General features: G+C 71.4%; 59 protein-coding genes and 1 pseudogene (1 of these 60 cut by a window edge). 23 read left to right on the top strand and 37 right to left on the bottom strand.

Translation table 11 applies throughout. The features are described 5' to 3' along the window. A protein-coding gene (locus tag PV682_RS14910) for a D-alanyl-D-alanine carboxypeptidase family protein (protein ID WP_319729732.1) crosses the window boundary here: on the top strand, positions 1 to 37 show its final stretch. 863 nt of this gene lie to the left of the window's left edge; the window shows 37 of its 900 coding nt (coding positions 864-900); the start codon falls outside the window, past its left edge; the stop codon is at positions 35 to 37. 17 nt (positions 38 to 54) lie between these two features. Here the strand turns inward: PV682_RS14910 and PV682_RS14905 are convergent, their stop codons facing one another. From PV682_RS14905 to PV682_RS14865, 9 genes are all read right to left on the bottom strand, one after another. Continuing rightward, on the bottom strand, positions 55 to 726 hold the full coding sequence (locus PV682_RS14905; protein WP_319729730.1) for a contact-dependent growth inhibition system immunity protein: 672 nt from the start codon (positions 724 to 726) through the stop codon (positions 55 to 57). Positions 727 to 752: 26 nt separating this feature from the next. Then, positions 753 to 1,070: an RNase A-like domain-containing protein gene (locus PV682_RS14900; protein ID WP_319729727.1), complete on the bottom strand. Its 318-nt coding sequence runs from the start codon at positions 1,068 to 1,070 to the stop codon at positions 753 to 755. Between the two features lie 21 nt (positions 1,071 to 1,091). Beyond that, positions 1,092 to 1,772 carry a hypothetical protein gene (locus PV682_RS14895; RefSeq protein ID WP_319729725.1) on the bottom strand — a complete coding sequence of 227 codons (681 nt, stop codon included), beginning with the start codon at positions 1,770 to 1,772 and terminating at the stop codon, positions 1,092 to 1,094. A 45-nt stretch (positions 1,773 to 1,817) separates the two neighbouring features. Beyond that, complete coding sequence (locus PV682_RS14890) at positions 1,818 to 3,689, bottom strand: RNase A-like domain-containing protein (RefSeq protein ID WP_319729723.1); 1,872 nt, start codon at positions 3,687 to 3,689, stop codon at positions 1,818 to 1,820. Then, positions 3,689 to 3,988, bottom strand: coding sequence for a WXG100 family type VII secretion target (locus tag PV682_RS14885; RefSeq protein ID WP_319729721.1), 300 nt, complete (start codon positions 3,986 to 3,988; stop codon positions 3,689 to 3,691). Before PV682_RS14885 ends, PV682_RS14890 begins: the two co-directional genes overlap by 1 nt. A 23-nt stretch (positions 3,989 to 4,011) precedes the next feature. Further along, positions 4,012 to 4,401 (bottom strand): WXG100 family type VII secretion target, encoded by a 390-nt coding sequence (locus tag PV682_RS14880; protein WP_319729719.1) that lies wholly within the window; start codon positions 4,399 to 4,401, stop codon positions 4,012 to 4,014. Between the two features lie 330 nt (positions 4,402 to 4,731). Then, on the bottom strand, positions 4,732 to 5,013 hold the full coding sequence (locus PV682_RS14875; RefSeq protein WP_319729716.1) for a hypothetical protein: 282 nt from the start codon (positions 5,011 to 5,013) through the stop codon (positions 4,732 to 4,734). A 180-nt stretch (positions 5,014 to 5,193) separates the two neighbouring features. After that, entirely contained in the window at positions 5,194 to 5,379 is a 186-nt protein-coding gene (locus PV682_RS14870; protein ID WP_319729714.1) for a DUF397 domain-containing protein, read from the bottom strand. 5 nt (positions 5,380 to 5,384) lie between these two features. After that, the gene (locus PV682_RS14865) at positions 5,385 to 6,263 is read right to left on the bottom strand and encodes a helix-turn-helix domain-containing protein (protein ID WP_319729712.1); all 879 of its coding nucleotides are present in this window, start codon (positions 6,261 to 6,263) and stop codon (positions 5,385 to 5,387) included. A 156-nt stretch (positions 6,264 to 6,419) separates the two neighbouring features. On the opposite strand from PV682_RS14865, the gene PV682_RS14860 reads away from it, so the two are divergent. Then, on the top strand, positions 6,420 to 6,848 hold the full coding sequence (locus PV682_RS14860) for an ATP-binding protein (protein ID WP_319729709.1): 429 nt from the start codon (positions 6,420 to 6,422) through the stop codon (positions 6,846 to 6,848). Between the two features lie 49 nt (positions 6,849 to 6,897). Here the strand turns inward: PV682_RS14860 and PV682_RS14855 are convergent, their stop codons facing one another. Both PV682_RS14855 and PV682_RS14850 read right to left on the bottom strand, forming a co-directional pair. Next, complete coding sequence (locus tag PV682_RS14855) at positions 6,898 to 7,317, bottom strand: Clp protease N-terminal domain-containing protein (RefSeq protein ID WP_319729705.1); 420 nt, start codon at positions 7,315 to 7,317, stop codon at positions 6,898 to 6,900. 46 nt (positions 7,318 to 7,363) lie between these two features. Then, the gene (locus PV682_RS14850; RefSeq protein ID WP_319729703.1) at positions 7,364 to 7,903 is read right to left on the bottom strand and encodes a hypothetical protein; all 540 of its coding nucleotides are present in this window, start codon (positions 7,901 to 7,903) and stop codon (positions 7,364 to 7,366) included. 117 nt (positions 7,904 to 8,020) lie between these two features. On the opposite strand from PV682_RS14850, the gene PV682_RS14845 reads away from it, so the two are divergent. Beyond that, entirely contained in the window at positions 8,021 to 8,878 is an 858-nt protein-coding gene (locus PV682_RS14845) for a hypothetical protein (RefSeq protein WP_319729701.1), read from the top strand. A 55-nt stretch (positions 8,879 to 8,933) separates the two neighbouring features. Then, positions 8,934 to 9,641 (top strand): BRO-N domain-containing protein, encoded by a 708-nt coding sequence (locus PV682_RS14840; protein ID WP_407705678.1) that lies wholly within the window; start codon positions 8,934 to 8,936, stop codon positions 9,639 to 9,641. 86 nt (positions 9,642 to 9,727) lie between these two features. Here the strand turns inward: PV682_RS14840 and PV682_RS14835 are convergent, their stop codons facing one another. The 3 genes from PV682_RS14835 to pdhA (PV682_RS14825) are packed head-to-tail and all read right to left on the bottom strand — an operon-like array spanning position 9,728 to position 13,372. Then, positions 9,728 to 11,179 (bottom strand): dihydrolipoamide acetyltransferase family protein, encoded by a 1,452-nt coding sequence (locus tag PV682_RS14835; protein WP_319729697.1) that lies wholly within the window; start codon positions 11,177 to 11,179, stop codon positions 9,728 to 9,730. 10 nt (positions 11,180 to 11,189) lie between these two features. Further along, positions 11,190 to 12,170 carry an alpha-ketoacid dehydrogenase subunit beta gene (locus PV682_RS14830; RefSeq protein ID WP_109363391.1) on the bottom strand — a complete coding sequence of 327 codons (981 nt, stop codon included), beginning with the start codon at positions 12,168 to 12,170 and terminating at the stop codon, positions 11,190 to 11,192. A 2-nt stretch (positions 12,171 to 12,172) separates the two neighbouring features. Then, positions 12,173 to 13,372 (bottom strand): pyruvate dehydrogenase (acetyl-transferring) E1 component subunit alpha, encoded by a 1,200-nt coding sequence (gene pdhA / locus PV682_RS14825; RefSeq protein ID WP_319729695.1) that lies wholly within the window; start codon positions 13,370 to 13,372, stop codon positions 12,173 to 12,175. Between the two features lie 323 nt (positions 13,373 to 13,695). Between pdhA (PV682_RS14825) and PV682_RS14820 the strand changes: the two genes are divergently transcribed. Beyond that, positions 13,696 to 14,355, top strand: a complete 660-nt coding sequence (locus PV682_RS14820; RefSeq protein WP_319729693.1) for a response regulator transcription factor — start codon at positions 13,696 to 13,698, stop codon at positions 14,353 to 14,355. A gap of 82 nt (positions 14,356 to 14,437) precedes the next feature. Next, positions 14,438 to 14,788 carry a pyridoxamine 5'-phosphate oxidase family protein gene (locus PV682_RS14815; protein ID WP_319729691.1) on the top strand — a complete coding sequence of 117 codons (351 nt, stop codon included), beginning with the start codon at positions 14,438 to 14,440 and terminating at the stop codon, positions 14,786 to 14,788. 46 nt (positions 14,789 to 14,834) lie between these two features. Here PV682_RS14815 and PV682_RS14810 read toward each other — a convergent pair whose 3' ends face one another. Then, on the bottom strand, positions 14,835 to 16,475 hold the full coding sequence (locus PV682_RS14810) for a protein kinase domain-containing protein (RefSeq protein ID WP_319729687.1): 1,641 nt from the start codon (positions 16,473 to 16,475) through the stop codon (positions 14,835 to 14,837). A gap of 325 nt (positions 16,476 to 16,800) precedes the next feature. Between PV682_RS14810 and PV682_RS14805 the strand changes: the two genes are divergently transcribed. Further along, positions 16,801 to 18,405 carry a protein kinase domain-containing protein gene (locus PV682_RS14805; protein ID WP_319729684.1) on the top strand — a complete coding sequence of 535 codons (1,605 nt, stop codon included), beginning with the start codon at positions 16,801 to 16,803 and terminating at the stop codon, positions 18,403 to 18,405. Positions 18,406 to 18,472: 67 nt separating this feature from the next. Here the strand turns inward: PV682_RS14805 and PV682_RS14800 are convergent, their stop codons facing one another. Next, a complete protein-coding gene (locus PV682_RS14800) occupies positions 18,473 to 19,021 on the bottom strand; it encodes a bacterial proteasome activator family protein (RefSeq protein WP_109363393.1) in 549 nt (182 codons plus the stop codon). Positions 19,022 to 19,570: 549 nt separating this feature from the next. On the opposite strand from PV682_RS14800, the gene PV682_RS14795 reads away from it, so the two are divergent. Next, positions 19,571 to 20,182 carry a hypothetical protein gene (locus PV682_RS14795; protein ID WP_319729682.1) on the top strand — a complete coding sequence of 204 codons (612 nt, stop codon included), beginning with the start codon at positions 19,571 to 19,573 and terminating at the stop codon, positions 20,180 to 20,182. A gap of 534 nt (positions 20,183 to 20,716) precedes the next feature. Here the strand turns inward: PV682_RS14795 and PV682_RS14790 are convergent. Both PV682_RS14790 and PV682_RS14785 read right to left on the bottom strand, forming a co-directional pair. Beyond that, positions 20,717 to 21,700 carry an NAD(P)H-quinone oxidoreductase gene (locus PV682_RS14790; RefSeq protein WP_319729681.1) on the bottom strand — a complete coding sequence of 328 codons (984 nt, stop codon included), beginning with the start codon at positions 21,698 to 21,700 and terminating at the stop codon, positions 20,717 to 20,719. Between the two features lie 10 nt (positions 21,701 to 21,710). Continuing rightward, positions 21,711 to 22,415, bottom strand: a pseudogene (locus tag PV682_RS14785) (potassium channel family protein); the annotation flags it as partial. Positions 22,416 to 22,482: 67 nt separating this feature from the next. Here PV682_RS14785 and PV682_RS14780 point away from each other — a divergent pair. Beyond that, complete coding sequence (locus PV682_RS14780) at positions 22,483 to 23,598, top strand: potassium channel family protein (RefSeq protein WP_319729679.1); 1,116 nt, start codon at positions 22,483 to 22,485, stop codon at positions 23,596 to 23,598. 73 nt (positions 23,599 to 23,671) lie between these two features. Here the strand turns inward: PV682_RS14780 and PV682_RS14775 are convergent, their stop codons facing one another. The 5 genes from PV682_RS14775 to pdhA (PV682_RS14755) all read right to left on the bottom strand — a co-directional run bounded on the left by PV682_RS14775 (position 23,672) and on the right by pdhA (PV682_RS14755) (position 29,765). Beyond that, positions 23,672 to 25,150, bottom strand: coding sequence for a molybdopterin molybdotransferase MoeA (locus PV682_RS14775; protein WP_319729676.1), 1,479 nt, complete (start codon positions 25,148 to 25,150; stop codon positions 23,672 to 23,674). After that, positions 25,147 to 26,058 carry an NTP transferase domain-containing protein gene (locus tag PV682_RS14770; RefSeq protein ID WP_319729674.1) on the bottom strand — a complete coding sequence of 304 codons (912 nt, stop codon included), beginning with the start codon at positions 26,056 to 26,058 and terminating at the stop codon, positions 25,147 to 25,149. The genes PV682_RS14775 and PV682_RS14770 overlap by 4 nt, the downstream gene beginning before the upstream one ends. Before the next feature lie 100 nt (positions 26,059 to 26,158). Next, positions 26,159 to 27,649: a dihydrolipoamide acetyltransferase family protein gene (locus PV682_RS14765; protein WP_319729671.1), complete on the bottom strand. Its 1,491-nt coding sequence runs from the start codon at positions 27,647 to 27,649 to the stop codon at positions 26,159 to 26,161. Further along, a complete protein-coding gene (locus PV682_RS14760) occupies positions 27,649 to 28,653 on the bottom strand; it encodes an alpha-ketoacid dehydrogenase subunit beta (protein ID WP_319729668.1) in 1,005 nt (334 codons plus the stop codon). The genes PV682_RS14765 and PV682_RS14760 overlap by 1 nt, the downstream gene beginning before the upstream one ends. After that, positions 28,650 to 29,765: a pyruvate dehydrogenase (acetyl-transferring) E1 component subunit alpha gene (pdhA, locus tag PV682_RS14755; protein WP_319729665.1), complete on the bottom strand. Its 1,116-nt coding sequence runs from the start codon at positions 29,763 to 29,765 to the stop codon at positions 28,650 to 28,652. The genes PV682_RS14760 and pdhA (PV682_RS14755) overlap by 4 nt, the downstream gene beginning before the upstream one ends. A gap of 175 nt (positions 29,766 to 29,940) precedes the next feature. Between pdhA (PV682_RS14755) and PV682_RS14750 the strand changes: the two genes are divergently transcribed. From PV682_RS14750 to PV682_RS14735, 4 genes are all read left to right on the top strand, one after another. Further along, on the top strand, positions 29,941 to 30,441 hold the full coding sequence (locus PV682_RS14750; RefSeq protein WP_407705669.1) for an Lrp/AsnC family transcriptional regulator: 501 nt from the start codon (positions 29,941 to 29,943) through the stop codon (positions 30,439 to 30,441). A gap of 131 nt (positions 30,442 to 30,572) precedes the next feature. Continuing rightward, positions 30,573 to 30,842 (top strand): hypothetical protein, encoded by a 270-nt coding sequence (locus tag PV682_RS14745; protein ID WP_319729663.1) that lies wholly within the window; start codon positions 30,573 to 30,575, stop codon positions 30,840 to 30,842. Beyond that, positions 30,835 to 31,449 (top strand): DUF6879 family protein, encoded by a 615-nt coding sequence (locus tag PV682_RS14740; RefSeq protein WP_319729662.1) that lies wholly within the window; start codon positions 30,835 to 30,837, stop codon positions 31,447 to 31,449. The genes PV682_RS14745 and PV682_RS14740 overlap by 8 nt, the downstream gene beginning before the upstream one ends. Next, the gene (locus PV682_RS14735; protein ID WP_319729659.1) at positions 31,446 to 33,791 is read left to right on the top strand and encodes an ATP-binding protein; all 2,346 of its coding nucleotides are present in this window, start codon (positions 31,446 to 31,448) and stop codon (positions 33,789 to 33,791) included. The genes PV682_RS14740 and PV682_RS14735 overlap by 4 nt, the downstream gene beginning before the upstream one ends. Before the next feature lie 40 nt (positions 33,792 to 33,831). Here PV682_RS14735 and PV682_RS14730 read toward each other — a convergent pair whose 3' ends face one another. Together PV682_RS14730 and PV682_RS14725 are read right to left on the bottom strand one after the other, a co-directional pair. Next, the gene (locus PV682_RS14730) at positions 33,832 to 34,674 is read right to left on the bottom strand and encodes a methionyl-tRNA formyltransferase (RefSeq protein ID WP_319729656.1); all 843 of its coding nucleotides are present in this window, start codon (positions 34,672 to 34,674) and stop codon (positions 33,832 to 33,834) included. Between the two features lie 50 nt (positions 34,675 to 34,724). Beyond that, the gene (locus PV682_RS14725) at positions 34,725 to 35,027 is read right to left on the bottom strand and encodes a hypothetical protein (protein WP_319729654.1); all 303 of its coding nucleotides are present in this window, start codon (positions 35,025 to 35,027) and stop codon (positions 34,725 to 34,727) included. Positions 35,028 to 35,164: 137 nt separating this feature from the next. Between PV682_RS14725 and PV682_RS14720 the strand changes: the two genes are divergently transcribed. Further along, on the top strand, positions 35,165 to 35,995 hold the full coding sequence (locus tag PV682_RS14720; protein WP_319729652.1) for a helix-turn-helix domain-containing protein: 831 nt from the start codon (positions 35,165 to 35,167) through the stop codon (positions 35,993 to 35,995). Beyond that, entirely contained in the window at positions 35,992 to 36,189 is a 198-nt protein-coding gene (locus PV682_RS14715; protein ID WP_319729650.1) for a DUF397 domain-containing protein, read from the top strand. Before PV682_RS14720 ends, PV682_RS14715 begins: the two co-directional genes overlap by 4 nt. On the opposite strand, the gene PV682_RS14710 is transcribed toward PV682_RS14715, so the two are convergent. From PV682_RS14710 to PV682_RS14695, 4 genes are all read right to left on the bottom strand, one after another. After that, entirely contained in the window at positions 36,179 to 36,487 is a 309-nt protein-coding gene (locus tag PV682_RS14710; protein WP_319729648.1) for a hypothetical protein, read from the bottom strand. The two genes, PV682_RS14715 and PV682_RS14710, sit on opposite strands and share 11 nt — an antisense overlap. Then, positions 36,487 to 37,767, bottom strand: a complete 1,281-nt coding sequence (locus PV682_RS14705) for a hypothetical protein (RefSeq protein ID WP_319729646.1) — start codon at positions 37,765 to 37,767, stop codon at positions 36,487 to 36,489. The genes PV682_RS14710 and PV682_RS14705 overlap by 1 nt, the downstream gene beginning before the upstream one ends. Positions 37,768 to 37,797: 30 nt before the next feature. Further along, positions 37,798 to 38,085 carry a hypothetical protein gene (locus PV682_RS14700; protein ID WP_319729644.1) on the bottom strand — a complete coding sequence of 96 codons (288 nt, stop codon included), beginning with the start codon at positions 38,083 to 38,085 and terminating at the stop codon, positions 37,798 to 37,800. A gap of 263 nt (positions 38,086 to 38,348) precedes the next feature. Next, on the bottom strand, positions 38,349 to 38,681 hold the full coding sequence (locus PV682_RS14695) for an SH3 domain-containing protein (RefSeq protein ID WP_319729642.1): 333 nt from the start codon (positions 38,679 to 38,681) through the stop codon (positions 38,349 to 38,351). 335 nt (positions 38,682 to 39,016) lie between these two features. Between PV682_RS14695 and PV682_RS14690 the strand changes: the two genes are divergently transcribed. Continuing rightward, positions 39,017 to 39,376 (top strand): hypothetical protein, encoded by a 360-nt coding sequence (locus PV682_RS14690; RefSeq protein ID WP_319729640.1) that lies wholly within the window; start codon positions 39,017 to 39,019, stop codon positions 39,374 to 39,376. Positions 39,377 to 39,395: 19 nt separating this feature from the next. On the opposite strand, the gene PV682_RS14685 is transcribed toward PV682_RS14690, so the two are convergent. From PV682_RS14685 to PV682_RS14675, 3 genes are all read right to left on the bottom strand, one after another. Beyond that, the gene (locus PV682_RS14685) at positions 39,396 to 40,160 is read right to left on the bottom strand and encodes a VOC family protein (RefSeq protein WP_319729638.1); all 765 of its coding nucleotides are present in this window, start codon (positions 40,158 to 40,160) and stop codon (positions 39,396 to 39,398) included. Between the two features lie 168 nt (positions 40,161 to 40,328). Beyond that, positions 40,329 to 40,928, bottom strand: coding sequence for a TetR/AcrR family transcriptional regulator (locus tag PV682_RS14680; RefSeq protein WP_319729635.1), 600 nt, complete (start codon positions 40,926 to 40,928; stop codon positions 40,329 to 40,331). Continuing rightward, a complete protein-coding gene (locus PV682_RS14675) occupies positions 40,925 to 42,454 on the bottom strand; it encodes a 3-hydroxyacyl-CoA dehydrogenase (RefSeq protein WP_319729634.1) in 1,530 nt (509 codons plus the stop codon). Before PV682_RS14675 ends, PV682_RS14680 begins: the two co-directional genes overlap by 4 nt. Positions 42,455 to 42,625: 171 nt before the next feature. Here PV682_RS14675 and paaN point away from each other — a divergent pair, with 171 nt between their 5' ends. Further along, positions 42,626 to 44,317 carry a phenylacetic acid degradation protein PaaN gene (paaN, locus tag PV682_RS14670; protein ID WP_319729630.1) on the top strand — a complete coding sequence of 564 codons (1,692 nt, stop codon included), beginning with the start codon at positions 42,626 to 42,628 and terminating at the stop codon, positions 44,315 to 44,317. A gap of 5 nt (positions 44,318 to 44,322) precedes the next feature. On the opposite strand, the gene PV682_RS14665 is transcribed toward paaN, so the two are convergent. The 3 genes from PV682_RS14665 to PV682_RS14655 are packed head-to-tail and all read right to left on the bottom strand — an operon-like array spanning position 44,323 to position 47,143. Then, positions 44,323 to 45,141: a TrmH family RNA methyltransferase gene (locus PV682_RS14665; protein ID WP_319729627.1), complete on the bottom strand. Its 819-nt coding sequence runs from the start codon at positions 45,139 to 45,141 to the stop codon at positions 44,323 to 44,325. Next, a complete protein-coding gene (locus tag PV682_RS14660; protein WP_319729625.1) occupies positions 45,138 to 46,328 on the bottom strand; it encodes an HTTM domain-containing protein in 1,191 nt (396 codons plus the stop codon). Before PV682_RS14660 ends, PV682_RS14665 begins: the two co-directional genes overlap by 4 nt. Further along, positions 46,325 to 47,143: a DUF5819 family protein gene (locus PV682_RS14655; protein ID WP_319729623.1), complete on the bottom strand. Its 819-nt coding sequence runs from the start codon at positions 47,141 to 47,143 to the stop codon at positions 46,325 to 46,327. The genes PV682_RS14660 and PV682_RS14655 overlap by 4 nt, the downstream gene beginning before the upstream one ends. Before the next feature lie 228 nt (positions 47,144 to 47,371). Between PV682_RS14655 and paaA the strand changes: the two genes are divergently transcribed. The 6 genes from paaA (at position 47,372) to PV682_RS14625 (ending at position 52,270) form a co-directional block, all read left to right on the top strand. Then, complete coding sequence (gene paaA, locus PV682_RS14650) at positions 47,372 to 48,373, top strand: 1,2-phenylacetyl-CoA epoxidase subunit PaaA (RefSeq protein ID WP_319729620.1); 1,002 nt, start codon at positions 47,372 to 47,374, stop codon at positions 48,371 to 48,373. Next, positions 48,370 to 48,654: a 1,2-phenylacetyl-CoA epoxidase subunit PaaB gene (paaB, locus tag PV682_RS14645; protein ID WP_055724766.1), complete on the top strand. Its 285-nt coding sequence runs from the start codon at positions 48,370 to 48,372 to the stop codon at positions 48,652 to 48,654. Before paaA ends, paaB begins: the two co-directional genes overlap by 4 nt. After that, the gene (gene paaC / locus PV682_RS14640; RefSeq protein WP_319729617.1) at positions 48,651 to 49,382 is read left to right on the top strand and encodes a 1,2-phenylacetyl-CoA epoxidase subunit PaaC; all 732 of its coding nucleotides are present in this window, start codon (positions 48,651 to 48,653) and stop codon (positions 49,380 to 49,382) included. Before paaB ends, paaC begins: the two co-directional genes overlap by 4 nt. Then, complete coding sequence (gene paaD / locus PV682_RS14635) at positions 49,376 to 49,972, top strand: 1,2-phenylacetyl-CoA epoxidase subunit PaaD (RefSeq protein WP_319729615.1); 597 nt, start codon at positions 49,376 to 49,378, stop codon at positions 49,970 to 49,972. The genes paaC and paaD overlap by 7 nt, the downstream gene beginning before the upstream one ends. Beyond that, positions 49,972 to 51,033: a 2Fe-2S iron-sulfur cluster-binding protein gene (locus PV682_RS14630; protein WP_319729613.1), complete on the top strand. Its 1,062-nt coding sequence runs from the start codon at positions 49,972 to 49,974 to the stop codon at positions 51,031 to 51,033. The genes paaD and PV682_RS14630 overlap by 1 nt, the downstream gene beginning before the upstream one ends. Positions 51,034 to 51,139: 106 nt before the next feature. Next, positions 51,140 to 52,270, top strand: coding sequence for an acyl-CoA dehydrogenase family protein (locus PV682_RS14625; RefSeq protein ID WP_319729610.1), 1,131 nt, complete (start codon positions 51,140 to 51,142; stop codon positions 52,268 to 52,270). A 174-nt stretch (positions 52,271 to 52,444) separates the two neighbouring features. Here the strand turns inward: PV682_RS14625 and PV682_RS14620 are convergent, their stop codons facing one another. After that, positions 52,445 to 52,774 carry a rhodanese-like domain-containing protein gene (locus PV682_RS14620; protein WP_193555239.1) on the bottom strand — a complete coding sequence of 110 codons (330 nt, stop codon included), beginning with the start codon at positions 52,772 to 52,774 and terminating at the stop codon, positions 52,445 to 52,447. Positions 52,775 to 52,918: 144 nt separating this feature from the next. Continuing rightward, entirely contained in the window at positions 52,919 to 53,722 is an 804-nt protein-coding gene (locus tag PV682_RS14615) for a J domain-containing protein (protein ID WP_319729607.1), read from the bottom strand. Positions 53,723 to 53,962: the final 240 nt, after the last annotated feature.

Raw genomic sequence — 53,962 nt, 5'->3', positions numbered from 1 at the left:
GAAGCTGCTCAACTACGGCTTCGCGAACCTGAAGTAGTCCGGGTACGAGGGGGCTCACCGCGCGGGTCGCGGTGGGCCCCCTCGGCGTTCCGCGACCAGGGCCAGCCAGCCGCTCGGCGCGTACGGGGCGGGCGGGTCGACCTCCATGCCGAGTTCCGCCAGCGCGAGGGCGTACTCCGACTCCTCCAGGCCGAGCGCGAGGAGCTCGTGGATCTCGCCGGTGAGCCGGGCGACGAGGTGCGGATCGGTGGTCGCGCGGTAGTCGGCGACCGCCGCCTCGTGATCCGCGAACTCGTCCGGCATGTCCTGCGAGAACCAGCCGCCGAGGAACTGTCCCAGCTCGGGGAAGCGGGCATGCCACTCCCAGTGCGTGGCGGGGGCCGCCAAAGGTGGCGCCTCCCCCTCCTCCACGCTGCGCCTGATGTGGTCGGCCAGGCAGAGCAGCCACTGCCGGATCCCGTCCTCGGGTACGCCGACGTCCGGCAGCGCGTAGTACTCGCCCAGCCGCAGCCTCAGCCGTCCCGGCGGGTTCTCGGCGTACTCCCGCACCTGCCGCTCCGCCTGCGCGAGCGCCCAGGGGCGGGTGTGCCAGGTGTGGCGCAGGTACGAGGTGAGGGCCTGGCTGGGACTCTCCGGGGTGTCGTCGGCCGGCTGCCCGGTGAACGCGCGCATCACCTGGTCGAGTTCGCCGTAGCGGCGGTCGTGGTCGAGGGGGGTCAGGGGCATGGGGGTCGACTTTCGGCTACAGGCGGCTACAGATAGACAGGGAGGGAGGCGTGTACGACGAACCCGTGCGGACTCCCCGCCTCCCGCCGGAGCACCACCCGCGCGGCCTTCACCTCGACGGCTCCCCTCCCCGCCAGCATCATCGCCTGCAACAACACCCTCCCCACCGCGCTCTCCCGCGACGGCCACGCCGCCTCGATGGTCAACCGGGTACGGGTGGACTGGGCGAGCCAGCGGTGCACGAGCTGCTCGTTGACGGTGACGACGTGCTGGGTGGCCCACTGGGCGGTTTCGCGGTCGGGGTAGGTGGACGTCCGCGTACGGACAGGCGCTGTCTCAGACATGGTCACCGCTGTTCCGGGGTCTCAGTATCCACTGCGGGCATCGGAATGAAACTCGCTGAAATGCCTCTGCCCGCCCAGAATGATCTCCTGGAGGATGTTCCGGGAGATCCAAGGGATTTTCGGCGCCAAAGCCGAACGCAGAGCATCCGCCTCCGGGAAAAGGATCAGCAATTCTTGAGCCTGCGCCACGAGTCCGGTGGCCTTGCTCGCACAGTCCGTCGGATGCAGACTGTCGAATCCCGCCCAAATACATTCGTCGAGCGTCTCGTACTCGTCCGTCTCCACCCAGTATGTGAAGTCGATGACTTCCGGAAAGGTCAGCGGAATCTCCCAGGGGGCCAGGGGGACCTGCTCGTAGTCCGGAACTCCCCGCATGTCGATCTGACGGACGACGAGCGCCAGGTCCGCCAGGAATTCGGTCGAGGGCCGCCCACCCGCGGCAAACTCCAGGCTCTCCTCGAAGCCGTCCGGAAGCCTGGACCTCAGGGGACTCTCCAGCACCTCCGAGACAAGGTCGACCGCTGCCGAGACGGACGCCAAGGGAAGCGACCAGGGGCTGCCGGGACCGCGCTGGATGCTTCGGCACAGGCGGGCGACGTCCAGCTTCCGGTCCGCGCCGCTCGGTCCGCCCAGCCCGGCGGAGACCGAGAGCAGCTTCGGAAGAAATCCGTTGTCGAAAAACCCGCCGTTATACGTTGTCATCCTTCTCGCATCCTTCTGTTCTTCCCTGTTCGCCCCGCGCCGATATCACGGTGTGGTGGGCATCGAGGTCAGGACCACAAACGGCGGGTCCACCCCTTGCTTGTATCGGATCACGACATCGACACTGTGCACATCGACAGCCCGCGCGTTCAGACCATCCTGATCGTAACCGCTTCGCAGAACTGTCCGACCTGTCACGTCGGAGAACGTCAGCCCCAGGTTGAGGGTCGACTTCTCATTGTGATCCCGTTCTCTCCGCTTCAGCCAGTTCTCGACCTTTGTGGCGTTGTCCACGTCGTCCATCGCTTGCTGCGTGTAGCGTTGCGCAGAATCGAGGTCGGTGAAACTGGACGCGGCAACGGGCCGTACGGTCGCGTCCCGAATCACCTGCTGATCCCTGAGCCGTTGCGCAAGCTGCTCGTCCGTCTTTCCGACGTGTTTGTCGATGACGTGGCTTCCGTGGATACCTTCCTGGCCGGCGAGGTCGAGTGCATAGAAATGGTTCTGCTCGTCGGAATCCCTGATGTACTGGTGCTCGGTCCTGAACTCGTTCAGCGACCGCGCCCCGAACGCCTCCGCGCGTGCCTCCTCCGCCGCGTAGGCGGGGACACTGCGACGGGCTTCCTCCAGCGCCGGTTTCCGTCTGGTCAGGTCGTCGGCCAGGTCGTGGATCGTGCTGTTGTAGGAGTCCACGGCAGAATTGAGGCGGCCGGTGTCGATGTTGAGGAGGAATTCCGCTGCGAGGGTGGGGAGTTCGCCGATGAGTTCGGCGAAGTCCTTGAAGCTTTTGATGGTGAAGGTCTTGATCGCGGCGTCTTTGTAGACGTCGATGATGGTGGAGCGGATGCTCGTGACCTGGGTGCTGCACGCGTCGCAGGCGGTGGCGATCGTGCGGGCCGTGTCCTGGAGGACCTCCAGGGAGGGCTGTCGGCCGTCCGTGTGGTTCCACTGGTAGGTCTCGCGTTCCTTGCCCCACGCCGACGTCCCCCACATCGCCGAGCAGAACTGCCGCATCGCGCTCTGCCACTCGTCGTTGCCCGGCGCCGGGTTCGTGATGGAGGCGAGGGCCGCGTCGAAGTCGGCGGCGGAGGTGGTCGCGTCGGTGGCTGCCTGGCGCCAGAGGGCGGCGATCCGGGGGAGGGCCGTGTCGTCGCCGCCGGGCGTGATGTCGGCGACCTTGCCGTGCCGGAGGGCGTGTTCGAGGATCGGCCGCAGGAGGTGGGCGCCGATCTCGCTGAGCGCGCCGGAGACTTCGTCCATGACGGCGTTGCCCCAGCCGTCGTCGCCGTCGGCAGCGCCCCAGCCGAGTTGGGCGACGGGGCCGCTCGTACCGGAGTTCCTCAGGACGTCGGGCGGGTTCCGGGTCTGCGGTACGGCCGGGACGAGCACGTTCGTGGCGTGGTCGGCCGCCGTGTAGTTGTTGGCGGTGACCGTGAGCCCGACGGCCGCGCCGCCGACGCCCTCTGTCGTCCTATTCCATACGTCGAGGAAGAGGCCGGCGACCTCGGCGTACGCTTTCGCGAACGCTTCCGGGCCGGTGCCGCAGCCGACGGCATGTTCGTACGCATCCAGCGCGCCGACCAGTTTCCGGGCGCGGTCGGCGAAGTCGTACTGGGCATTGCGCAGCATGAACGAGGCGTAGTAGACGTGCTGCGGCTGGACGTCGAAGCCGACGCCGACGAGCGGTGGGGTGGTGGGTCTGAGCGCGTCGAGTTCGGCGGCGCGGCGGTGCCGGTCGGAGTCGGTGTCGCCCTGGGAGATGTCCTTGCCGTCGGGGTCGGTGAGGGTGCCGGGGGAGGGGTGGGGGGCGGGGGTGGGCCCTCCGGAGGGGGGTACGGCGGGAGGTGCGGGGGTCGTGGAGGGTGCGGGTGCCGGAACTCCCGTACCGGCGGACGGTGTTGGCGCGGGGGTCGCCATCAGCGCGCACCCCACCCACGCAGCACCGCCCGATGCGCCGCCGCGTAATTCAGGTGACCGGTGGCGACGTACTCATGCAGCCACTTCTGCGCGGCCTCCAGATCCTGGGCGGACCGGTCCCACGTGTCGAGCTTGTCGACGAACACCTCCCGCGCCTCACCCCGCCAGGACAGCACGACCGGCTCCACCCGCCCGTACAGCGCCTCCAGCTTCTCGTTGAGCTGCCTGAGGATGTCCTCCAGGTCGGCGGTGAGTTCCTGAAGTGCCGCGAAGGACACGGTGATCGGCTCGTCCGACATGTTTCCCCCTGCCGCCGTGATGATCAGTACGCGTCGAGCGTGCTGCGCGAAGTACCGGGCGCCGCCTGCGAGTTGGGCGTGGACAGCCGCGCAACCTCACTCGCGACGTCGACCTGCACGGCACGGATCCTGTCGAGCACATCGAGGTCGGTCGCGGAGAACCCGTCCCGGCTCAGCCGTACAGCCTCGGCGAGCAGCTTCACGACTTCGCGGATGCGTACGGCGTCCTCGGCAGCGGCCCGATGAAACTCCCGGTACGCGGTCCCCGCGGGCCCTCGCCACCCGGCCTCGATCCGGTCGACGATCGCATCCATCCGGACGACCTGGCCGTCGAGATGGTCCCGCATGTCGTCGAGGTCGTTCGCGAGCCGCGACAGCTCGTCATGCGTCGCCTTCAGATCCGGGGTCCCCACACGCCCTCCCTACGGTGCCGGGGAGTGATGGTACGGCGCGAGGTCAAAGGGGAGGCAAAACAACTGCCCACGGAAAGCCGCCCGCGCGCATCTCAGCCGGACTTCGCGCCCCGTCGGCAGTACGCCGGCATGAAGCGCAGCACCGGTACGGGTACGGGTACGCCGGACCAGTCGGCCGGTGGGCGTCGACGGCGGCGAGGTCGAGTAAGAAGAAAACGAGCAGCGAGACCTGGGGGCCGAGTACGGCGCCGGCGGCCCGGACGGGCGTGGAAACCGAAGGGTTGCCGCTCGCGGGCTTCTTCCCCTCGATCGTCCCGCTGAATTCTCGGATCAGTTCCGGGCTGTGGCGATCACCTGCAACAGGATCACTGCGTGCGCGAAAACACAGATACCCCAGGCGGAAGCCCCTCGCATTCCGTGCCGGAAAACCATCGCCCAACCCGCCGCCAGCAATGTCACGGACAATGCGATAGAAATCCAGGAAAGTTCGCGCCAGGGCGTGGACAGGTCCGTGAAGAATCCGAGAGTCGCAGCGGGGATGAGTGCCAGCAGGGAAAGAACCCAACTGCCCTCCCTCGCGCCACGAACGGCGTCGGAGGTGGTTCCGGTCATCCGACGCTCCGTTCTGGCGTGGAACCGAAAGGTTCCCCGGGCTTCTTTCCCTCGATTGCACGGTCGCGCGACGTCTCGAGTAGCGGGACGCCGGGCATGTCCGAACATTACCGAGAAGACGATCACTTCACCATCATGGAATCAGCCAGAGAGGGTGCACCGAAACAGATTGCCGTTACGTTACTTGGCCGAAAACGCTTCGAGGAGTGAGGTCCAAGCGGAGGGGGTGAGGTGGAGGAGGGGGCCGGTGGGGTTCTTCGAGTCGCGGACGGCGATGGTGCCGGGGATGTTGCGGGCGACCTCTACGCACTCCTGTCCAGGGTTACCGCCGCTGTAGCTGGACTTGACGAACTCGAATGCGTGCACGTCGGCTATGTCTCCTTCAAGATCCCCTCGATCAGCCTGACCGAGTTCCGCTGCGCGAGGCTCACCCGTGCGATCCGGTCGAAGAGCCTGTTGTGGTGGTCGGCATCAGTATCGCTCTCCATCCACAGCGTTGACGACGCGGTATCCACATGGACGACGTCCAGGGCGCCCGGTTCCGCGAAGGAGACGATCGTGAAGGCGCCGGTCATGCCGGCATGCGCGCCCACGAGGGACGGCAGGACCTGCACCTTCACGTTGGGGCGCCCGGCCACGTCGAGCAGATGCCTCAGCTGTTCCCGCATCACCTCGCGCCCACCGACGAGTTGGCGCAACGCGCTCTCGTGCACGACGGCCCACAACTCCAGCGGGCTGTCCCCGGTGAGCCGCGCCTGCCGAGCCATCCGGGACTCCACGAAGGGTTCGATCTCGCCGGGGTCACCCCACGCCCCGGCCCCGACGGCCACCGCCCGGGCATAGTCCGGCGTCTGCAACAGCCCCGGGACGATAGCCAGTTGCCATGTACGGATGCCGGTGGCGATGTCCTCCAGCGCGACGTACTCGATCATCTGCGGCAGGTTCGGGTACTGGTTCCACCACCCCTTGGCCTTACGCCGCTCCCGATCCGCCTTCGCCAACGCCAGCAACCGGCCGATCACGACCTCGTCGCTCTCCCCGTACAGATGGCACAGCGCCCGAACATCCGGGTCCCGCAAGGGCACTTGACCCCGCTCGATCTTCGCGACCTTGGCGACCGACGCCGTGAGCGCCTCAGCGGCGTGCGCCTGGCGCAGCTCGCGGGACTCGCGCATCTTCAGCAGTTCGCCGCCGAGCCGGCGTCCCAGGACGGTGGTGATGGTCCGCCCACGGTCCGGATTGTTCCCCACCCTGCATCTCCCTCTATCGAGGCATCAATTTTTCTGCGTTGTTCGATTGCTGCACATGCGAACTCGACGCTACCTTAAGTACACAACCCGCCACACGGCGAAACGAGTTGGGAACGGCACCGCGCTGCCCACACCCCACCGCACGAGGAGCTCCCCATGACCGACTCCTGCCCCGTCCCCGCCCTCACCCACTTCGACACCATCACCTACACCCCCACCCCCCGCACCATCCCCCTCGCCCGCCGCCACATCACCACCCTCCTCACCACCTGGGGCCACCCCGACCTCACCCTCAACGCCGCCCTGATCACCAGCGAGCTCTGCACGAACGCGATCCTGCACGGCCGCCTCCCCGGCCGCCTCTACCGAGTCGAGACGTCCCTCACGGCCAAGTCCCTCCGCATCGCCGTCACCGACCCCAAGGGCGAGTCCCTCCCCGAGCCCCACACCCCGGCCCCTGACACGACGACCGGCCGGGGCCTCCTCATCGTCCAACGCCTCGCCAGCCGTTGGGCGGTGGAGAAGCTGACCGTGGGCAAGACGATCTGGGCGGAGCTGGACCTCCCGGGGGACCCGGGTCGCTGAGCAGCACCCTCCAACGGCAGGGGCCCGGCACCACGAGAACGCCACGCGGTCAGGCAAGCTCCGCCGCCACCGCCGCACGCAGCGCAACCGTGTCCACCCCGCACCCCTCCAACAAGGCAACGCAGTCCTCGTCATGGTCGAGGATCAAGCCGAGCAGGTGCGTGGAGTCGAAGTACTTCTCGGTGAGACTCTGCGACAGATGGAGGATCGTCTCCATCTCGCGGGACCAAGGGAGTTCACGCCCCTGACGGTGGCCACCCTTGCCCACCGGCCGCCGAGCGATCAGAGCCGCACGGAGGGTCTCACGGTCCGCACCGGCCGCATCCAGCAGGCCACACGCGGTACTTCGATGGCGCGTGATGCTGAGCAGGACATGGGTGGCGGAAACCTCCGCGTGTCCCGACGACCGCGCCTCGGCAACCGACCTCGCAAGGTCGCGAACAGCGCCTTCCGTCATCAACTCGGGCATACAGAACAGTATTTGACCGCACCGCTCCGGCGTCCACCGCCGACCCCTACGACGTCGGCAACACCAAGTCGTACAGACACTCCCGCGTACGCCGCACCACCGCCGCCTCCTCCCCATGCAGTTCGGTGGTCACCCGCAGCAACTCCGCCCCCAGATGCGGCCGTTCGAGGTTGTCGGACGGAATCGCGCGCCACAGGCCGAACGCCCGCCGCGACGCCGCCGCGACGTCGGGATGGTCGGCGCCCTGGATCGTCGCGCGGAGTTGGGCGCCGTGGAGATACCAGGCGAGCCCGGTCGAGTGATCCCCTGTGAGGGTCGCCAAGTAACCGCGCACTTCCCGGACTTGGGCGGTGTAGAGATGAAACCCCCCGTACTCCCGCGTCACATCCTGGTCCAGCTTCTCCGCGAGGACGGCGGCATCGGCCGGCTGCCCCGACTGCGCGACCTCGGCGACTTTCACGAGCCGCGCGCGGAGGGTCTCGGCGGAGAGCCCCGGCGGCGTGGACACGGACCAGAACTCGGGGGTCACCGTCCCCCAGGGGCGGTACTGCGGCTCGGACATGGCTCCCTCGTACGGTGAGTTCATCAGGGGTTCGTACTGCTGCGCGAACCGTACCGCTCGCACTTTCACACGATCCCCGCCGGATCCGCCCCAGGGTCGGCGTAAAGTCGCACGTCGGAGACGCACGGCGAGGGAGGGACGATGGGCACGGCACCGGTCGCGGTACCGCACCTCCCGATCGGCTCCCGCCTGCTCGTCCCGGTCCTCGCCGCGACGGGCGGCAGCGGCCGTACGACGGTGGCGCACCTGCTCGCGAAGGGGCTGGCCGGCGTCGCGGACACGGTCCTGCTGGACCTCGCGCCGAGGCTCGCGTCGTCCTGGCCACCGCACCTCGCACCCCAACGGGCCACGGGGCTCGCCGCGTTGCCCCCGGACCAGCCCCTGACGCGTACGGCGGTACGCCAGGCGTGCGCGGTCGGGGACACCGGCCCGCACATCCTCTCCGACACCCGCGCCTGGCACGCCCCACCCCTCCTCGACCTCCCGCAACTCCCCACGGCCTGGTACCAGTTGGCGGCGATCGGCGGCTGGCAGGCGGTCGTCGCGGACACCCCGCACCCCCTCGCCCACGACCTCCTCACGGCCCGCCACACGGGCACCCGCGCCCTGACCCGCGACTGGTACGAACTCCCCTACGCGATCCCGGTGTTGTGCGCCCCGGCGACAGCTGACGGCATCCAGTCCCTGATCCAGGCGACGAAGACCCTGGACGCGGAGGCCCTCCCCCTGGCCCGTACCGTCGTCGCGCTCGCGGGCACGACAGACGGCCGCCTCCCCTCCTCCCTCCGCACGGCCCTCACCACCGCGACCGACCGCGCCGCAGCGGTCGTCCACATCCCCCACGACACCCGCATCCGCACCCAGGGCCAAGCCGCGGCCCACCCCCGCCCGCGCCTCCGGCACGCGAGCACCCGTCTGACGGACGCGGTGCTGAACGCGGCGCACCGGGTCTGGGGCCGCCCTCTGCCGCTGGCCCCGCAGCCCGCACCGATCACCTGAACCGCAAGCCACTTCGACTTAAACCACTCGAACGAGTAAGCGGCGACAAGACGCCATCGACATCAGCGACTTCGTGTACGCGGCGACGGGCGCCCGGGTCCGACGGCTCACGATGCCGGACGGGTCGCATTGGTTTCCGGCGGTGGATGTGTGCAAGCGCCTAGGACACACCAACACCCAGAAAGCTCTCTCGGACCATGTCCCGGGAGAGCACCGAGAGATTCTCGAGACCCTAACTGGAGGTTACGGTCTCAGCGTTCCCGCAGGTAGAGAGTGGCGTCGAGACCTGAATCTCATCTCTCTCCAAGGTCTCGTCCTCCTCGTCAACGCCTGCACCAAACCCGCCTGCGCCCCTTTCAAACAGTGGGCGGCGGAAGTCATCGCGACCGTCCAGCAGGAGGGTTCGTACTCTCTCCAGAAGGCAGAGGTACAGCCCTCCACCCCCGGCGCCCCCGTCGTCTACGCCACAGGAATCCCTGTCCCTGCAAAGGCAGATGCTGGCGATGCAGCGGCCACGGAATCCGTTCTCGCGGACTGGCGGCGGCGACTGTCTGTGACGGAGGACGTCTGGACGCTGGCGGTGGTCATCGCGCCGGTCCTCGTCGAGGAAGGTGAGCTGCGGCAGCCGCTGGAATCGCTGGCCGCGCGTACGGGATTGACCGTGCACCGCGTCAACGAGTGCCTGCGGCTCCTGCGGACCCACGCGTGCATCCGCTCGCGCGGCGCGACAGAGGACGGGGCACCGGTCTACGTGCTCAACTGACCCACCCGGCAGAACACGAAGGGACGGTCGCAATCCGAAGTTGCGGCCGTCCCTTCGTCGTTCAACTTATCGCACCCCGCAGCGCCTCACGCCCAAGTGATCAGCTTCTTCGGCTGTTCCAGGATCGCCGCGATGTCGGCCAGGAACTTCGAGCCCAGCTCGCCGTCCACCAGACGGTGGTCGAAGGAGAGCGCGAGGGTGGTGACCTGGCGGGGCTTGACCTTGCCCTTGTGGACCCACGGCTGGGGCTTGATGGCTCCGATCGCCAGGATCGCGGACTCCCCGGGGTTGAGGATCGGCGTCCCCGTGTCGATGCCGAAGACGCCGACGTTGGTGATGGTGATCGTGCCGCCCTGCATCGCCGCCGGGGACGTCCTGCCCTCGCGGGCCGTGGCCACCAACTCCCCCAGCTCCGAGGCGAGTTCCGGGAGTGTCTTGGCCTGGGCGTCCTTGATGTTCGGGACGATCAGACCGCGGGGCGTGGCCGCGGCGATGCCGAGGTTGACGTAGTGCTTGAGGACGATCTCCTGGGCGGCCTCGTCCCAGGACGCGTTGATCTCGGGGTTGCGCTTGACGGCGACCAGGAGCGCCTTGGCGATCAGGAGCAGCGGGTTGACCCGCAGGCCCGCGAGGTCCTTGTCCCGCTTCAGCTCCTCGACCAGCTTGAGCGTCCGGGTGACGTCGACCGTCACGAACTCCGTGACGTGCGGCGCGGTGAAGGCGGAGCCGACCATCGCCGCGGCCGTCGCCTTGCGGACGCCCTTGACGGGGATACGGGTCTCACGGCCGGCGTCGTACGCCGGTACGGCGGGGGCCACCGACACCGCAGGCTCCTCGGAGACAGCCGCCGCCTTGTGCACGTCCTCCCGCGTGACGACCCCGTCGGGCCCGGTCGGCGTCACCGTCGCCAGGTCCACGCCGAGGTCCTTCGCGAGCTTCCGCACGGGAGGCTTCGCCAACGGCCGCTCAACACGCTCGGCGAACTGGGCCGGCCCAGCAGACTCCCTACGCCCAGCAACCTCCGTACGCTCCTCGACGGCCGGCGCCGCCCCCGCGTACCCATGCCCGTTCAACTCCGCCTGCACAGCGGGCGCGGCGGCGGTGGGCACCTCCGCGACCCCCTTGCGGGGCCGCCGCTTGGTGGAGGACGCCGCCACCCCGTACCCCACGAGCACCGGCTGACGCCCCTCGGGCTTCGGCTCCTCGGCGGCAGAGGCCGAAGCCTGCGCCGGCACCTCGGAACCAGGCACCTTGGAGGCACCCCCCTCACCCGAAGCCGCCCCCACCTCCACCGAGATGATCGCCACCCCCACGTCCACGGTCGCCCCCTCGGCGAACCGCAGCTCCCGCACCACCCCGTCGTACGGGATCGGCAGCTCCACAGCCGCCTTCGCCGTCTCGACCTCGCACACCACCTGCCCGTCGGAGACCACGTCCCCCGGCTGGACGTACCACTTGAGGATCTCCGCCTCGGTGAGCCCCTCGCCCACGTCCGGCATCTTGAATTCGCGTACCGCGGATCCGGTCATCGTCGTCACGTCCCTCTCCTCAGTACGCCAGGGCACGGTCGACGGCGTCGAGCACCCGGTCGAGCCCCGGGAGGTACTCCTCTTCGAGGCGGGCCGGCGGATAGGGGGCGTGATAGCCGCCGACCCGCAGCACAGGCGCCTCCAGGTGGTAGAAGCACCGCTCGGTGATCCGCGCCGCGATCTCCGCGCCGGAGCCGAAGAAGACGGGCGCCTCGTGGACGACGACGAGCCGCCGGGTCTTCTCGACGGACGTCTGGATCGCGTCGAAGTCGAGCGGCGAGACGGAGCGCAGGTCGAGGACCTCCAGGGACTTGCCCTCCTCGGCGGCGGCGTCGGCGGCCTCCAGGCAGACCTTCACCATCGGCCCGTAGGCGACGAGCGTGAGGTCGGACCCCTCGCGCGCGCGGACCGCCTTGTGCAGCGGCCCCGGGATCGCCTCGGTGTCCACCTCCGACCGGTCCCAGTACCGCCGCTTCGGCTCGAAGAAGATCACCGGGTCGTCGCTGTGGATGGCCTGCTGCATCATCCAGTACGCGTCCGCCGCGTTGGACGGCGAGACGATCTTCAGCCCCGCGACGTGCGCGAACAGCGCCTCGGGCGACTCGGAGTGGTGCTCGACGGCGCCGATGCCGCCGCCGTAGGGGATGCGGACGACGACGGGGAGCTTGACCTTGCCCAGCGAGCGCGCGTGCATCTTCGCGAGCTGGGTGACGATCTGGTCGTACGCTGGGAAGACGAACCCGTCGAACTGGATCTCCACGACCGGCCGGTACCCGCGCAGGGCCAGCCCGATGGCCGTACCGACGATGCCCGACTCGGCGAGCGGGGTGTCGATGACACGGCTCTCGCCGAAGTCCTTCTGGAGCCCGTCGGTGACGCGGAAGACGCCGCCGAGCTTGCCGACGTCCTCGCCCATGATGACGACCTTGGGGTCCTCCTCAAGCGCGCGGCGCAGGGACTCGTTGATCGCTTTGGCCACTGCCAGCTTTTCGACTGCCATGTTCAGACCCCCTCTGCATCCGTGAACGACGCCTGGTAGGCGGCGAACTGAGCCCGCTCCTCGTCGACGAGCGAGTGCCCGTCCGCGTAGGCGTTCTCGAAGATCGCGAACCGGTCCGGGTCCGGCATCCCCCGGACCGCTTCACGCACTCGCCTTCCCAACGCCTCGGACTCCGCTTCGAGTTCCGCGAAAAATCCCTCTTCAGGGTGGTTTGAGCCAGAAACCCCGGACCCCTTCAGGGACTCCAGATAGGCGCGCAGCCGCAGAATCGGGTCCTTCGCCTCCCACGCCGCCCGCTCGTCGTCCAGCCGGTACCGCGTCGGATCGTCGGACGTCGTGTGCGCCCCCATCCGGTACGTGTACGCCTCGACCAGCGTCGGCCCCTCCCCGCTGCGCGCCCGCTCCAGCGCCCACCTGGTCACCGCGAGACACGCGAGCACGTCGTTGCCGTCGACCCGGACGCCGGGGAACCCGTACCCCTGGGCCCGCTGGTACAGCGGAACCCGCGTCTGCTTCTCGGTCGGCTCCGAGATCGCCCACTGGTTGTTCTGGCAGAAGAACACGACGGGCGCGTTGTAGACGGCGGAGAAGGTGAACGATTCCGCGACGTCCCCCTGGCTGGAGGCGCCGTCCCCGAAGTACGCGATGACCGCGCTGTCGGCGCCGTCCTTGGCGACCCCCATCGCGTACCCGGTCGCGTGCAGCGTCTGGGAGCCGATGACGATCGTGTAGAGCTGGAAGTTGTTGCTGTTCGGGTCCCAGCCGCCGTTGTTGACGCCCCGGAACATGCCGAGCAGGTTCTCCGGCGGGACGCCGCGGCACCAGGCGACGCCGTGCTCGCGGTAGGTCGGGAAGACGTAGTCGTCGTCGCGCAGGGCGCGTCCGGAGCCGATCTGGGCGGCTTCCTGGCCGAGCAGCGAGGCCCACAGGCCGAGTTCGCCCTGGCGCTGGAGGGAGGTCGCCTCGGCGTCGAAGCGCCGGGTGAGGACCATGTCGCGGTACAGGCCGCGGAGTTGTTCGGGGGTGATGTCGGCGACGTACTTGTCGTACTCGGCGTTCTTGACCCGCTTGCCCTCGGGGGTCAGCAGCTGCACGAGTTCGGGTTCGGTGCTCTTCTTCGCGGCGGCTGTCCTGCGAGTCGCCGCGGCCTTGCCTCCACCGCCGCGTCGCGGTGTGCGCGGGGCAGTGCTCTCCACGGTCACGTGTAGCTCCTCCGTCGGTCCGGCTCCCGGGGTTGCCGGGGTCCAGTGCGGCCTACCTGTTTCCGGACACCCGTGCACGGGGTGGGTGCCACTCGGCCGGAACAGGCGTGACATGAGCTCCGGCGAGCGCCCTGAGGCGTTCACGTTACCCAGTGCTCCACATTTCTGTGAAACCCCTTCTGACCTGCGTTTTTACTCGGATTTCCAAGTAAATTCGGCAAAGTCGACGAGGGCCCTGGTCACAGCCTCGCAGGAGGCCGGAGCAACGGCACGTTATCCCGCGCCCCCGGGTCTCCGAAAGGGTTGTGTGTGAAACTGATCTCGTGCGCGAAAAGGCGGAAATCCGGGTTTTTCTCCTCGACGACCATGAAGTCGTCCGGCGTGGCGTGCGCGAGCTGCTCGCCGTCGAGGAGGGCGTCGAGGTGATCGGCGAGGCGGGTACGGCGGCGGAGGCGCTCGCCCGTATCCCGGCCCTGCGTCCCGACGTCGCCGTCCTCGACGTGCGGCTTCCCGACGGCAGCGGCGTCGAGGTGTGCCGGGAGATCCGCTCCCAGGACCCGTCCCTGAAGTGTCTGATACTGACCTCTTTCGCGGACGACGAGGCCCTGTTCGACGCGATCATGGCGGGCGCGTCCGGGTACGTCCTGAAGGCGATCCGCGGCGACGAGCTGCTGTCCGCCGTACGGGACGTCGCGGAGGGCAGGTCCCTGCTCGACCCCGTCGCCACCGCGCGCGTGCTGGAGCGGCTGCGCGAGGGCGCCCCCAAGGGCGACGAGCGCCTGGAGCGGCTCACCGACCAGGAGCGCCGCATCCTCCACCTCATCGGGGAGGGCCTCACCAACCGGCAGATCGGCGAGGAGCTGCACCTCGCGGAGAAGACGATCAAGAACTACGTGTCGAGCCTGCTGGCGAAGCTGGGGATGCAGCGCAGGTCGCAGGCGGCGGCGTACGTGGCGCGGATGCAGGTGGGTCAGCGGCAGTAGCCCTCATTCGGGACTTACGTCCCTTTCCTCAGAGGCGTCAGGCCCTGTCCCCGCCCGTGGGACCGCGCCCACAGTGGACCTCATGCCGCTCACCGCCGACACCCGGCACGCCCTCGACCTCCTCGCCGACGCCGACCACGGCCAGGTCGCGGCCAGCGTCCGCGCGCTGCCGTTCCTGGCGACCGCCCGCCACGCCGTCGTCGCGGACCGGCTGCTCCTGCGGCTGTGCGGCCACCAGCGCGCGTGCGCGGGACAGGTCGTGGCGTACGGGACCGGCGCGGCCGATCACTGGTCGGTGCAGGTCGTCGGGTTGTGCGAGACGGCCGAGCCGACGGCGGAGGAGCGCGCGCTGTTCCCGGGGGAGGCGCCGGCGGACCCCGTCTATCTGTGGGTCACGCCGGAGTACGCGACGGTGCACACGGAGAACGACTGAGGCGCGTACCGATCGGCACGCGCCCCCTCCCGCGAAACAACCCCGGTCAGCCGCCGGTCAGTCCGCCCAGCCCGGTCGTGCTGCCCTCCGACTGGCTCCCGCTGGACGTCCCTCCCTCGGAGGTGCTCCCGTTGGTCGTACCGGACGACGTCCCCGTGGACCCCTGGTTCGTCGTCCCCGTCGACGTGTCCCCGGTGGTGCCCGGGTCCGACGACGGCTCCGGCGAGTCGTCGCCCGACGGCGTCGGGTCGCTGCTCTGCTGCTGCGTCTGCGTCGGAGTCGGCGTGGGCGACGGTGTGGTCGGGTCGGGGTAGTTCCCGCTCCCGCCGGACGTCGTGCTGTTCTCGGTCGACGAGTCGCTCGAATCGTCGGACTCGGTCTCGCTCGGTGAGGGGGACGAGGAGTCCGTGCTGGCCGAGGACGAGACGGTCGGCGTCGGGGTGGTGTCCGTGCCAGGGTCCTTGCCGCCGGTGTTCTGGAGCGCGAGCGCGACGCCCGCCGCGATGGCGATGATCGCCAGCACCGCGAGGATCCACAGCTTCCCGCGCCCGCTGCCGTGGTTGCCGTGGCCCTCGAAGCCGCCGTCGTCGCCGGAGCCGTACCCCTGGGGCAGGATCGGCTGGGGGATCTGCGAGGTCGCGCCGCCGTGGCCGCCCTGCGGCATCATCGTCGTGCTGGAGTAGCCGCCGGTGGGGTGCGCGGCGATCGGCGCGGTGACCGGGCCGGTGTTCCAGGTGCCGGTGTGCGGGCCGTGGTCGTACAGCATCTGGAGGCCGTACTGGACGAGCCCGCGCATCTCCTCGGCCGTCTGGAACCGGTCGTCCGGCTCCTTCGCGAGCGCGCGCATCGCGAGCCCGTCGAGCTCCGGCGGGGAGGCGCCGCCGGACGCCTGCGAGGGGGGTACGGGGATGTCCTGGACGTGCTGGTAGACCACCGACAGGGGGGTCTCGCCGACGAACGGGGGCCGCAGCGCGAGGAGTTCGTACAGCATGCAGCCGGTGGCGTACAGGTCGGAGCGGTGGTCGACGGCCTTTCCGAGCGCCTGTTCGGGGGAGAGGTATTGCGGCGTCCCCATGACCATGCCGGTCTGCGTCATCGTCGTGGACGCGCCGTGCAGGGCGCGGGCGATGCCGAAGTCCATGACCTTGACGGCGCCGTTGTTCGTGATGATGACGTTCGCGGGCTTGATGTCGCGGTGCACGATGCCGTGCTGGTGCGAATAGGCGAGCGCTTCGAGGACCCCGGAGACGATGATCAGCGCCTGCTCGGGGCCCGGCGCCTCCGCGTTCAGCAGCAGGTCGCGGATCGTGCGGCCCTCGACGATCTCCATGACGATGTACGGCACGGCCTGGCCGTTCGCCATGACGTCCTCGCCGGAGTCGTACACGGCGACGATGGAGTGGTGGTTGAGACCGGCCACCGACTGGGCCTCGCGCGTGAAGCGGGCCTTGGACGTCGGGTCCTCGGCGAGGTCGGAGCGCAGCAGCTTGACGGCGACCATCCGCCCGAGGCGCACGTCCTCGGCGGCGAACACCTCCGCCATGCCGCCACGGCCGAGTCTGCGCGTGAGCCGGTAACGTCCGTCACCGACCAGGCCGCCGTTGCCCCACTGTTCCGGCGCGTCCGACATACCGCCGTCAGTCGCCTCGGGGTCGGACGGGCCCTGAGAGCGCTGCTGCTGTGCCATCAGTCCTCGCCGTCGTTTCTGCCCGCGGTGCGCGCGGTGTTGTCACGGTCTCCGTCGGCCACGCTACAGCCTCCCGCCGGGCCCCCGATCCGGGAAGGCCCCTGTGGGCGGCCCTCCCGGATGTGTGCTCGTGCACATTCCGTGTACCGGCGATGCGGGCGGTGTAACGCCCGCGCGGTGTTTCTTTCGCGTACGGTCACGGAACGGGCACCGAGCTTGACGTGTGAGGGGCCTGAGGCAGACTTGGCCGGGATTGACGCATGGGATCGATGGTCTCGGTCACTACGAACGCGGTGGCGACGGCCTGATGGGGGACGCGCAGACAATGAGCCACGACGGCGCAGACGGCCGGTTCACCGGGCAGTCGCTCGCGGGCGGACGCTACCAGGTACGCGGACTGCTCGGCGAGGGCGGCATGGCCTCCGTCCACCTCGCCTACGACTCCGTCCTCGACCGGCAGGTCGCGGTCAAGACGCTGCACTCCCAGCTCGGCCGGGAGGAGGCGTTCCGGGAGCGGTTCCGGCGTGAGGCACAGGCCGTGGCCAAGCTCACCCACACCAACATCGTCTCCGTCTTCGACACCGGCGAGGACGTCAGCGGCGGCGAGACGACGCCGTACATCGTCATGGAGTTCGTCGAGGGCCGGCCGCTCGGCTCCGTCCTCGACACCGACGTGACGCAGTACGGGGCGATGCCCGCCGACAAGGCGCTCCAGATCACCGCGGACGTCCTCGCGGCGCTCGACATCAGCCACGAGATGGGGCTCGTCCACCGCGACATCAAGCCCGGCAACGTGATGATGACCAAGCGCGGCGTCGTCAAGGTCATGGACTTCGGCATCGCGCGGGCCATGCAGTCCGGGGTGACGTCGATGACGCAGACCGGGATGGTCGTCGGGACGCCGCAGTACCTCTCGCCGGAGCAGGCGCTCGGCCGCGCCGTCGACGCGCGCTCCGACCTCTACTCCGTCGGCATCATGCTGTTCCAGCTCGTCACCGGGCGGCTGCCCTTCGACGCGGACTCGCCGCTGGCCATCGCCTACGCGCACGTCCAGGAGGAGCCGCCGCGCGCCTCCTCCATCAACCGCTCGCTGCCGCCGGCCGTCGACGCGCTGATCGCCCGCGCGCTGAAGAAGAACCCCAACGAACGGTTCCCGAGCGCCGTCGCCATGCGCGAGGAGTGCCTGCGCGTCGCCGCGTCCTTCCAGGCCGCGCCGCCCAGCATCGTGCCGGGGCAGCCCGCCAGCAGCGGGCAGGGCGTCGGCTCGGCGGTCTTCCCGCCGGTGGGCCCCACCACGCCCGCGCCCAGCACGCCCGCGCCCGGTCCGTACGGGGCCCAGCCCGGTCCCTACGGAGCGACGCCGCCGCCTTCGTACGGCTATCCGCAGCAGGGGTACGCCACGCCGGCACCCGCGTACGGCGCCCAGACGTACCCGATGAACGGCGGGCCCGCGACTCCGGCGCCCGTCCCCGCGGCCGGCGGTCGGCGCAGCACCCGGCCCCTCGTCGTCGGCTCCGTCGTCGTCGCCGTCGTCGCGGTCAGCGCCCTGCTCATCGCCATCGCCTTCGACGGGGGCAGCGGCAAGAAGGAGGAGGGCGGCAGCGACGTGACGGCGTCCCCGTCGGCCGTCGCCGGGTACCGGGGCCCCGACACCTCCAAGACGATCGACGCCACGGAGTGCACCGAGCCCGAGGAGTCCTACAACGACCCGGACAAGATCCGCGTCCCCAGCTTCCGGTTCAAGAACATCGACTCCGTCAAGGCGTGCCTCCAGGCGGCCGGCTGGAGGCCCAAGATCGTCGACGTGGACGAGAACACGTACGGCGAGGGCACGGTCATGAACCAGTTCCCGGCGGCCGACACGGACGTCGACCCCGAGAACATGCCGGAGATCCAGCTGAACGTGTCGACGGGCAACCCGCCGTCCTGAGCCGCTACGACGACGCCCCGGACGGTTGCCGTCCGGGGCGTTCTTGTTGGGGGTACGTCGGTCCGGTCTACAGGTAGGGGCCGCCTGTACGAGTGCCCGGGTGCCCTTCCTCCCCGCCCTCGTGGCCCCCCACGCCCGGCGGAAGCGCCCGGCGCATCTGCTCCAGCTGGGCCCGCGCGGCCATCTGCTGGGCGAAGAGGGTCGTCTGGATCCCGTGGAAGAGCCCCTCCAGCCAGCCGACCAGCTGAGCCTGGGCGATCCTCAGCTCCGCATCGCTGGGCGTGGAGTCCTCGTTGAACGGCAGGGACAGCCGCTCCAGCTCCTCGACGAGCTCAGGTGCGAGCCCGTCCTCCAGCTCCTTCACCGAACTCGCGTGGATCTCCTTGAGACGCGCCCGGCTCGCCTCGTCGAGAGGAGCCGCCCGCACCTCCTCCAGCAACTGCTTGATCATGCTCCCGATCCGCATGACCTTCGCGGGCTGCTCGACCATCTCGGTCACGGGGACTTCCCGGCCCTCGTCGTCCACGTCGACTCCGCCGAGCGCCATGCCGTCCTGGCCCACGACCAGGATCTTCTGGGCGTTCTCCGGCGACCTTTCGTTCCTCGGCATCTCCATACCGCCATTCTCTCGCACCCACCCACTCCACCACCCGCCCACCCCCTCCGACCAGGCCCCCACCCACCGGTTCCCAAAATGCCGCACCCCCCACACCGTGCGACGCTGCCCCCACCACACACAGCACCCGAACGACTCCGCACAGCGAGGACCCCCGCAACCGTGACAACCACCGCCCGGAGCGAGCCCCCTCCCTCACCCCCGCCGAGAGCAGCGGGCCGGACGAGGCCGGAGCACCTGGCAACGGACCGGACGAGGCCGAAGCACCTGGCAGCGGACCAGAGGACGGAGTGCCTGGCAGCGGGCCGGACAGAGCCGACCACAGCGCAGGCAGCGCTGGAACGGCCGACATCGAAACAGGCCGAACGGAAACGCCCGGCAAAGGCGCGAGCGAAACCGGAGCGGCCAACCGCGGGGCAGTGGGAGCTGGGCCAGCGGACAGCGGGGCGGACGGGGTCAGACCAGCCGACAGCGGTAGGGGCACAGCCGGCAGCGGGGCGCGTGGCGAACGGGCGGGACGCACGCGCGGGCAGACCGCCCGGTGCGACGGTGACCAGGGGGACGGCGGAGGGCCGGGCCACGTCATGGGGGAGCACCTCGGCGCGGTCCACCGGCGCCACGACCCGCACGCCGAGAGGGCTGTACGCCACATGCCTCATGGTGTGCGCGGTGCTGTTCCTGTACGACACCGGCACGGCGAACGCCCTGCCCCTCACAGGCACGGCGAACGCCCTGCCCCTCGCAGGCACGGCGAACGCCCTGCCCCTCGCAGGCACGGCGAGCGCCCCGGCCCTCACAGGCGCGGCGAGCGCCCCGGCCCTCACCGGCACGGCGAGCGCCCCGCCCCCGCCCTCACCCGTCACCGCCTCGGCCCACCCCGTCCCCGACCGCGCCGGAAGCCGCCCGGGAGAGGGCCGCGAACGCCCGGGCCGCCCCTCCGCACCGGACCCGGCCCCGGAAGAGAACCCAGCCCCGGCCACCCCCACGACGCCCCCGACGCCCCTCACCACGCCCGTCCCCCTGGAACCCACCCGCCAGACCCTCCGCCGAGCAGACCCCCACCCCTCGACGCTGCGGATCCTCCCCCTGGGCACCGGCCTGATCCTCCTCGGCCTCGGCCTGGCCCTCGCCTGGACGGGCCTACGCCTCCGCCGCCGCTGACCCCACAACCACAGCCGCACAGACACACCCAGCCACAACGCCCCCCCTGCCCACACCCACTAACCCACCTGCGAGCAATCGCCCCCCTCGACACCCACTCCACCGCCCCACCCACCCACGCCGCACCCCCACTCACCCTCACCCGCTCCACCCCACCTCACCCAGCTGCGGCCAGCCACCCCACACCTCCACCCACCCTCACCCGCTCCACTCCGCCTCACCCAGCTGCGGCCAGCCGCGCCGCACCCCCACCCGCCTGCACTCGCTCCACCCCGCCCACCCAGCTGCGGCCAGCCACCCCACACCCCCACCCACCCGCACTCGCTCCACCCCGCCCACCCAGCTGCGGCCAGCCGCCCCACACCACCCACCGCCCCGCACCCACCCCACCCCGCCCACCCAGCTGCGGGCAGTCGTGCCGCTAGGGGCGGCACGGGTGGGCGCAGCGGCACCCCGCCAGCGCGGGCAAGCGACAACGCCCCCACCCCAGCCCCCACCCAGCCGCACCCACCCCACAACAGCACCCCCAGCTACCTACCGCCCCACCACCAACAGCACCTTCCCCACATGCCCGCTCCCCTCCACCACCCGATGCGCCTCGGCCGCGTCCGGCATCGGGATCTCGCGGTCCACGACCGGCTGGATGTGGCCCTCGGACACCAACGGCCAGACGTGCTCGCGCACCGCCGCCACGATCGCCGCCTTCTCCTCCAGCGGACGGGCCCGGAGGGACGTCGCGCTGATGGCGGCCCGCTTGGCGAGCAACGTACCGATGTTCAGCTCAGCCTTGACCCCACCCTGCATGCCGATGATCGCGAGGCGCCCGTTGACGGCGAGGGCCTGGACGTTGCGGTCGAGGTACTTCGCGCCCATGTTGTCGAGGATGACATCGGCCCCGGCACCCCCGGTGGCAGCCCGCACCTCCGCCACGAAGTCCTGCTCGCGGTAGTCGATCAGCACATCGGCACCGAGTTCGGCGCACCGCCGCAGCTTCTCCGGCGTACCCGCGGTGACCGCGACCTTCGCCCCGACGGCCTTCCCGAGCTGGATGGCCATGGTCCCGATCCCGCTGGACCCGCCATGGACGAGCAGCGTCTCCCCGGGCCGCAGGTGGGAGACCATGAAGACGTTGGACCAGACGGTGCAGGCGACCTCGGGCAGCGCGGCGGCGCGGACGAGATCGACGCCCTTGGGGACCGGCAGCAGCTGCCCCGCGGGAACGGCGACCTTCTCGGCGTACCCCCCGCCCGCGAGCAGCGCGCACACCTCGTCCCCGACGTGCCACCCGCTCACCCCGGGCCCGACCTCGACGATCCGCCCGGAGCATTCGAGCCCGGGGTAGGGGGAGGCGCCGGGCGGCGGGTCGTAGAACCCCTGCCGCTGGAGCAGATCCGCCCGGTTGACGGCCCCGGCGACGACCTCGACGAGCACCTCCCCCTCCCCGGCCACCGCGTCCTCGACGTCCGCCCAGACCAACGCCTCGGGCCCACCAGGTTCCGTAATCGTGATCGCACGCATGGGCCCGACGCTACTCCTCGCACCCGGCGAAACCCGGCCGCACCCCCGCCGCCCCCGCCGCCCCCTCCGCTCCGGAGGACCGCACGATCGTGACGATCCGGTCCGTCAGCTCCAGCACCCCCACCGCCGGATCGTCGTACCCCAGCACCCGGTGCCCGCGCACCACGCTCACCACGAGATCCTCGGTCTCCCGGGGCGTCTTCCCGGTCTCGGCACGGGTGACGGGCCGTTCGACGATGTCCAGGCCGCTCCCCTGCCGCAGCAGCCCTTCCATGACGACCCCGGCGGCGGGCGAGAGGACGGACAGCCCGAGCAGACGGCCGGCGGCCCCGGCGCTGGTGATGACCTCGTCGGCGCCGGACTGCCGCAGCAGCGGCGCGTTCTCCTCCTCCCGGACGGCGGCGACGATCATCGCCCCCTGGTTGAGCTGGCGCGCGGTGAGGGCGACGAGGACGGCCGTGTCGTCCCGCTGCGTCGCGATGATGATCCGCCCGGCCTTGTGCACCTCGGCCCGCCGCAGCACGTCGCTGCGGGTGGCGTCCCCCACGACCCCCTCGTACCCCTCGGCCGTGGCCGCCTCGATCACTTTCACGCTCGGATCGACCACGACGACCTGCTCCCGGCGCAGCCCCGACGCACAGGCGGTCCGAATCGCGGAACGCCCCTTCGTACCGAATCCGACGACGACAGTGTGGTCACGCAAGGAGGGCCTCCAAAATGCTCGGCGGAACATGGACAACCATGGTGCCCACCGACCGGATCACCACCCCAGGGGGGCACGCATGAAGGACCACCCGCGTCAGCCGAGGAAGCTGAGCAGACTCTCCCTGTTCCGCACCCTGTGGTACCGCTCGCGCTCCGACGACCGCGACGACGCGGAGGCGAGCCGCGTGGTGACGATGCCGACCCGCAACGGCGTCCCCCCGCTCCAGCAGGTGCTGAAACGCCTGCTGCTGGCCCTGTTCGTGCTCGCGCTGACGACGTTCCTGGTGTACATCGACCGCGACGGCTACAACGACAACTCCGACGGCCCGGTGGACCTCCTGGACTCCGCGTACTACGCGACGGTCACGCTCTCGACGACGGGCTACGGCGACGTCACCCCGGTCAGCGACACGGCCCGGTTCATCAACATCGTCGTCATCACCCCGCTCCGCGTCGTCTTCCTGATCATCCTGGTCGGCACGACGCTGGAGGTCCTCACCGAGCGCACCCGCCAGCAGGTCCGCGTCCACCGCTGGCGCTCCCGCCTGCGTGACCACGTCGTACTCGTCGGCTACGGCACGAAGGGCCGCCACGCGGCGGAGACCCTGGTCGGGCAGGGCATCGCGAAGGACAGGATCGTCATCGTGGACGTCCAGAAGAAGGCGGTCATGACGGCCGCGGAGGACGGCCTCGTCGCGGTGACCGGCGACGCGACCCGCTCGGAGACGCTCCTCAAGGCGGAGGTCCACACGGCGGCCCAGGTCATCGTCTGCCCCCAGCGGGACGACACGACGGCCCTGGTCACCCTGACGGCCCGCCAGCTGAACCGCCGCGCCACGATCGTCGTCGCGGCCCGCGAGGACGAGAACGTACCCCTGCTCAAGCAGAGCGGCGCCGACACGGTGATCACGAGCTCCAGCTCGGCGGGCCGCCTCCTCGGCGTCGCCATGGTCAGCCCGGTCGTCGCGAACACGCTGGAGGACCTGATGACCCTGGGCAGCGGCCTGGACATCGTGGAACGCCCGGTCGCACCGGAGGAGATCGGCATGGCGCCCCGCGCCTGCGGGGACCTGATCGTCGCGGTGGTGCGGGGCAAGAAGCTGCTGGACTACGCGGACCCCGGCCTCGGCGCGCTGGAGCGGGGGGACCGGGTGGTCACGGTCAGCAGGGCGACGGTGGTCGAACCGGCGTAGGGGGCGGCGTCGAGGGCGGCATGTTTCACGTGAAACACCCCAAGCGCGCCAACCGGGTGTTTCACGTGAAACATCACTCCCACGGCAGATCCAGCAACTCCACCTCGTCCCCCGCCCGCACCCCGCCGGGCGGTACGACCGCCAGCGCGTCCGCCACCGCGATCCCGCGCAGCATCGCCGGCCCGTTGTAGTGCAGCGGCACGGCCCGCTCCCCCCGTACGACGACCGGGATCAACCGCGTGTCGTACGGGTGCCCCTGCACCGTCTCCTTCAACGGCAGCGCGTACGGCTCCGCGGCCCCGCGCGCGGCCAGCGCCCGTAGGAGGGGCTCCGCGAGGGTGAGGAGGCCGGAGACGGCGGCGAGGGGGTTGCCGGGGAGGCCCACGAGGTGCTGGCCCTCCTTGATCCGGGCCAGCAGCATGGGGTGCCCCGGCCGGACCTCCACCCCGTCGACCAGCAGCTCGGCGCTGGTTCTGGCGAGGATGGGGTGGACGTGGTCCACGGGGCCTCCCGCCGTCCCGCCGGTCGTCACGATCAGGTCGGCGCCGGACGACGTGACGGCCTCGTACAGCGCCTCCGCGTCGTCCCCGAGCCGGCGTACGGCCACGACCTCCGCGCCGAGCGCGTGCAGCCACGGCGGGAGCATCGGGCCCAGCGCGTCCCGGATCAGCCCCTCGTGGGGCCGCCCCTCGGTCAGCAACTCGTCGCCGAGCACCAGGACTTCGGCGCGGGGGCGGTGGGTGACGGCGAGGGTGTCGTACCCGGCGGCTGCGGCGAGCCCGAGCACGGCCGGGGTCACGACGGCTCCCTCCGGGAGGAGCAGATCCCCGGTACGGCACTCCTGCCCTCGGGGGCGGATGTCCTGGCCGTGCTGGACGTCCCGCGTCGGATGCAGCCGGCCCTTGTCGTCGATCCGGCCGTGCTCGCTGCGCAGCACGGCGGTCGTGTCCAGGGGGATCCGCGCGCCCGTCGCGATCCCCACGGCTTCCCCGTCACCGAGCCGCTCCGAGCCCGGCTGCCCCGCGAGCACCCCTTCCTTCCGGACGACCCACGGCCCCGGCCCCGAGACCGCCCACCCGTCCATCGCCGAGGTGTCGAAGGAGGGGAGGTCGGTGAGGGCGGAGAGGGGGGCGGCGAGGGGGAGACCGAGTGCTCGATCGAGGGGGACGGAGGCGGGGGTGCGGCGGGCGGCGGCACTCCGACCGGCCCGGGCGGCGAGGGTACGGGCTCGGGGCCAGGGGGTGGCGTGGTGGTGGGTGGCTGGGGAGGCGGGGGTGGCGGGGGTGGCGGGGTTCCTGGGGCGCCCCTCGCTTCTGGCGGGTCCGGGGGTCCCGGGGTTCCCGGCGCTCCCGGCCTCTCCGGGGCTTCCGGCGTCCTCAGGGCTCCCGGTGTTCCGGACGTCCCCGGTGTTCCCGTCCCCGAGGCTCGCGGCGTCCCCGGTGCTCCCCGTACTCCCGGAGTTCCGCGCACTCCCGGAGTTCCGCACGAGCGCCAGCACCTCCTCCACGTCGAGGTCCTCGTCCTGGCCGAGACCTGTGCCGGGGCGGGTCATCCTGCGGCCGGGCCGGAGTCGGTGGGCGTGCCGTTCTTCGGCGCCGGCGGGTCCGTCGGCCTGCCCTCGGTGTCCTCGGCCTCCTCGGCCCAGCGCAGCGCCAGCGCCGTGGCCTTGCGGGCGGCCTCGGCGACGGCTTCCGCGCTGCCGTCCGTACGGCCCGCCGCGTACCCGACGAGGAACGTCGTCAGGGGAGCGGCCGGTCGGGCCACGCCGTGCGCCGCGTCCCTGGCCAGGTCCAGCAGGACCGTCGTATCGACGTCGAGGTCGATGCCCAGCTCGTCCTTGACTGCGGAGATCCATTCGTCCAACACGTGGTCATGCTCCCTGATCCTGGCCCTGGCGGCGGCGATGTCGTCCCAGGTGTCGCAGTCGAAGGCGGCGACGGGGTCCGGGACGCGGACGAGTTCGAGTCCTGCGGTGAGCTTCCGGAGGGGAAGCCCGGCGAGGCTCCCGTGCCCGGCGCGCAAGGCGTCCAGCTCGCGGCGCAGGGGGGACACGCGGTAAGCGGCGACGAGGGGTTGGTCACGGCCGTCGGCGTCGACGAGGAGAGCGCCTTCGGCGTCGTCCAGCGCCGCCAGCAGCCCCCGTACCGTCCCCGGCGCCAGGAACGGCAGGTCGGCGGAGAGGAGCACGACCCGGTCGGCTCTCGTGCGGCGCAGCCCGGCGTCGAGGGCGGCGACCGGGCCCCCGCCCGGTGGGTCCTCGCGGGTCCAGTCGACCGGGCGGACCGTGGGGCGGGGGGCGGCCACGACCACCGTGACCGTCGCGTCGGCGCACGCCCCGAGGACCCGGTCCAGCAGGGGCCGGCCCCCCACCCGTACGCCCGGCTTGTCCGCGCCGCCCAGGCGCCTCGCGCCGCCGCCCGCGAGGACGACGGCGTCGTAGGGGGGCGGCGCGGAGGTCATGCCCCGAGTATGGGGGCCGCCGGGGGCCGGGGAAACCCGCCCCCGGCGTCTTCCGTCCGGAACGCCCAGGTCAGGCGGGACATGAGCGCACCGGCGTCGATCACAGCGTGCGCAGCAGCACCGCCGGTTGTTCGACGCAGTCCGCCACGTACCGGAGGAACCCGCCCGCCGTGCCTCCGTCGCAGACGCGGTGGTCGAAGGTGAGGGAGAGCTGGACGACCTGTCGCGCGGCGAGTTCGCCGTCGTGGACCCACGGCTTGGGGACGATGCGGCCGACGCCGAGCATGGCGGCCTCGGGATGGTTGATGATCGGCGTGGAGCCGTCGACCCCGAACACGCCGTAGTTGTTCAACGTGAAGGTCCCGCCGCTGAGTTCGGCCGGTTTCAGCCCGCCGGTACGGGCCGCCTCGGTGAGCCGCGCGAACTCCGCCGACAGCCCTTCGGCATTGCGCGCGTGCGCGTCCCGGACGACGGGTACGACGAGCCCCCGGGGCGTCTGCGCGGCGAACCCGAGGTGCACGGCGTCCAGCAGCACGACCTCCCGGGCCTCCGCGTCCACGCGCGAGTTCAGCTCCGGGAACCTGGCCAGCGCGGCCGTACAGATCCGCGCGAGCAGTGCGAGCAGGGAGATCTTCGGCGCGCCCGCGCTGTTCATCGCCGCCCGCGCCCGCATGAGTTCGGTCGCGTCGGCGTCCACCCAGCACGTCGCGTCCGGGATCTCCCGCCGGCTCCGGGTGAGCTTGTCGGCGACGGTCCCGCGCAGCCCCTTGAGGGGGACACGGGTCCCGCCGGAGGCGACGGCCCTCTCCTCGGCGTGCGGATCGGCGGCGGCCCCCGCCGTACGCCCCTGCACCGCCGCGACCCGCAGCGCGTCTTCCACGTCGGCCCGCAGGATCAGCCCCTCGGGCCCGGACCCCGTCAACTCCCGCAGATCCAGGCCGCCTTGGCGCGCGAGGCGCCGTACGAGGGGGGAGATGACGGGTACGGGGCCGTCGCCCGCGTCCCCGTTCAGCCCGTTCGCCTCCCCGTTGCGCGCGCCCGCGCCCACGGCCCCGACCTCGGCGGACGCCCGGATCGCGGCGACGCCGCGCCCGTCACCGGCGCCCGCGCGCGTGGCCCCCGAGGGCGCCGCCTGGGACCGCGCGGCCCCGCCGCCCGCCCCGGCGCCCGCGCGTCCGCCGGGAAGCTGCCGTCCCGCGACGCCGCCGGTCTGCGGCCGGACCCTGCGCCTGCGGGCCGGTGGCTCCGCCGTGCCGTAGCCCACCAGGACGTTGCCGGAGCCCTCGGCGGCGGGGGTGCTCGCGGAGCCGGCCGTGCCCGTCGCGTCCGCCGGGCTCACCGCGACCGTCAGCAGGGGTGCCCCGACGGGGAGTTCCGTGCCCTCCTCGCCGTAGCGGGCCGTGACGACGCCCGCGTACGGACAGGGCACCTCCACCATCGCCTTGGCGGTCTCGACCTCGACGACGGGCTGGTCGACGGTGACGACGTCGCCGACCTGGACCATCCAGGTGACGATGAGGGCCTCGGTGAGCCCTTCGCCGAGGTCGGGCAGCTTGAACTCCAGACTGTGCATATCAAAAGCGTGTGCCATCAGCCCTCGGCCTCCCATTGGAGACGCGCGACCGCGTCGAGGATCCGGTCGACACCGGGCAGGTGGTGCCGTTCCAGCATCGGCGGCGGGTAGGGGATGTCGAAGCCGCCCACGCGCAGGACGGGCGCCTCCAGGTGGTGGAAGCAGCGTTCCGTCACGCGCGCGGCGATCTCGCCCCCCGGCCCCCCGAAGGAGCCGGACTCGTGGACGACGACCGCCCGCCCGGTGCGCCGTACGGACGCGCAGACCGTGTCGTCGTCGAACGGCACCAGCGAGCGCAGATCGACCACCTCCAGGTCCCAGCCCTCCGCCTTCGCCGCCTCGGCCGCTTCGAGGCAGACGGGGAGCGAGGGCCCGTACGTGATCAGCGTGGCGCTCGCGCCCGAGCGCCGCACCGTCGCGCGTCCGATCGGTTCAACGTGCGGCGGCTCCTCAGGGTTCCAGGTGTCCTTGGACCAGTACAGCCTTTTCGGCTCCAGGAAGACGACGGGGTCGTCGGAGGCGATGGCGGCGCGCAGCAGCCCGTACGCGTCGGCGACGGTCGCGGGGGTGACGACGTGCAGGCCGGGGGTGGCCGCGTAGTACGCCTCGGAGGAGTCGCTGTGGTGCTCGACGCCGCCGATGCCGCCGCCGTAGGGGACGCGGACGGTGATCGGCAGGGGCATGCGCCCGCGCGTGCGGTTGCGCATCTTCGCGACGTGGCTGGCGAGCTGCTCGAAGGACGGGTACGCGAACGCGTCGAACTGCATCTCGACGACCGGCCGCAGCCCGTACATGGCCATCCCGACGGCCGTCCCGAGGATGCCGGCCTCCGCGAGGGGCGTGTCGGTGCAGCGGTCCTCGCCGAACTCCTTCGCGAGGCCGTCGGTGACGCGGAAGACGCCGCCGAGGGTGCCGACGTCCTCGCCCATGACGTGGACGGTGGGGTCGGCAGCCATCGCGTCGCGCAGCGCGCGCGTGAGGGCCTGCGCGAAGGTGGCCGGCTTGGCGGCGACGGTGCTCACGCCCCGGCCTCCATCTCCGCGTGCAACAGGGCCTGCTGTTCCCGCAGTTGGGGCGTGGGGGCGGCGTACACGTGGGCGAACAGGTCGTCGGGGTCGAGGACGGCGTCCTGGTTCATGCGCGCGCGCAGGTCGGCGGCCATCGCCTCGGCGTCGTCGCGGACCCGCTGCGCGTGCGCCTCGTCGAGCAGCCCGCGCGCGGTGAGCTCGCGTTCGGCGAGGGCGATCGGGTCGTGCTCGCGCCACGCCTCGACCTCGGCGTCGCCCCGGTAGCGCGTCGCGTCGTCCGCGTTCGTGTGCGCGTCGACGCGGTACGTCACGGCCTCGATCAGCGTCGGCCCGCCGCCCGCGCGGGCGTGCCGTACGGCGTCGGTGAGGACCTCGTGCATCGCGAGGACGTCGTTGCCGTCGACCAGGCGGCCCGGCATGCCGTACCCGACGGCCTTGTGGGCCAGCGAGGGCGCGGCGGTCTGCTTGGCGAGCGGCACGGAGATCGCGAAGCCGTTGTTCTGGACGAGGAAGACGACCGGCGCCTGCCAGACGGCGGCGAAGTTCAGGGCCTCGTGGAAGTCGCCCTCGCTGGTGCCGCCGTCGCCGACCAGCGCGAGCGCGACGACGTCGTCGCCCTTGAGGCGGGCCGCGTGCGCGAGGCCGACGGCGTGCGGGAGCTGGGTGGCCAGCGGCGTGCACAGGGGGGCCACGCGGTGCGCGTACGGGTCGTACCCGGTGTGCCAGTCCCCGCGCAGCAGCGTCAGCGCCTCGACGGGGTCCACGCCGCGTGCGACGACGGCGAGGGTGTCGCGGTAGCTCGGGAACAGCCAGTCGCGCTCCTCCAGGGCGAGCGCGGCGGCGACCTCGCAGGCCTCCTGCCCGGTGCTGGACGGGTACACGGCGAGCCGTCCCTGCTTCGTCAGGGCCGTCGCCTGCGCGTTGTAGCGCCGCCCGCGCACCAGCTCGGCGTGCAGCCTCAGCAGCAGCTCCTGGTCCACCGGCCTCTCGGTGCCGAGGACGCGGTACGGCTCGGCGTCCGGCAGCAGGGGCGCGGGGTCCATCCGGGGCTGCCAGGCGGGCGGCGGTGTGGGCCGGTACGCGCCTCGCTGCTCCATGACCGTCATGACGGCACCTCCTCGTGGGAGCGGCTACGGGAGGCGCGTCGTCGGTGAGGCGCCTCACCTACCGATTGTTCGGTCGTCGGCACAGTTTGGCTACGGGTGCCCTCAGGCTGTGGACAAACGGTTCTCCACAACCTGTGATGGACGCAGTACGTCCATGGTAGGGAGGCGGGGGGACATGGCACCTGAACAAATGGCCGAAAACCCGGAAACCGGAACCCCGCTTCCGCCCGCGCGCCCGCTGGACGCGATCGACCACGACATCCTGCGCATGCTCCAGTCCGACGGCCGCGCCTCGATCCGCTCCGTCGCGGAACGGGTCCACGTCTCGCGCGCGAACGCGTACGCCCGCATCAACCGCCTGGTGGAGGACGGCGTCATCCGGGGCTTCGGCGCCCGCGTGGACCACGAACGCGCCGGCCAGGGCACCAGCGCGTACATCACCCTGAAAATCGTCCAGAACTCCTGGCGCACGGTCCGCGAACAACTCCGCCGACTCCCCGGCGCCTCCCACATCGCCCTGGTGGGCGGCGACTTCGACGTCCTCCTCCTGGTCCACACCCCCGACAACAGGGCCCTGCGAGAACTCGTCCTGACCCGCCTCCAGGGCATCCCCGAGGTCCTCAGCAGCCGCACCCTGCTGGTCTTCGAGGAGGAGGACCTCGAACCGCAGGTGTGAGGGTCACGCAATTCCCCCCACCTCCGGCCGAACCTCGCCCGTCCACCGGCCGAAATAAATCCGGTGACAATCCCCGCCCGAGTGGCTACTCTGAGTGACATTCTCGTCGCGTTCGGAGTTGAGGAGGGGCCATGGGGCAGAGGTGGGAAGCCGATCCGGGGGCGGGGTTCGTCCGGCGGCTCGGGAAGTCTTCGCACGAGTTGGGGCAGACGTCGGGAAACGCGAGCTGTCCGGACATGTGGGAGCTGGAGAACGGGGACGTCGCGGTCATCGGCGCAGATCTGACGAGGGCGTACGAAGGGCGGCTGCCGGACGGGGTCAGTGTCGACCCCGGCGAGCGTCTGGTCGTCGTTCCACGGGCGACGATCCTCGCGGCGAAGGCGGACATCCCGGATGAGTAGCCTGCTCGACGGCGCCGAGGGCGAGCGCATGGAACTGGGCGCCTACTACGCCGACTTCGAGAAGCACTTCTGGAACAGCGCGGGCCCGGGTTTCTGGAAGCTGGAGCGGCAGCAGACGTTCAGGGAGCCCGGCTACGACAGCTGGGAGGCGTTCGCGCGAGGCGACTGGGCCGAGGCGCTGCGGCTGCTGGAGGCTGGCCGCGCGGACATGGCGGAGTACCACCGGAGGATCACCCGCCACGGCTTCACGGCCCGCCGCGTCCGCATCGTGGAGGAGCCCCTCAGCGCGTACATGCAGTGGGAGCTGCACGCCCTGCGCATCCGCGACGAGTGCGGCGGCCCCACCCGGGTCCTCGCGGCGGACCAGGTGACGCGTTTCGAGGACACGGGCCCGCTCCCGGAGATCTACACGCTGGGCGCGCAGGTGATGTACGAGGCGGTGTACGACGACCGGGGCGTCCTGGAATCCGCGCGAAAGTTCACCGACCCGCACCTCATCGAGCGCTGCCGGACGTTCATCAAGTCCCTGTACGACACCGCCGAACCCCTCGCGCCCTGGTTCGACACCCACGTCTCCGCCCTCCCGCCCCCAGAGGCCCAGCCGTGAACGACACCACGGAGAACCGCTTCGAGGGCTCGGCCTCGGCACACACGGTCGTCCAGGCGGGAGACGTCCACGGCGGGGTGCACGTCCACCAGCCCCTGCCCGCCCCCACCCTCGTACCCCACCAACTCCGCGGTGTCGTCCGCCACTTCGTGAACCGGACGGAGGAACAGTCCCGCCTGGACATGCTGATGACGGACGGCGAACCGCACGCCGTACGCGTCGCGGCGATCACCGGCACCGCCGGGGTCGGCAAGACCTCGCTCGCCCTGTACTGGTCCCACAGCGTCCGCTCGCACTTCCCGGACGGCGAGCTGTACGCGGACCTGCGCGGGTACACGGCCGGGTGCCCGGCGTCGCCGGGTGAGATCCTCGGCCGTTTCCTGGAAGACCTCGGTGTCCCCGCCGCGCACGTGTCGGCCGGGCACGAGCGCAGGGAGACGATGTTCCGCTCCCTGCTCGCGGGCCGCCGCATGCTGATGCTCCTCGACAACGCGGCGGACAGCGCGCAGGTGCGCCCGCTGCTCCCGGCCGCCCCCGGCTGCCTCACGGTGGTGACGAGCCGGGACGACCTGTCGGGTCTGGTCGCCCGGGAGGGCGCCCTGCGCCTGGAGGTGACGGCGTTCCCGGCGACGGACTCGGTGGAGCTGCTGCGCGCGGCCACCGCCGGTTACCGCACCCGTGACCGGCGCGGCGACCTCGCGACGCTGGCGCGCCTGTGCGCGGGACTTCCGCTGGCGCTGCGGATCGCCGCCGAGCGTGCGGCGGGCCGTCCGTCGATGCCCCTGCGCGAGCTGATCGCCGACCTGCGGGACAGGAACGTCCTGACGACGGAGGCCGAGGAGGGGTCCGACGCGATGCACAGCGTGTTCGAGTGGTCGTACCAGGCGTTGCCCGCACCGGCGGCCCGGCTGTTCCGGCTGCTCGGCCTGCACCCGGGCGGCGAGTTCGGCGTCCCGGCCGTGGCGGCGCTCGCCGACGACGAACCCGCGCGCGTGGCGGCGGGGCTGGAGACCCTCGTCCGCGCGCACCTGCTGGAGCGGCGCCCAGCGGGCCGCTACGGCTTCCACGACCTGCTGCGCGCGTACGCGGCCGAGCGCGCCCGGCGGGAGGAGACCGGGACGGACGAGATCCTCGGGCGCTGCCTCGCCTGGTACCTGCACACCGCGTACGCCGCGCAGTGCGCGCTGGCGCCGTACGACCGGTACGACCTGGACGACCGTGTCCCCGCGCCCGCGACGGCCCTGCGGTTCGACGGCCACCGCTCCGCGTACGCCTGGTACCGCGCGGAGAGCGCCAACCTCGTCACCGCCACCCGGGCCGCCGCCGACGCCGGGTTCCCGGAGATCGCCTGGCGGCTCGCGGTGACCCTGCGCGCGGTGTACATGCACCACAACGCGTTCGACGACTGGGAGACGACCGCGCGGATCGGCCTCGACAGCGCCGTACGCGCGCGGGAACCGGTCGGCGAGGCGGAGTCGCTGGAGAACCTCGGCCGGGTCGCCTTCCAGGCGCTGCGGCTCGACGAGGCCGAGGAGCACCATCGCGCGGCGCTCGCCGTCCGTGAGCGCGCGGGGGACCTCCGAGGGACGGCGGTCTCCGTCAACGCGCTGGGCCTGATCGAGCTGCGCCGCCGTCGGCTCGACGCGGCCCGGTCGTACTTCGCGCGCAGCGCCGGGATCTTCGGCGGACTCGGCGACCGCCGCTGGAGCGCGCTGCTGCGGAGCAACCTCGCGGAGACGCTGTGCGAACTGGGCCGGGGCGCGGAGGCGGCGGCGATCGTCGAGCGGGCGCTGACCGACTTCCGCGAGCTGGAGGACCGGTTCGGGGAGGGCAACGCGCTGTTCCTGCTGAGCTGGGCGCGGCGGGTGTCCGGCGATCCCGACGCGGCCGGGCGCGCGATCGGGGACGCCCTCGTGATCGCCACGGGCGAGGACAACCAGGTGTGGCGCGGGCACTGGTTGGCGGAGGCGGCGAGGGTCGAGCGGGCGCGGGGGAAACCGGAGGGGGCGTTGCGGCTGTTCCGGGAGTCGGCGGGCGTACAGCGGAAGTTGGGGGACGTGGGGCGGGAGGCCGTCGCGTTGGACGGGGCGGGGGAGGTGTGCCGGGAACTGGGCAGGTACGAGGAGGCGGTGAGGCTGCATCGGCGGGCTGTGGGAGCGTTTCGGGGGGTGGACGCGCGGTGGCAGTTGGCTGGGGCGTTGGAGCATCTGGCGGATGCGCTGGGGGCGGTCGGCGAGGACGGAGCGGCGGGGGCTGCGCGGGAGGAGGCGGGGGTTCTGCGCGGGGGCGGCGAGCTGGGCGGCAGTGGCCAAGGGGGTGAGGGTCTTGATGACGATGGCTGAGCGCACCGGGGAAAGTGCCGTGGCGGTGACGGGGCGCCGGTCAGCCGTCCCCTGGCGTCGCGGGTTCCGACGCGGTGATCCATACCGGTCCGTCGGCGCAGTCCAGGCGCGGGCCGTCCGTCGGGGTGGGGCTGGTGCGGAGGATCTTCAGGGGGCGGCCGTTCACCGTGGCGACGGGGCCGAGGTGAGGGCCCATGAAGTGGAACGTCCGTACCTGGTCGTGCACTTCGCGCGCGGTCCTCGTCACGTCGACGACCGAGAACTCCGGCTCCATCAGGCCCGCGTAACTGGCGCCTTCCATGGGCTGAGGGTCGCCCGGTTCCCGTACCCGCCCCAGGGCCGTGCCGAGCAACTCGCGGATCACCGGGGCCAGTTCGGGCCACAGGGTCTGCGGGGTCACGTCGTCCGCCAGCGGGACCCCGTCCCGTTGTGCCAGCACCGGGCCCGTGTCGAAGTCCTCGTCCATGCGGTGGACGGTCACACCGAGGTGCGGGTCACCGTTGCGGATCGCCCACAACACCGGCGCCGGGCCACGGTACTTGGGGAGCAGCGAGCAGTGGATGTTCAGGACGCCGTACGCCGGGATGCTCAGCACCGGCCTCGGCAGGCGCCACGAGAAGCCGTAACAGACGACGAGGTCGAGCGCGTACCCCGTCAGCGCCGTACCCAACCCCTCCGGGCTGCCCGGCAGCAGCAGGTCCACCCCGGCGGGCAGCGCGGCGGTGATCCGTCCCACCGCGTCCGCCGCTCCCTCGTCCGTCGGCGAACTCGGGCGCATCGAGCGGGAGTAGGCGTACACGAGGGGTTCGTGCCCCGCCTCGACGCACGTCTCGTGCAGAGCGGTGAACTCCGCGGGGCCGAAGGAGATGAGGCCGATACGCATACGCCCCACCCTATCGACACGCTGAGTAAGCGCCAGGTGACCTACCGCGCTCACGCCTCCGGCGAGATCCGCGCGCCCCTGCTGACGGCGACGAGCAGCACGTCCGCGAGGCACTCCGTGGCCCGCCCCAGCGCGAACCGCACGGCGCCCTCCCCGGCCTCGCCGTCCGCGAGCACCTCCTTCGCGCCGGCCAGCACCTCCTTGCCGTTCGTGAGGTGCGTGTCCTCGATGTCGTCGGCGAGGAGGGAGAGGCGGCTCTGGTTGTTGTCGGTGCGGAGATAACAGGGCTTGCCGTCGGGGCTGGTCCAGGGGAGGAGGCGCATGCCGGGGAGGGGGGCGGGGAGTTCGCGCATCGGGGTTCCGATCGGGTTGCTGGTGTGGGGATTTGGCGAGCGGTGTCACCGTTTGTGTCTCGATGGTCACTGAAGTCTCCTACGCTGCGGAAGGGGGCGGCTGTTGACTGGCCCGCCCGTCAATGAGGAGGGGTGATATGGCCGAACAGCACGACAAAGCGCCGGACCCGGATTCAGGTCGGGGCGTGCTCGCCCAGTTGCTCAAGTTCCTTCGGGAGAAGGCGGGCAAGTCGCTGACGCAGCTCGCGGAGGAGACGGGGTACGAGCGGAGTTACCTCAACCGGCTGGAGAACGGATACCGGTTGTCCAAGCTGCCCGTCATGGAGGACCTGGACCGGTACTACGGGACCGGGGATCTGCTGGTCAAACAGTGGAAGTTCGCTCAACTCGACTCGTTCAAGGACCAGTACAAGGAGTACATGAAGCGGGAGGCGACCGCACGGGTCATCTGGATGTTCACACCAGGTGTGCCAGGGCTGTTGCAGACCGAGGACTTCGCCCGGGAGTCGTTGTCCTGGCTTCGGACAACCTCGGAGGACGACGACATGTTCGAGGTCCAGGTCGCAGCACGGCTCGGGCGGCAGTACCTGCTCCAGCAGAAGCCGCGCCCCAACGTCCGGATCGTCATGGACGAGTACGCGCTCAGGCGCCCCGCTGCCGTACCGAAGACCTGGCGGGACCAACTGTGCCGCATCGAGGCGGTCGCGATGTGGCCGAACGTGACGTTCCAGGTGCTGCCGTTCTCCGTCGGCGTGCACCACCACATGGAGGGTTCGCTGACCTTGCTCTGGCAGAAGGACAGCAGCAGTGTCGCCTACGTAGAGGGCAACGCCGTGGGCAAGTTGACCGAAGATCCGGACGAGGTCCTACGGCACCGCTTGTCCTACGATCGGCTCCGAGACCTGGCGTCGTCCCCGTCGGACTCGCTTGCGTTTCTCAGAAACGTCATGGAGGAGCACGAAGCATGAACCACACCCCCGACCTCAGCGCTGCCACCTGGCGCAAGTCGACCTACAGCGACGGGGGAGCCAACAACTGCCTTGAGGTCGCCGACGGTTACGCCCCCGTCGTCCCCGTCCGGGACAGCAAGACCCCCTCCGCCCCCGCGCTCCTCTTCACCACCCCCACCTGGTCCGCCTTCGTGCACCACCTCAAGCGCTGAGCCACCGCACGCCCGCGACCGCACCCGCCAGCAGCACCGGAAGAAGCCACCACCACGGCACAGCCCTCCGTACCCAAGGCACCAGCCACAGCCCTCCGGCAGCCCCGGCAGCCCCGACCGTGACGACGCACGACAGGACGATCCCGGCGTACGCGTCGTCGTCCCAGGTGCCGGACGGGCTGATGGTCAGGGCCGTCCAGCAGAAGTACGCGGCGATGAGGGTGAGCCCGGCGAGGGGAACGGCAAGGACGAACCGGAGACAGCCGCGGTCGTCGTCCACAGGGGAGGAGCTGGTCATCAGCGCAGTGCGTTCCTTGCCTCGTCCAGGTTGTTCGTGAAGCCGCGCCCGTAGGACTGGGCGTCGTCGGTCTCCCAGTACGGCCCACCGTTGTAGCGTGCCGCGAGTTCCTGGTACTGGGCCGGTGTCATCTCCTCGGCCGGCACGTCGGCGAACTCGCTCTCCGCCTTGAGCTGGGCCAGGTATTCCGAGGCGATGAAGATGTTCTGCGCCGGGTCCTGCAACGCCTGTTCCACCATGCCGCGCTGCTGGTCGGTGAGGTGTCCGGGGTCGTATCCGAGCACTTCGGCGCCTCGCCGCACCTGGATCGCGATGGGCCCCATGGACGTGTTGTCGGGGTCACCTCCGAGGCGCCACGGCAAGCTCTCCGGAGCGATCGGGCTTAGGGGAGAGTCCGCCTGTTCGCGGATGGTGTCGGTCATGTCGTCCAGGATGCCGGGCTGTCCACCGATCTCCTGCCATGCGATACCGGCGACCATGTCCGGCGGCAGCCCCGAGTTCCGCGCGGCGGCCTTGATGATCTCCTTGTTCGCCGAGATCCAGTCGGCTCGCTCCTGAGCGTCGGCGGGAGGGCTCCAATAACTGTCCTTCGCTGCGGGAAGGCCTGCGACCTGAAGACGGATGTCACGCAAGGTCGGAGAGACGATGGCGTCCCCAGCGAGGGGGGAGTAGTCCTGCTTGGGGCCGCTGCCGGGCAGCCGTGTCAGCGGGTTCCTGCTCGCCTCGGCAGCTTCCCGCCGCAGTTCCGGGATCGCCGAGAGGATGTCCACACGTTGGACGAAGCCCATCCGGAAGTCGGGCAGCAGGTCGTACGCCTGCTTGAGCTCGTGTACGCAGATCTCCCGCGCCTCGTGCTCCGTGATCTTCGCCAGGTGGAAGTCCCCGCCCGCAGCGTCGTGCAGCCGGTTCGCGTCGTCACGGATGTCGTCGACATCCATGGTCAGTTCGGCGAAGAAATCCATGACGCCCGTGGTGGCCCGCATGTCCTCCCACTGCCGCATCGGCTCCGCTTCCTGGGCCTCGCGGGTGATCGCCGTGCCAATGGTATGGATCAGGTCAGCGAGAGCCTGCTCGGCGGCCTTGCCGTTGGCGTAGTGGGCCTTGGCGACCTCCAGCGCGAACGCGTAGCCGCGCAGGGCACCGGCGGCCTTGCCGTACCCCTCCGCGAGCTGTGCGATCAGTCTGCGACCCTCTGTGAGCCGGGCCTCGTAGTGCTGGCTGCCCTCGCTCTCCCACCGCGTGTGTTTCTCAGCCCGTTCGGCGGAGGGATCGATGGACACAGACGTCCTTGCGGTGGCTGATGCCGCTGCTCATCGCGCCTCCGGGGCGACGTACTGGCCGTACTCGAGAACGCTGTCGAGGAAACGGAGAGCCGTGTCGTCGTCGACCTTCACGAAGTCGCTGCCGGCCGTTCTCAAGCGGGTGGCCAGCGCCGCGAACAGGGCGACGGCGTCCAAGTACTGATCATCGGCGAAGCCGGCGATCTCGATCAGCAGATTCGCGTTGCCGTTGATCGACGTGGCGTCAGCCACCAAGGACCCGGCAGCGGGGACACCGCTCGCCCCGCCTCCGTCAGCCGGTAGCTGGTCGATCCGCATGCCGGTCCGGCTCCGAGCCAAGGCATCGGCCTTCAACTGGGCCCATTCCTCTTCGAAAGACAACCTGTTCCCCCTCCAGTTCGTCACGACCGATGATATGGATGGCCAAGAAGACGGGCACGAGGTGAACCGGCCCACGCGAACGGCCGGGCTCCCTCACGCAAGGCGGTCAGGAACCCGGCCGTACCGGGCGGCGCATGTGTGCCGGATGCGGCTAAGTCACCCTCGACGCACCGGAGTTCGTACGCGATCCAGCGGGCGGATCACTTCTCCACAGGGTTCAGCAGCGAGTACTTGACCCACCCCGTCTTCCCCTTGTTCGCCCCGCTCGTCACCTTGCCGTAGCTCCAGACGTAGTCCTTCGTGCAGTACTCGGTGAAGCCGACGCCCGTCGCGAGGATGCCGAGGGACGTGTAGCTGGTGCCAGGCCCGCTGCGGAGGTTGACGGACGTCGACGCTTCCTTGGTCTGCGTCACGACGAGGTTGCACGCGGAGGGGAGGGACGCCGCCGAGGCGGCCGGGGCGGTGAGGAACGCGCCGCCGAGGATCACGGCGGAAGCGGCGGCCGTTGCCGCGATTTGCCGAACGATACGCACTTTTCGTCTCCTTGGGTCATCGACCGAGGGCTGAAGTTGCGCCGGCTCGGGGGACGCACAGCGCGTGGCGCGCGAACACTTCTTCGCACGCGCGAAAGCAGGCCCTAGCCAATCACACGAGTGATCTTTCGGCCAACATCGCTCTGTACGAGGGCCCTTGACGTGGCCGAAACCCCAACTCGCGGCAGATTCAGAGGTTTTCGCATCGCAAAGCGAATCTTGGGTGCTAGCGTGATACGCAACAACATGAAAAAGGCCCCACCAGGGCCCGGAGTGCTGTCAACACTCCGCTGGTGAGGCCGTGACGACAACCACTCTCAGAAGGATCTGTCGCCGTGCGCCAGTCTATCGCGCGCGCCATTTTGGCGTCCCTGTGTACCCTGCTCTCCCTTCTCCTCCCGGCCCGAGGCCAGCGCCGCAAGCCGTGCCAGGCGGCCCCCGCACCGGCCCCCGCCCCCGAGCCCGTCATCCCCGTGAGCCCTTGGGCCCGCCCGTGGACCAGCATCAGCAAAGAAGAAGCCGCCGAGATCTTCCGCCTCCAGGCGGAACGGCACCAACAGGCCGAGGCCGCCTGGGAGTTGCGCCTCCAGTGGGAGCGCAGGCAAGCCGCGACCCTCGCGACGATGGGCATCGACTACCCGTACACGTACGACGGCGCCCCCTTCGACGCCGCCTCGTTCAGGACGAGCGCGTGAACCGGGTGCCCCAACTGCCTTACATCGGGACGGGTTTGATCATCGCGAAGACCCCGCCCTGGGGGTCGGTGACGACCGTCATCCGTCCGGCGATCATGTCGAACGGCGGCGCGAGGACGCTGCCGCCGCCGCGCACGAGCGCGTCGACGGTCGAGTCGACGTCGTCGACGGAGAAGTAGGTCAGCCAGTGCGCGGGCGTGCCGGGCGGGTCGTTGGCGAGCAGCGTGACGCCACCGACCGCCCGGCCGCCGATACGGAACTCCCAGTACTCGGCGCCTTCGAACGGCACGATCTCGGCGCCGAACACCGCGCCGTAGAAGTCGGTCGCGCCGGACACGTCGCTGGTGTGCAGCTCGTTCCAGGTGAGCGCGCCGGGTTCGTTGACGATCTGCGCGCCGCCGAACCGCCCGGCCTGCCAGACGCCGAAGACGGCGCCCTGCGGATCGGCGGCGATGAGCATCCGGCCGAGGTCGCCGACGTCCATGACGGGGGCGAGTACGGCACCCCCGGCTGCGACGATCTTCTCCTGAGTGCCCTCGGCGTCGTCGCTGGCGAGGTAGCCGGTCCACACGACCGGCGCCTCGGGGGCCGTCCGGGGCCCGATCCCGGCGACGGCCTTGCCGCGCAGCTCGCAGACGGCGTACCCGCCGAACTCGGCGGGCCCAGCCGTCCCCTGCCACCCGAACAGGTCCCGGTAGAAGTCGAGCGCGGCCTGCTGATCGGCGGCCATGAGATCGACCCAGCAGGGGGTTCCGGCCGCGTACGGGGTGGTCACTTCCGACATGGTTCGCCCTTCGTTGACCGTTTCTGTCCGAAACAGGCTCCCGACGGACATCGAGAATCGGTCACCCGACACGCCGCGCAACCGCCCACTCTCTCGCATGGCCGACCAGGAGGTCCGGTACTCGGCCCGTTCCTCGGCCGACCGCACAGCCGGTGCGCCTGATCGACCTCAAGCGGTAGCGCCGCCCCCGCGCAGCCCCTCGAACACCAGCCGCGTCACCGCGTCCGCGACTTCGCGCTCCCCCACGCCCCGCCCGTCGGGCCGGTACCACTCCACGATGGAGTTGATCATCCCGAAGGCGAGGCGGGTGGCGAGGCGGACGTCGATGTCGGTGCGGACGTCGCCTTCAAGGGATGCCGATCTGAGCAACTCGGCGACCCTGTGGTCGAACTCGCGGCGGCGTTCCAGGGCCCAGCGCTCGGTGTCCGTGTTACCGCGAACACGGAGAAGAAGCGTCACATACGGAAGCTCGGTGATCAGAACGCCGACCATACGGCGGACGACGTGTTCAAGCCGGTCGATCGCACGTCCCGCGCGCGCGGACTCCTCGTCGAGGATCGCGAAGAGGCCGTCCAGCGCGCGGCTGACGGCCCGCTGGAGGAGTTCCTCCTTCCCGGCGACGTGGTGGTAGATCGAGGACTTGGAGATGCCGGCGGCCTTGGAGAGGTGCTCCATGGACGTGCCGTCGTACCCGCGCTCGTTGAAGACCCGGACGGCGACGGACAGCAGCGATTCGGGCGTGTACGTGTCGCGCTTGGCGGTGGTCATGACGTGCTCCCCTCGCGCTTGTCGGAGGCGTACGCGTGCCGGTAGAGCGCGAGGGAGGGCGCGTACCGCCCGGAGGGATCGCGCAGGTGCAGGTCGTCCAGCAGGTCGTACGCCCACTCGCGGCCGAGGCGGCGGCTCCATTCGAAGGGCCCCAGCGGATAGTTGACGCCGAGCCGCATCGCCGTGTCGATGTCCTCCTCGGTGGCGACGCCCTTGGCGACCGCGTCGTGCGCGAGGTCGACGATCCGCGCGACCGTACGGGCGACGATCATCCCGGGGACGTCGCCGAGGACGCTGACGGCCTTGCCGAGCGCCTGGAAGAGGCCGATCGCCTCGGAGAGGGTCTGCGGGGAGGTGTCCTGGGACGCGGACAGGGCGATGCGGGTGGCCTTGCGGTAGTCGAGGGCGAGGTCGAAGTAGACGACGTCGCGGAACTCGACGGAGGTCTGCCCGTCGGCGAGCGCGAGCTGACCGCCGCTGGGCAGGACGAGCCGGGTGCCGCGGTCCTCGTCCTCCTGACGGACCTGGATGCCCGCCTCGCGGATCAGCGGGAGGAGGTCGGCCGCGGGGCCCAGGTCGCCCTCGGCGACGACGTAGGCGGGCGCCTGGGCGGGTTCCGCGGTGTGCGGCTCGGACCGCCCGGCGGCACCGCCGTCGGCGTCGGCGTAGTCGTACCAGCCGTGCCCGGTCTTGCGGCCGAGACGGCCCGACTCGACGAGACGGCGCTGCGCGAGGGACGGCGCGAACCGGACGTCCTGGAAGAACGCCTTCCACACGGAGTGCGTCACCGACTCGTTGACGTCCTGCCCGATCAGGTCGGTCAGTTCGAAGGCGCCCATCCGGAAACCGCCGCACTCGCGCAGGACGGCGTCGATGGTCGCCGGGTCCGCGCCCTGCGCCTCGTACACGGCGAACGCCTCGCCGTAGAAGGGCCGCGCGATCCGGTTGACGATGAACCCGGGCGTGTCCGCGCAGGCGACCGGATTCTTCCCCCACGCGCGGGCGGTCTCGTACGCGCGCGTGGCCGACGACACGTCGGTGGCGAACCCGGAGACGACCTCGACGAGCGGCAGCAGCGGCGCCGGGTTGAAGAAGTGCAGGCCCACGAAGCGCCCGGGGTGGCGCAGCGCGCCGCCGATCGCGGTGACCGACAGGGACGAGGTGTTGGTGGCGAGCAGACAGTCGTCCGCGACGACGTCCTCCAGCGCGCGCAGCAGTTCCTGCTTGACGTCCAGCCGCTCCAGGACGGCCTCGACGACGAGCGCGCAGTCCGCGAGCCCGGCGAGGTCCGGTACGGCCGTCAGGCGCGCGCGGGCGGCGTCCCGGTCGGCCGCGGTGAGGCGGTCCTTCTCGACGAGCCGGTCGAGGCGGGCGCCGATCGCCTCGGCGGCCTCCTGCGCGCGTCCCGGCACCGTGTCGTGCAGCCGTACGGGGTGCCCGGCGACCAGGGCGACCTGGGCGATGCCCTGGCCCATGGTCCCGGCGCCGACGACGGCGACAGGGCTGCTGAGGTCGAGTGCTGTCATGTGCGCGATCCTCCCGCACGGGGTTTTCCACAGATGCGGCAGGCCCCCTTGTCCCGACCGATCGTTCGGTTACTCTAGCGGTGACCGGCTGTTCCTGCCCAGACACGCGGTGCGGGGGGAGCCGGGGCGAAGCCGCAGTCGCGTTCTCGACCTACCAGGAGTTGGTCCCGCATGGCCGCCGAACTCACCGCCGCCGACCTCTTGGCCCGGCACCGTCCCACCCTCGACCAGGCGCTGGAAGCGATCCGCACGCGCGCGTACTGGTCCCCCCACCCCGAGCACCCCAAGGCGTACGGCGAGAACGGCAGCCTGGACCTCGCGGCGGGCAAGGCGGCGTACGACGCCCTGCTGAACACCCGCTTCGACCTGGACCAGCCCGGTACGGACGACTGGGTGGGCACCGAAGTCTCCCCGTACGGGCCCGAGTTGGGCATCACGTACCCGCACGCGGACGCGGACGTCCTGCTCCCGGCGATGAAGGCGGGCCAGAAGGCGTGGCGGGACGCGGGCGCGGAGGTGCGCGCGGTGGTCTCGCTGGAGATCCTCAAGCGCATCTCGGACCGCAGCCACGAGTTCGCGCACGCGGTGATGCACACCTCCGGCCAGGCGTTCATGATGGCGTTCCAGGCGGGCGGCCCGCACGCGCAGGACCGCGGCCTGGAGGCGGTGGCGTACGCGTACGCGGAGCAGATCCGCACGCCGGGCACCGCGGAGTGGTCCAAGCCGCAGGGCAAGCGCGACCCGCTGGAGCTGCACAAGGCGTTCACGCCCGTCCCGCGCGGGATCGGCCTGGTCATCGGCTGCAACACGTTCCCGACGTGGAACGGCTTCCCGGGCCTGTTCGCGTCCCTGGCGACCGGCAACGCGGTCCTGGTGAAGCCGCACCCGCGCGCGGTCCTCCCGCTCGCGCTGACCGTGCGCATCGCGCGCGAGGTCCTCGCGGAGGCGGGCTTCGACCCGAACCTCGTCGCGCTCGCCGCCGAACGCCCCGGCGAGGGCATCGCGAAGACCCTCGCGACGCGCCCCGAGATCCGCATCGTCGACTACACGGGCTCGACGGAGTTCGGGGACTGGCTGGAGGCCAACGCCCGCCAGGCGCAGGTCTACACCGAGAAGGCCGGCGTCAACACGGTGATCGTCGACTCCACGGCGAACTACAAGGGCATGCTCGCCAACCTGGCGTTCTCCCTGTCCCTGTACAGCGGCCAGATGTGCACCACCCCGCAGAACCTGCTGATCCCGCGCGACGGCATCGGCACGGACGAGGGACTCAAGTCGTACGACGACGTCGTCGCCGACCTCGCGCGCGCGGTGGACGGGCTGCTCGGCGACGACGCCCGCGCGAACGGGCTCCTGGGCGCGCTGGTCAACCCGGACGTCAAGGCCCGTCTGGAGGCCGCCGCCGCCCTCGGCGAGGTCGCCCTCGCCTCCCGCGCGGTCGCCAACCCGGAGTTCCCCGACGCGGTCGTCCGCACGCCCCTGATCGTCAAGCTCGACGGCACCAAGCCGGACGCCGAGGCCGCCTACCTCAGCGAGTGCTTCGGCCCCGTCTCCTTCGCCGTCGCCGTCGACTCCTCGCTCGACGCGGTCGCGCTCCTGAAGCGCACGATCCGCGAGAAGGGCGCGATGACGGTCGGCGCGTACACGACCGACGCGGGCGTGGAGGCGGCCATCGAGGAGGCGTGCCTGGAGGAGGCCGCACAGCTCTCCCTGAACCTCACCGGAGGCGTCTACGTCAACCAGACGGCCGCGTTCTCCGACTTCCACGGCTCGGGCGGCAACCCGGCGGCCAACGCGGCCCTGACGGACGGCGCCTTCGTGGCGAACCGGTTCAGGGTGGTGGAGGTCCGGCGAGAGGGCTAAGGCGTTCAGGAGCCCTGAGACCCGCCCGCGCTCCAGTGGTACAGCGTCATCGCCACGCTCGTGGCGAGGTTGTAGCTGGACACCTGGGGGCGCATCGGCAGGGACAGCAAGTGGTCCGTACGTGCGCGCAGGTCGGCTGACAGGCCGCTGCGTTCCGAGCCGAACGCGAGGACGGCGTCGTCCGGGAGCTTCACGCCCCGGATGTCGTCGCCCTCCGCGTCGAACGCGAACACCGGGCCCGGCGGCAGCTCGGAGACCTCCAGGCGCTCGACCGCCGTCGCGAAGTGCAGTCCGGCTCCGCCGCGCACGACCGTGGGGTGCCAGGGGTCCAGCGTGCCCGTCGTGACGACGCCCGTCGCGCCGAAACCGGCGGCCAGGCGGATCACGGCGCCCGCGTTGCCGAGGTTGCGGGGGTTGTCGAGGACCACGACGGGGGTCGTGCGGGGGAGGGCCGCCAGCGCCGCGAGGTTCGCCGCGCGGGAGCGCCGTACGGCCAGGGCCGCGACGCCCGTCGGGTGGGGGCGGGGGACCAGCGCGCGGTACTCCTCCGGGGTGACCTCCCTCAGCAGCTCCGCCAGCGGCTCGCGGACGTCCGGGGCGAGGTCGTCCGCGAGGGCCAGGGCGGCGGCCCGGTCGGTGGCCACCGCGAGGGGGACCCGCGCGGAGAAGCGCAGGGCGTGCTTGAGGGCGTGGAAGCCGTCCAGGAGGACCGCGCCGTCGCCGTCGTTGTTGTCGCCGTCGCCGTCGCCGTCGCCGGGGAGTGCTGTGCCGTCGGGGAGTGCTGCGGTACCGGCGAGGCGGTGCCAGGCGGCCAGGTCGGTCATGCGGTCGAGCCTACGTGCACTTTTCTGTCCGTATCGACGTCCCTTTCGGCGTCCGTCCGTGACCGGACCGAGCCTCCCCGCACGCGTGCCGCCTTCGCGCCGACCCACAGCAGGAACGCCGTCGGCAGGAACACCGCGTCCGTCGCGATCATCGCCAGCGAGAAGAACGGCAGCCCCAGGACGACCGCGATCGCCGCGTGCTCCATCATCATCATCGCCAGCAGGACGTTCTTGACGCGCCGGTTGAACAGGGTGAACGGGAACGCGACCTGCGCGATGACCGTCCCGTACGTCGCGATCATCACCAGCGTGCCGCTCGCCGCGAGGACGTCCGCGAGCGCCGGCCACGGCGAGAACGAGTCCAGCTGGAGCGGGTAGTACACGGCCGTACCGTCCTGCCAGCGCGAGCCCTGGATCTTGTACCAGCCCGCCGTCGCGTAGATCAGGCACGCCTCCGCCATCACGACCATCAGCGCGCCGTTGTGCAGCACGTTCCCCGTGATGTCGCACAGGGCCCGCAGCTCGCCCGCACGGCGTGCCGCGAACCACCACACGCCCTGCGCGGCCCACACGGCCCACAGGAGCGCCGGGACGAACCACTCGCCGTCCGTCAGCCACCCCGCGCCCGTCGCGACGGCCAGCGTGCCGCCCAGGACGACCCACAGCGCCGGGCCCACCCACTCACCGCGCACGCGCTCCCCACGCGCGCGTGCCTCCTGCATACGACACTCCCTGCGCGCGTCCAGCGACCACACGCGCGCGCAACGCGTGAACACCAGGTAGATCGACATCAGGTGCAGGACGTTGTCGCCGCCGTCGCCCATGAAGACGCTGCGGTTCTGGAGCGACAGGACACCGACCATGAAGACGACCGACATCGCGCGCGTGTGCCAGCCGACGAGGAGCAGCGCCCCCGAGATCAGCGCCAGGAAGTACACGACCTCGAACCACGCGCGCGCGTCCGACCACATCAGCACCGTGAACGCGCCGTTGACGTCGATCAGACGGCGGCCCAGCTGCCAGCTCCACGGGCCGTCCGGGCCGTACAGCTCCGTACGGTTGGGGATCTCGCGCAGCAGGAACAGCAGCCAGGTGGCGCTGAACCCGATGCGTATGACGGCGCTCTGGTACGGGCCCAGCGCGGACTCCGTCACCCGGGCGAGGCCCTTCGCGACGACCGTGTTCACTTCACTCCCCCGTTCGCCTCGGCGGCGGGCACCCGCCACCAGGGCAGCACCCTGAACGTCGGCTGCGTCGACACCTTCTCGTCACTCCACTTCGGGGGCGCGACGTTCGACGTCCGCGACCTCACCTGCACGCGCGCGAGGGTGCCGCCTTCCCTGACCGTCCCTCCCCGCTCCAGCCTCATCACGACGATCCGCCGCAGGTACTCCTCCGACAGCGCGCCCCTCATCCCGACGGCACGGTTGTCGTTGTCGTGCGTCCCGGTGAAGAAGTCCCAGGCCCGCCGCAGCTCGTTCTGCTGCGTATGGCTGGGCAGCAGATTCCCGTCGATCGCCCGCCCGTCCGCCGCCGACAGATCGAACCACCCCGTCGTCCGGTACCCCCCATCCGACGACCGCACCTCCGCCCTCACCTGCACCGCGATGTCCTGCTGCAACGGGTTCGGCGCGAACAGCTTCCAGTTCTGCTCGAACTCCGGGTACACCCAGTCGTCGACCGCCCGCGCGTGCTGCTTGCTGACGGTGTTCGAGGGCGCCACGTGCAGAAAAACCATCCCGATGTGCACGAGGGCCACGGCGGCCGTCAGCGCCACGACACCGGCGACGGCTATCTGAGTACGGAGGGAGAGGGCGGCCAGCCGGGTGGGGGGTACGGCGCCGTCGGGCGCGGCGGGGTCGGGGGCGGGGGGCTCTGTGCCGGGGGCGTCGTCAGGTCCGTGCCGGTCCGCCGAGCCGGTACCCGACGCCTCGGCGTCCGCGTCCACCTGTTCCAGCGGGTCCTCCTGTGACCCGCGCGAAGCGTCGTCACGCGTGTTCATTGCGCCCCGTTTCCGGTGGTTCAGGTCTGGGTGTCGGGTGGCCGTCAGGGGAACGGCTCCACGGCACGGTACTCAGGCGGTGGGACGGGCGCAGCCTTCGGGGCCGGGTGAGGGTGGTCCGGGAGTTGTCCACAGGGGTTATCCACAGCGGTTGACACGGGTCGGCAGGGGTTTCATCCTGGAATTCGACGGACCGAACGATCGGTCGGGATAGGTGAGGGGGATCGGATGGCGACAGTGGCCTCAGCGGCGGCAGCGGAGCGGCGCGCGCCGGACGGGCGGTCCGGGGACGACGGCGACCGCCGGCGCCTCTTCGACGCGGCCGTGGCGGCGGACGACCGCATCGAGCCGCGCGACTGGATGCCGGACGCGTACCGGGCGACGCTCGTGCGGCAGATCGCCCAGCACGCGCACTCGGAGATCATCGGCATGCAGCCGGAGGCGAACTGGATCACCCGGGCGCCCTCCCTGCGCCGCAAGGCGATCCTGATGGCGAAGGTGCAGGACGAGGCGGGCCACGGCCTGTACCTGTACAGCGCGGCGGAGACGCTGGGCGCGAGCCGCGACGAGCTGCTCGACAAGCTCCACACGGGCCGCCAGAAGTACTCCTCGATCTTCAACTACCCCACTCTGACCTGGGCGGACGTAGGGGCGATCGGCTGGCTGGTGGACGGCGCGGCGATCACGAACCAGGTCCCCCTGTGCCGCTGCTCGTACGGCCCGTACGCCCGCGCGATGGTCCGCGTCTGCAAGGAGGAGTCGTTCCACCAGCGCCAGGGATACGAACTGCTGCTGGCGCTGAGCAACGGCACGAGCGAACAGCACGCGATGGCGCAGGACGCGGTGGACCGCTGGTGGTGGCCGTCCCTGATGATGTTCGGCCCGCCGGACGACGAGTCGGCGCACTCCGCGCAGTCGATGGCCTGGAAGATCAAGCGCCACTCGAACGACGAACTGCGCCAGCGCTTCGTGGACATCTGCGTCCCCCAGGCCGAGTCCCTGGGCCTCACCCTCCCGGACCCGGACCTGCGGTGGAACGAGGAGCGGGGCCACCACGACTTCGGCCCGATCGACTGGACGGAGTTCAAGGAGGTCCTGAAGGGCAACGGCCCGTGCAACGAGCAGCGCATCACCCAGCGCAGGAAGGCCCACGAGGCCGGCGCCTGGGTGCGGGAAGCGGCGGCGGCCCACGCCGCGAAGCACACCGGCGAGACAGGAGCCCGCGCATGACCACCGACTGGCCCCTCTGGGAGGTCTTCGTCCGCTCCCGCCGCGGCCTCGCCCACACCCACGCGGGCAGCCTCCACGCGCCGGACGCGGAACTGGCCCTGCGCAACGCCCGCGACCTGTACACCCGCCGCGGCGAGGGCGTCTCCATCTGGGTCGTCCCCTCCGCCGAGATCACCGCCTCCTCCCCCGACGAGAAGGACCCCTTCTTCGACCCGTCCGCCGACAAGCCCTACCGCCACCCGACGTTCTACGAGATCCCGGAAGGGGTGAAGCACCTGTGACCCCGCCCCGTACGGCCCGCCCGCCCGCACCCCCTGCGCTCGCCCTCGGCGACGACGCGCTGATCCTCTCCCACCGCCTCGGCGAGTGGATGGGCCACGCCCCGGTCCTGGAGGAGGAGCTGGCCCTCGCGAACATCGCCCTCGACCTCCTCGGCCAGGCCCGCGTCCTCCTCTCGCTGGTCGGCGACGAGGACGAACTGGCCTACCTCCGCGAGGAGCGCGCCTTCCGCAACGTCCAGCTCGTGGAGCAGCCCAACGGCGACTTCGCGCACACGATCGCCCGCCAGCTCTACTTCTCGACGTACCAGCACCTCCTGTACGGGGAACTCGCGCGCGGGGAGGGCGAGTTCACCGGTCTCGCCGCGAAGGCCGTCAAGGAGACCGCCTACCACCGCGACCACGCCGAGCAGTGGACGCTGCGCCTGGGCGACGGCACGGACGAGAGCCACGCGCGGATGCGCACGGCGTGCGAGGCGCTGTGGCGGTTCACCGGCGAGCTGTTCGAGCCGGTGGAGGGCCTCGGCGTCGACCCGGGGCCGCTGGAGTCGGCGTGGCGGACCTCGGTCGAGGAGGTCCTCACCCGCGCCGGGCTGCCCGTCCCGGAGGGTCCGCGCACCGGCGCGTGGCGGGCGGGCGCGGGTCGGCAGGGCCTGCACACGGAGTCGTTCGGCCGGATGCTCGCGGAGATGCAGCACCTGCACCGCAGCCACCCGGGGGCGTCATGGTGACGGCCCTGGAGGAGAGGCTCCTCGCGGTCGCGGGCGCGGTCCCCGACCCCGAGCTGCCGGTCCTGACCCTCCGGGAACTCGGCGTGGTCCGCGCGGTGCACGTCCAGGAGGCGGGCGCGGTCGAGGTCGACCTCACCCCGACGTACACGGGCTGCCCGGCGGTCGAGACGATGTCCGCCGACATCGAACGGGCCCTGCGCGCGGAGGGCGTCCGCGAGGTGACCGTCCGCCGGGTCCTCGCCCCCGCGTGGTCGACGGACGACATCACGGAGGAAGGCCGCCGCAAACTGCGGGAGTTCGGGATCGCGCCGCCGCGCGTGAGGGCCGGCGCGGGACCGGTTCCGGTGAGCCTGGGCGCGACGCGCGGGGCAGCGGCGGCGCCGGCTGCGGGTGCGGCTGCGGCTGTGGGTGCGGCTGCGGAAGAACGCCCGCCGCGCGAGACCCCGGCGGACTCGCCGGACGACGTCCCGTGCCCCCACTGCGGCTCCCCCGACACCGAGTTGCTGAGCCGGTTCTCGTCCACCGCCTGCAAGGCGCTGCGCCGCTGCCGGTCCTGTCTCGAACCCTTCGACCACTTCAAGGAGTTGTGATGGCCCGCTTCCACGCGCTCCGGGTGACCGAGGTGGAGCCGTTGACGGACGACTCCGTGGCGCTGACGTTCGCGGTGCCGCCGGAGCTGCGGGAGGCGTACCGGCACGCCGCCGGCCAGCATCTGGCGCTGCGGCGGCGGGTGGACGGCGAGGAGATCCGGCGTACGTACTCGATCTGTTCGCAGGCGCCGGAGCCGGGCGGGGAGGGGCCGCGGGCGTTGCGGGTGGGGGTGCGGCTGGTGGAGGGGGGCGCGTTCTCGACGTACGCGCTCAAGGAGATCGCCGCCGGGGACGAGGTGGAGGTCATGACCCCGGCCGGGCGGTTCACGCTGGAACCGGCGCCAGGGCTGTACGCGGCGGTCGTCGGGGGCAGCGGGATCACGCCCGTGCTGTCGATCGCCTCGACGCTCCTCGCGCGGGAGCCCGCCGCCCGGTTCTGCCTGGTGCGCGGCGACCGTACGGCGGCGTCGACGATGTTCCTGGAGGAGGTGGCCGACCTCAAGGACCGCTACCCGGACCGGTTCCAGCTGGTGACGGCGCTGTCGCGGGAGGAGCAGCAGGCGGGGCTGCCGTCCGGGCGGCTGGACCGGGAGCGGCTGGTCTCACTGCTCCCGGCGCTGCTGCCGGTGGAGGCGGTGGCCGGGTGGTTCCTGTGCGGGCCGTTCGGGCTGGTGACCGGCGCGGAGCAGGCGCTGCGTGCGCTGGGGGTGCCGCGCGAGCGGGTCCACCAGGAGATCTTCCACGTGGCCGACGCGCCCGCCCCGGCCCGGCCGGCCGCGCCCGCGCACAGCACGCTCACGGCCCGCCTGGACGGCCGTTCCGGTACCTGGCCCGTCCAGGACGGGGAGTCGCTGCTGGAGACGGTCCTGCGGGTGCGGCCCGACGCGCCGTACGCCTGCAAGGGCGGGGTGTGCGGGACCTGCCGGGCGTTCCTCGTCTCCGGGGAGGTGCGGATGGACCGCAACTTCGCGCTGGAGCCGGAGGAGACGGAGGCGGGGTACGTGCTGGCGTGCCAGTCGCACCCGGTGACGGAGGGGGTGGAGGTGGACTTCGACAGGTGACCATGTGACCGGCCTCGCGGCCGTGCGGGCGTTCCCTTCTTCTAGAACCTGTTCTATCTTGACGGACCGTCAGATCCGAGTGTGACCCCGTCGGGAGGACCAGGCCGTGGACTTCACGTTCAGCGAGGAGCAGCAGGCGGCGGCCGAGGCGGCGCGCGGGGTGTTCGCGGGCGTGGCGCCCGACGCGGTGCCGTCACCGGCGAAGACCCAGGGGCGGCCGGTCGCCGAGGGGTTCGACCGGGAGCTGTGGGCGAAGCTCGCCGACGCGGACCTGCTGAGCCTGCTGCTCGACGAGGAGTACGGCGGGGCCGGGCTCGACGCCGTCGCGCTCTGCCTGGTGCTGCGGGAGGCGGGGAAGGTGCTCGCGCGGGTGCCGTTGCTGGAGAGCGTCGCCGCGTCGGCCGCGATCCAGGCGTACGGGTCCGCCGCGCTGAAGGAGGCGGTGCTCGCGTCGGCCGGGCGGGGCGAGACGGTGCTGACCGTCGCCGCGCACGGGCGCACGGGCCACGACGGGGCCGAACTCGCCGTCGCCGCGCGGCGGGAGGGGGCGGGGTGGGTGCTCGACGGGGTGCAGACGGTGGTGCCGTGGGCGTTCGACGCGGACCTCGTCGTCGTCCCCGCGCACGTGGGCGACGGGCGGAGCGTGCTGGCCGTCGTGCCCGTCGGGGACGCCGCGCTCGGGGAGCAGGTCTCGACCGCCGGGGAACGGGTGGGGGAGGTGCGGCTGGAGTCCGTGCGGGTCGCGGGGGAGTACGTCGTGGAGGGGGAGGGGGCCTGGGAGTGGCTGTGGGGGGTGCTGGCGGTCGGGACCTGCGCGGTGGCCTCCGGCCTGGGGGAGCGGGTGCTGCGGATGACCGCGGACTACGCGTCGAAGCGGGAGCAGTTCGGGCATCCCATCGCCACGTTCCAGGCGGTCGCCGTGCAGGCCGCGGACCGGTACATCGACCTCCGCGCCATGGAAGCGACCCTCTGGCAGGCCGCCTGGCGCATCGCCTCCGGCACCCGGGGGGCGCTGCCCGTCGCCGGGGACGTGGCGGTCGCGAAGGTGTGGGCCGCGGAGGGGGTGCGGAGGGTCGTGCAGACGGCTCAGCATCTGCACGGGGGGTTCGGGGCCGACGCGGACTACTCGCTGCACCGGTATCACGCCTGGGCGAAGCAGGTCGAGCTGTCGCTGGGGGCGGCGGGCGGGCACGAGGAGGCGTTGGGGGAGTTGCTGGGGGCGTATTCGTTGGGGTGAGGCGTAGGGGGGTGCCGGGGGTGTTGTGTGGCAGGTGCGGGTGCGTTGTGGCTGGTCGCGCCCACGCGGCGGAGCCGCAAATCGACACAGCCCCGCGCCCCTAAAAGACATCCGGCTCGCCGTGGGAAACATGCACCCCGGTGGGCGTTCCGGCGCCCCCTGTCCCGGACGTGCTCAGACCACCGTGCCCGGGTCCCCCGACGGGCGTACCACCGGCCTGCCCTCGGCCTCCCACGCCTGCATGCCGCCGATGACGTTCACCGCGTCGATGCCCTGCTGGACGAGGTACGCGGTGACCTGGGCCGAGCGTCCGCCCGAGCGGCAGATGACGTTGACGCGGGCGTCCTGCGGGGCCGCCTCGGTCAACTCGCCGTAGCGGGCCACGAAGTCGCTCATGGGGATGTGCAGGGCACCGGCGGCATGGCCCGCCTGCCACTCGTCGTCCTCACGGACGTCCAGCAGGAAGTCGCCGTCCTTGAGGTCCGCGACCTCGACCGTGGGCACACCAGCTCCGAAACTCATGCCCCGACGCTACCCGAACCGCGCCGCGGCCCGCCCCGTACCCATCGCCCGCGCGGGCGGGCGCCGACGCGCCTCCCCCGGCCCGCACCGGAACCTTCACCTCAGCCACACCGACCGGCACACCGGCTAGCCCAGCAACGCCGCCAGTTCCCGCTCCCGGTTCGCCACGTCCGCCAGCAGTTGCTCGGCGATCTCCTCCAGCAGGCGGTCCGGGTCGTCCGGCGCCAGCTTCAGCATGGAGCCGATCGCGCTGTCCTCCAGCTCCTTCGCGAGCACCGCCAGCATCTCCTTGCGCTGGGCTAGCCATTCGAGGCGGGCGTAGAGGACGTCGCCGGGGGCGGGTTCGCGTTCCGGGGGGACCGGGCCCGCGGCCCACTCCTCGGCGAGCTCGCGGAGCAGGGCCTCGTCGCCACGGGCGTACGCGGCGTTCACCCGCGTGATGAACTCCTCGCGGCGGAGCCGTTCCGCGTCCTCCTGTGCGAGGTCGGGGTGGGCCTTGCGGGCGAGGTCGCGGTAGAGCTTGCGGGCCTCGTCGCTGGGGCGGACCCGCTCCGGGGGGCGCACGGGCTGCTCCGTCAGCATCGCCACCGCCTCCGGGAACAGGCCGTCGCCGTCCATCCAGCCGTGGAACAGCTCCTCCACGCCCGGCATCGGCATCACCCGCGCCCGCGCCTCCGCCGCGATCCGTACGTCCTCCGGGTCGCCGGTGCGCGCGGCCCTCGCCTCCGCGATCTGCGCGTCCAGTTCGTCGAGGCGGGCGTACATCGGGCCCAGCTTCTGGTGGTGCAGCCGGGAGAAGTTGTCGACCTCCACCCGGAAGGTCTCCACGGCGATCTCGAACTCGATCAGCGCCTGCTCGGCGGCCCGCACGGCCTGCGCGAGCCGCTCCTCGGGCCGCGCCGGCTCAGCTTCAGCTTCGGGGGTCGTCACCCGCCCAGCGTAATCGCTCCGCTGAGGGCGCCGGGTGAGCGCGGGGGCTGGGGCGGGTTCGGTGGGTGGGTGGTGTCGGTGATGGGGTGGGTGCGGGTTAGTGGGGGGCTGGGGTGGGGGCGTTGTCGCTTGCCCGCGCTGGCGGGGTGCCTCCCCCAAGCTCTTCGAGCAGGGGGGACCCCCAGCCCACCCGTGCCGCCCCATGGGGGTACCTCCCAGGCCTTTCGGGCACTGGGGGAG

This window comes from Streptomyces niveiscabiei (genome assembly GCF_033794345.1).
GTDB lineage: Bacteria > Actinomycetota > Actinomycetes > Streptomycetales > Streptomycetaceae > Streptomyces > Streptomyces niveiscabiei.
The sequence above is the reverse complement of the archived record's forward strand: the minus strand, read 5'-3'. Positions and strand labels throughout refer to the sequence as shown.

What these genes read in the sequence shown, in the direction of transcription:
- PV682_RS14905 (WP_319729730.1), bottom strand. Translation starts at nt 726, where the DNA reads ATGCCCCTGACCCCCCTCGACCACGACCGCCGCTACGGCGAACTCGAC.
- PV682_RS14900 (WP_319729727.1), bottom strand. Translation starts at nt 1,070, where the DNA reads ATGTCTGAGACAGCGCCTGTCCGTACGCGGACGTCCACCTACCCCGAC.
- PV682_RS14895 (WP_319729725.1), bottom strand. Translation starts at nt 1,772, where the DNA reads ATGACAACGTATAACGGCGGGTTTTTCGACAACGGATTTCTTCCGAAG.
- PV682_RS14890 (WP_319729723.1), bottom strand. Translation starts at nt 3,689, where the DNA reads ATGGCGACCCCCGCGCCAACACCGTCCGCCGGTACGGGAGTTCCGGCA.
- PV682_RS14885 (WP_319729721.1), bottom strand. Translation starts at nt 3,988, where the DNA reads ATGTCGGACGAGCCGATCACCGTGTCCTTCGCGGCACTTCAGGAACTC.
- PV682_RS14875 (WP_319729716.1), bottom strand. Translation starts at nt 5,013, where the DNA reads ATGACCGGAACCACCTCCGACGCCGTTCGTGGCGCGAGGGAGGGCAGT.
- PV682_RS14860 (WP_319729709.1), top strand. Translation starts at nt 6,420, where the DNA reads ATGACCGACTCCTGCCCCGTCCCCGCCCTCACCCACTTCGACACCATC.
- PV682_RS14855 (WP_319729705.1), bottom strand. Translation starts at nt 7,317, where the DNA reads ATGCCCGAGTTGATGACGGAAGGCGCTGTTCGCGACCTTGCGAGGTCG.
- PV682_RS14850 (WP_319729703.1), bottom strand. Translation starts at nt 7,903, where the DNA reads ATGAACTCACCGTACGAGGGAGCCATGTCCGAGCCGCAGTACCGCCCC.
- PV682_RS14845 (WP_319729701.1), top strand. Translation starts at nt 8,021, where the DNA reads ATGGGCACGGCACCGGTCGCGGTACCGCACCTCCCGATCGGCTCCCGC.
- PV682_RS14830 (WP_109363391.1), bottom strand. Translation starts at nt 12,170, where the DNA reads ATGGCAGTCGAAAAGCTGGCAGTGGCCAAAGCGATCAACGAGTCCCTG.
- PV682_RS14815 (WP_319729691.1), top strand. Translation starts at nt 14,438, where the DNA reads ATGCCGCTCACCGCCGACACCCGGCACGCCCTCGACCTCCTCGCCGAC.
- PV682_RS14810 (WP_319729687.1), bottom strand. Translation starts at nt 16,475, where the DNA reads ATGGCACAGCAGCAGCGCTCTCAGGGCCCGTCCGACCCCGAGGCGACT.
- PV682_RS14805 (WP_319729684.1), top strand. Translation starts at nt 16,801, where the DNA reads ATGAGCCACGACGGCGCAGACGGCCGGTTCACCGGGCAGTCGCTCGCG.
- PV682_RS14800 (WP_109363393.1), bottom strand. Translation starts at nt 19,021, where the DNA reads ATGGAGATGCCGAGGAACGAAAGGTCGCCGGAGAACGCCCAGAAGATC.
- PV682_RS14790 (WP_319729681.1), bottom strand. Translation starts at nt 21,700, where the DNA reads ATGCGTGCGATCACGATTACGGAACCTGGTGGGCCCGAGGCGTTGGTC.
- PV682_RS14780 (WP_319729679.1), top strand. Translation starts at nt 22,483, where the DNA reads ATGAAGGACCACCCGCGTCAGCCGAGGAAGCTGAGCAGACTCTCCCTG.
- PV682_RS14775 (WP_319729676.1), bottom strand. Translation starts at nt 25,150, where the DNA reads ATGACCCGCCCCGGCACAGGTCTCGGCCAGGACGAGGACCTCGACGTG.
- PV682_RS14770 (WP_319729674.1), bottom strand. Translation starts at nt 26,058, where the DNA reads ATGACCTCCGCGCCGCCCCCCTACGACGCCGTCGTCCTCGCGGGCGGC.
- PV682_RS14765 (WP_319729671.1), bottom strand. Translation starts at nt 27,649, where the DNA reads ATGGCACACGCTTTTGATATGCACAGTCTGGAGTTCAAGCTGCCCGAC.
- pdhA (WP_319729665.1), bottom strand. Translation starts at nt 29,765, where the DNA reads ATGACGGTCATGGAGCAGCGAGGCGCGTACCGGCCCACACCGCCGCCC.
- PV682_RS14750 (WP_407705669.1), top strand. Translation starts at nt 29,941, where the DNA reads ATGGCACCTGAACAAATGGCCGAAAACCCGGAAACCGGAACCCCGCTT.
- PV682_RS14745 (WP_319729663.1), top strand. Translation starts at nt 30,573, where the DNA reads ATGGGGCAGAGGTGGGAAGCCGATCCGGGGGCGGGGTTCGTCCGGCGG.
- PV682_RS14740 (WP_319729662.1), top strand. Translation starts at nt 30,835, where the DNA reads ATGAGTAGCCTGCTCGACGGCGCCGAGGGCGAGCGCATGGAACTGGGC.
- PV682_RS14730 (WP_319729656.1), bottom strand. Translation starts at nt 34,674, where the DNA reads ATGCGTATCGGCCTCATCTCCTTCGGCCCCGCGGAGTTCACCGCTCTG.
- PV682_RS14725 (WP_319729654.1), bottom strand. Translation starts at nt 35,027, where the DNA reads ATGCGCGAACTCCCCGCCCCCCTCCCCGGCATGCGCCTCCTCCCCTGG.
- PV682_RS14720 (WP_319729652.1), top strand. Translation starts at nt 35,165, where the DNA reads ATGGCCGAACAGCACGACAAAGCGCCGGACCCGGATTCAGGTCGGGGC.
- PV682_RS14715 (WP_319729650.1), top strand. Translation starts at nt 35,992, where the DNA reads ATGAACCACACCCCCGACCTCAGCGCTGCCACCTGGCGCAAGTCGACC.
- PV682_RS14710 (WP_319729648.1), bottom strand. Translation starts at nt 36,487, where the DNA reads ATGACCAGCTCCTCCCCTGTGGACGACGACCGCGGCTGTCTCCGGTTC.
- PV682_RS14700 (WP_319729644.1), bottom strand. Translation starts at nt 38,085, where the DNA reads ATGCGGATCGACCAGCTACCGGCTGACGGAGGCGGGGCGAGCGGTGTC.
- PV682_RS14685 (WP_319729638.1), bottom strand. Translation starts at nt 40,160, where the DNA reads ATGTCGGAAGTGACCACCCCGTACGCGGCCGGAACCCCCTGCTGGGTC.
- PV682_RS14680 (WP_319729635.1), bottom strand. Translation starts at nt 40,928, where the DNA reads ATGACCACCGCCAAGCGCGACACGTACACGCCCGAATCGCTGCTGTCC.
- PV682_RS14675 (WP_319729634.1), bottom strand. Translation starts at nt 42,454, where the DNA reads ATGACAGCACTCGACCTCAGCAGCCCTGTCGCCGTCGTCGGCGCCGGG.
- paaN (WP_319729630.1), top strand. Translation starts at nt 42,626, where the DNA reads ATGGCCGCCGAACTCACCGCCGCCGACCTCTTGGCCCGGCACCGTCCC.
- PV682_RS14665 (WP_319729627.1), bottom strand. Translation starts at nt 45,141, where the DNA reads ATGACCGACCTGGCCGCCTGGCACCGCCTCGCCGGTACCGCAGCACTC.
- PV682_RS14655 (WP_319729623.1), bottom strand. Translation starts at nt 47,143, where the DNA reads ATGAACACGCGTGACGACGCTTCGCGCGGGTCACAGGAGGACCCGCTG.
- paaA (WP_319729620.1), top strand. Translation starts at nt 47,372, where the DNA reads ATGGCGACAGTGGCCTCAGCGGCGGCAGCGGAGCGGCGCGCGCCGGAC.
- paaB (WP_055724766.1), top strand. Translation starts at nt 48,370, where the DNA reads ATGACCACCGACTGGCCCCTCTGGGAGGTCTTCGTCCGCTCCCGCCGC.
- paaD (WP_319729615.1), top strand. Translation starts at nt 49,376, where the DNA reads ATGGTGACGGCCCTGGAGGAGAGGCTCCTCGCGGTCGCGGGCGCGGTC.
- PV682_RS14630 (WP_319729613.1), top strand. Translation starts at nt 49,972, where the DNA reads ATGGCCCGCTTCCACGCGCTCCGGGTGACCGAGGTGGAGCCGTTGACG.